The sequence below is a fragment of the Bifidobacterium scaligerum genome (assembly GCF_002802865.1).
In the GTDB taxonomy this organism is placed as follows: Bacteria; Actinomycetota; Actinomycetes; order Actinomycetales; family Bifidobacteriaceae; genus Bifidobacterium; species Bifidobacterium scaligerum.
On sequence record NZ_PGLQ01000003.1, the window covers coordinates 230,686 to 288,356 of the forward strand.

A 57,671-nucleotide genomic window follows, 5' to 3' on the forward strand; every position below is an offset into this window, starting at 1 on the left:
TACACCTACCCGACGATGAATGGGAGAACATTCGCGTGCAGATGGAGGACTACGAGGCGGGATTGGTTTGCGAGGCGGACATGCGCATGGCCGAAAGCCGGTTACGCCAGTCCGGCAAACGCGACCAGGCCGTGACGCAGATGCTGCATCTTATGGATACGCAACGCGATGATGTTGCGTACCGAGCTTGGGCCGGAGGGAATCCATATCAGTCGTGGCCGTGGATTGTCATGGCGCATGGCGAAGCGTGGAATACGCGCGAGCAACGCATAGTCAGCGATGTATACGCCGAATCGGATAGTACCGTCATTGCGCTGACTGACCACAGGCCTGACTTGGTTCTTGCCCGGCCGTTCCACCAGTCCATAGCCATCGAGGTCGAGCTGACACGCAAGCCCGTAAACGACTACATCGCCACGATGGCCGGCTACACCACGCGTCAAAGCCGCGACGCCTACTCACAAGTCGTTTGGATTGCGACCAGCGAAACGACCGCGCATGCGATTCGTCGCGGCATCACGGCGACCGGCACCGAACAACTTGCGCGCGTCGTGATGGCCGATTCCAACGGCGGTCCTCTATGGGGCGGCGTCGATTTGACGACCAGAGCATGACGAATGCTCGAACATGTACCGATGCATAGGCGTTCCCTCTCAATCGGCACATGCCGTAACGACAGCCACCAAACTAAGCGGCTCTCTATATTCCCTTAAAACCAGACGCCGGCCGTCACCATGACAGTGACCGCCGGCGCAAGAGCAACTACACGGGCTTCCCTCCCGTGGGACGCACGAAACATGGAGGTGTTTCATGTCCGCAACAGCAATATCTACCACACAACAACTGACGCTCACCAAGGACGAGCGCCAGCTCGAACGCGCACATCGTAATAGTGTTCTGCAAAAGCGAATCCATGATGGTGAGCTGGAGATGTCTCGCTGGCAGCTGCTGGCGGCGAGAAATACTGCCCATCGGCTGCGCATCGTTGCGTCGGCCGGAGCCGGTAAGACTCGAACGCTTGCTAACGCCATCGCAGCCGCCGCGACGCTTCACGATGCGAAGCACATAGCCGTCGTTGCATTCACGCGCAAGGCCGCACGCGTCATCGATGGCGCACTCGCAGACAATGATGTGTACGGCGCCAGCGTAAGCACACTCGATTCGCTCGCCGTACGGATACTAGAAGCTGCTGGTATATACGTCACCGCTATCACCGACAAGGAAAAGAAAGCAATCCTCACCGACATCCGAAAAACCTGCATGGAAAAACAGCCACACGAACGCATCACGCTGAAACAAATGATGCATGACACGACGTATTACGCCATGCATCCCAACGAGCAACCCGAATCCGAATATCTCAAAGCCGTTCTGAAGGAATACACCGAACGATGCAAGAACACTTACAGCGCCGAATGGCCGACCATCGAGCTACTCGCCGCGCAGCACTACCCAAAATCTGGTTTCCAGTTCGAAATACTAGGCGTGGATGAAGCGCAAGACCTTAACCCTACGCAAATACAACTGGTAGAAAGCATCACCGCCACGACGATGCAGACCATCGTCGCCGGCGATTGGCGGCAAGGCATCATGTCTTTCCAAGGCGCGGCACCTGATTGGTTCCGCAATGGCAACCATTTCGACCAAACGCTGGAGCTTCCCGTCAATCACCGATGCTCACCAGAGATAGTCGATGCCGCGAACCACGTGTTCGGGGACAACATCAAAGCCGCCAAGAACGCCACGGCCGGTATGACGCCCCAGCTGATACGAGCGAACAATGAACAGGATGAAGCCGAGAAAATCACTGACATTGTTGAAGGCTTGTTGGCCGACGGTCACACTGCGGCAAGCAATATCCGGTTTCTCGCGTGGCGTCGCAGTCAGTTCCGAGAACTGAAACGAACGCTTGCAGAACGCGGCATGCCAGTAAACGAGGATGCTTTCCGCACTATCCATTCATACAAGGGCGATGAAGCGAACATCATCATTCTGATGGGCGTGAGCCGCGCCGTCTGGGGCGACCGCAGCGACGAGTCGGACATGTTGCTATATGTGGGAATGACACGAGCGCGATTGGGGCTCATTATCTCCTATCCCGACCAGACGAGTCTGCCTGGCGGCCGCACTTCCGCAGTATGTGGTCCATACCCCACGCTGGAGAACTGCGGTTTGCAGGAACCGTCTGACTCACAGACGATTCTTGACCGACTTCATCACGACATCAACAGTCGTCACCTGTTGGAAGATGTCATCGAGGACAACAGAACCGCGCAAAACATCGCCATCCAGAAAAAACAGCAGAGTCGCATCATCGCAAGTTACCAGCGACTGGGAAACGCAAAGACGGCGGCGAAGCTGACCGACTGTGCGGAAAAGTTGACGTTCGAGACCATGACCGACGGCAATGTTCGACGCAGCCTGCTAGCGCACGCATGGTTCTGCAACCAAAAGACCTGCAACATCTGCATGGGGCGCAGAGCTGTCCGCAATCAGCTGCGCGTTGGCGCGGCACTCGATTGTCTTTTTAACCCCAAATGCTACCGGAATTTACTGCCCGATGAACTGTATGAGCAGATTACCGCGATGCAGTTCGCGACTCCTGCATTCTTCACTGGGACCATGCCTAACGTTGACGACCTTGCACTCGGTATCCGCGTACTCAATTTCGCCGTTCGTAACCTCACTCACACGGACACCCATCACAATATGAGCGAACGCGAGCGAGTATTCACGCAAGGTATCGTCGGCACCACGCGCAGCGACGAAGCCACCAATCACTTCATCAATGAGGGGCTGCACGAGCTGGAATACCAGCTACAGCAACACGAATCTGCGCACGACTTGACCGACATGCAACTGAGTGGACTTCGTCAGAAGATAACCGACATTCGGGCGGGCGGCGAATGGCACGTACACGCCCACATGATTTTCGCAACATTGGGAGCCTATTACCATGACCAACTCCATAAGGACGACATCACGAAGGGACACGACTACAAAGGTGACATCGTAGAGGCCAATCACTTATACAAAGACCACCTGTGGTGGAAGTTGGAATGGACCAGCGCCGTCCAGAAAGCCGTAAACTCCATCATCAGGCAGGATGGGGCAAAAGGGATAACACACGATGATTTTCAGACAGCCCGATGGCAACAGTTTATGAGCATGAGCCGCACTGACGTGGAACAAGTTATCGAGCAAGCTCAAGCTCAAGTCAAACAATGCGAGTCTGGTACTGTCGCCTACGATAAGGCGTTGCAAAACGAAAAGAAAGCATGGTCCAACGGCGCAGTAATCGACATCGAATCCATCAGTGTCAAAGGACACGCCATGACGTCAAAACAAAAAGCACAGCTCACAAAGAATCCTGCACTGTTGAAATCCGCGATACAGGAAACATGCAAATATGCTTTCAAGCCCGACGAGCTTTTTGCGAAGACCAGCAAAGAAGAACTCGACCAAATCATCCCGCAGATAGACGCCACGTCAGGCGCGCGTCTCATCTCCCGCACCGGCATCATCGCTCAAGTGCTTCACGATATCGATGAGCAACAGCTTTGCGACCGCTACCTACAACGCACGAGAACCGGTAACGCAAGCTGGACATTGGAGCAGTCCATCACATTCAACTGGTTGACAGACCTTCGCCAATACGTTCAATATGAAACCAATGACGAGGATGACGGCGAAGCTGATTTTCTCTCATAATCTCAACTGGCACGTAGTGGTGAGGCCGACGAGCAATCAGCTCGTCGGCCTCACCACTACGTGCCAGTTGTTTCTATATAAAACAATCAAGTCAGCCGACGTTGCCAGCTGTTTGGCTTGTATGAACGAGAAGAAGCATCAGGGCGTTATCCGCATCGGCGGACCTTACGCTCTGTGCTCGCTCTCGCTCTATTCCTCCTCGAAGCCGGAGTTGTCGAGTTTGAGGTTTTTGGCGTTGCTGTCGATGATGCGGATGACATTCTCGTCAAAGCCTGTGGCGTCGTCGGCGTGAATCTCCAAGCTGATGGAGATGTTCGCACCGGCAAGCCTGAGCTGGTCGAGAATGCCTTCGTTGATGCGTGCGAGGTCGCGGTTGAGAGAATCCGGGTCAAGCTTGGCAGTGCCGTAGTAACGCTTCTTGGATACCGTAACCGGCTCCGGTTCGCGAGCCGGTACGCTCTCACCGTTCGGAACCGATGCCGCACTTGGCTGTGCGGCATGCTTTGGCCTGTGCACATCCGGCTGCTGCGCATGGGCAATGCTCTGCGCCACGAACTCGCCGGTATGCGATTCAAGCTGCGACTGTTTATCAGCCGCATCCTCGGCACGGCATGCTTCCAAGTCGGCCATCGCCGTATCCCAGTCCACGATGAGTGTGGAATCGGTGACCTGTACCACGGCTTGCGCGGTATCGGTCACGCCGGGGATGATGAGATTCTGGAAGTGCCCGGACTCGTATTTCCCTGAGGCGACCGCGAACCGGTCATCGGCCGTCAACACCGCACCGGCGGCCCCTGTAATGGCGTTGTCGAACACTTCGCGGTCGGCGAGACGAGGCATGTACGGGAACCGTGTGATGCACTCCCACACGGTCTTTGCCGGCAGCACACCATCCACGAACGCAGACTGAAGATACTGGTGGATGTCGTAGCCGAGCGAGCCGGGAGCGTACTGGTCACTGAGCGCGTCCTCGCTTTGCAGACGGCTTCCGGTACGTTCGGCCATGGAGTCGCCACCACTGTCGGAGATGCGCATGTCGGCCAATCGGTATGCGCTCTTGGGGTCAAGCTGTTCGGGATACACGCACCAGCAGTATGCGCTGCGGATGCGTTCCTCCACCGTCTTGTTGAAACCGGCCATAGCGTTCTTGGCCTGTTCGACCTGCTGCCGTGTGAGGTTGAGCTGCACTTCGTTGTCGGCGACGCGCTTCCAGCCGAGGTAGGAGCGGGCCGCGTCCTCAGCGAAGCCGAGCAGGTTGCGGTCGGCGGCGAGGAAGACGAGCATGTTGCGGTTAGCACGTTGCGCAGAGCCGCGATGTTCTATCGCGTCGCGAATCCACTGCTTGGCTTCCGATGATTCACTTTCCCCCTTGGCTACGGTCCAACGCGGGTGCATGATGACGAGCGCGACCTGGTCGCTGTCGGGGATGACGTCGGTACCGTCGGGCGCGACGCATACGCGGCGAAACTTGCCGCGCCGTCCTGCTGAGCCTTCCGACGACTGGAGCCGTGTGACGATTTCGTTGTACACGCTTTCCGGGTCCTCACGCAGGCGGTCGGCGTAGTCGCGAGCGGTCTTGGTGATGGATGGCTGGAGGCTGTACCGATAGGTGGAACCTTCGGCGAAGAAGTACGTGGAACGCTGTTCCAACTGGCTGACAGCTGTGCCGAAATTGCCGGACACGTCGCCGGGCATGGCGGTGCCCAACCATACGCTTTGCACGCCGATACCCCTGTTGGGCAGTCCGGCACGCGGCGCGGAACCCATGAACACTGTCCGGGCGATGCGCTGAGTCAATACGCGCTGGCCGAGCGCCGGACGGTCGTTGTCGATTTGCGCGGCAGTGGACTGCGGTCCTGACACGTCGGTATCGATGATGGCCTTCCATGAGTCGGGCAGGTATTGGGCGAGATTCGAGTAGACCGTCTCGGAATCCAGCGGCACGTTACCGGGCAGAATCAGCGGGTTCGTGTCGTTGCCTGCCCAGAGTTCGTGGATGATGGACGACACCAAGGTCAGCACGCCGCGCGTACGCTGGAAGTTCTCCAGACTCGACCAGTCCTCGTAGAGCCGGTCCAGCAGTTCGGGATGCAGGGGGTACGACGCGCGAATGCGCTTGTCGTAGTCAGTACTGGTCACTTCGGTCGGATACGACTTCGCATCGGCCCGGTACATGTCCACGAACCGTTTGGCCGTGAGCGCGATTTGGGCCTGCGCTTCCGCATCGGGCTCCTCAAACAGACGCTTGCGTACGATTTCGAATGACTCGTCGCGTGTGGACGGACGCCATTGGTCGGCTTGGCGTCGCACCACCATTTGCAGGCGGCGCAATGCCGCCTGGCCGTTTTCGCCGCCGACTTCCAAGTTGCTGGCCTTGCCGCCGTCCTCGGATGCGGGGATGGAGACCACGAGCATGCAGTGCGGTACCGCCGACGCCGTTTCGGTCAGTGTCTGGGCGAACGTGAACTGGTCCTCGAACGTGCCGGCCGGTAGGTCGTCGCGGCCGACGAGCTGGCGCGCGTATGCTACCCACTCGTCGATGAGGATGAGGCACGGACTGTACCGGCGCAACAACTGGTCGAGGGAATCCGCCGGCGGTTTGCCGGCCCGGTCGTTCTCGGCGACCATGGCGTATCCTTCGGCTCCGCCAAGTTGCCACGCAAGCTCGCCCCAGATGGTACGCACTTGAGTTCCATCCATCTTGACGCTCGGCTTGGCGACGTTGAGCTGGTTGCCCACGATAGCCGCGCGATGCACCAGACCGGGAGTCCATGCAGGGACGCCGAGTCCCGCCACGAGGTTCTGCACGTCCGAGGACAGTTCGACCACCGATTTCTCACCGAAAAGATGGTACAAGGCGAGCAGTGAGTGGGTCTTGCCACCGCCGAAGTTGGTTTGCAGGTTCACCACGGGCGAGCCGCTGTTATCTCCCACGAGACGGCGGATGGCACGCGTGAGCAGGTCGCGCAAGCCTTCGGTCAGGTAGGTGCGGTTGTAGAACTCGACCGGGTCGCCATATGCATTGCCCGGCACGCACGCGCTCTTGGAGACCGCCACATCGTACAGGTTCGCGGCGAACTCCGATGCCGTGAACTTGCCGCTGGCTACGTCCTCATGTGGTTTGATGACTTCGCGCCACGGTTTCATGCCTTGCGTGGCGTCCACGGAGAGAATCTTGCGCTGGCTGGCCTTGCGCGTGTGGTCCTCGTACACGGTGCGTTGCAACGTGTCGCGCAGGCTGCGCACGTCGGCGGCCGAATCTGGCGCGTTGACTGCATTGAGCAGCAGCTCGATGGTGCTCAGGGCGCGGATGGTCTCATCGGACGTGAACGGCTGGCTGTGTGCCCATTGGTTTCTGGTCTCACGCAGTTCGGATGCGTACGACTGCTGGGCTCGCGACAGGATGCTGTTGAACTCGCGCCCGTATTCGGTGATGGCGCGCAGCTGCACCTGTACGTCGTTCTTGTTCAGCGTGCGCAGCGGCGTACCGTATTTCTGCTGGTCGGCGCGCGCCCACGCATCGGTCCAATCCGACGTATGGAACACACCGGCCATCACTTCATCGACCGGGTCCACCAGTCCTTCGGAAAGGAAGTCGAACGCCTTGCCCACGCGGTCTCTGTTGTTTATCGCCATGATGGAACTCCTTTATCCCGAATCCTGACTACGCCACGTCCAGCTCTCCCTGCACGGCGGGGCGGGCGACGTTCTCCGTCGATGCCTTGACCGATAGGTCATCCCACATGGACACGAGGTTGTTGAAGCGGATGGCGCCTTCGGTGTCCTTGCGTTTCTCTGCCTCGTGGTACATGCGGAAGCCCAATGCGCGGATGTAGTCTAACGGCAATAGTTCACCAGCCTCGGCCATGACTGGGGCGACCTTATCCACGCCCTTGGCATCGAGGATGCCGGCCATGCGGATGCACGCCTCCCACAGACTCACATGGTCGTCCTGCAACGGGTGCCAGTACTCGTCTGCCATTTCGGCGGGAGTCAACAGTCTCGATTTACCGCCGGCAGCCTCGAACATGCCACCGCGCACCAACGTGTCAGGGGACGTACCGCAGGAACGGGCCAGCTGGTCGGCCATGCCGGTGTTCTCCTGATTCCAGCCGTATGACTGGTACCATTTCACAGCGAAACGAGTATCCGGGTCGTAATCGGAATCCGCATCGCCCATGACCTCATCGACGGTACGGTTGATGATTTCCAACGCCTTCTGGACCGGCATATCCGAACCGTCAGCTTCACGGATGCGGGAGTACCGAGAATACACGCTGATACCCGGCCCGATGGCAGCCTGACTCAAGTCGACAGGGTCGATTCCAGATGTCATCAATGTACGCAGTTCTTCAGTCAGTTCCGAACGCAGAACGCTGTTGAAAATACGCATCGTCACCGATGGGGCATCCTCAGGACGAGGACGGCAAGCAAGAACGATGGAGGAAGCGAGGGCGTTGGAATTTATCTGACGTGTTCTTCCTTGCCTTTCACTATGCACAGGTAATGTCGCGGTAATCTCCCACCCTGCTTTAATGAGACCATCAAGCAATGCGTACCAACCAGTTGACGTGCCACTCTTCTCGTCCTGCTGCTTGTATGCGTAGTACACAGTCATAGGCATTTCGGTGTTTGCCGTCTCTCGGATATGTGCAAACACATGATTGAAACCATCAACAAAGAACTCGGCGGCTCCGTCTCGACCATTATGCCTATACGGGTTGGCAACCAACTCCTGTGTCTTCGGTGTCAATGCTGTAAGAACGGTTGAGGGCAACACTTTGCGGAGCATACGACGAAGCCACACGTAGAAATAGTCGGATAGGTCGGAATACCCGATGTTGTCGTAATACGGTGGGTCGGTGGAGACCACCACATTGACGTAGTCTCGTGCAGCGGCGTCCGCCTGATGAGCTTCTCCTTGCGGTCGTGAAGGAACGTTCTGGATAGCTTCCATTACCCAGTTCACCTGACCAAGGAAGTTGCCTGACTTCGAGGAAAACGGATTGGCTTCCGCGTAATCCCATGTCATTGAAATTGCCTGACGGGCAAACACGTTACGAATCTTCTCGCCAATGTTCTGCCAGCTGGCAATAGACGAGCAGCGGTCCGTCTGACGACTGACGGCAAGGGCTAGATACACGCTGACCGCATCGGCATACGCCTGTGCTCCAGTACCGCCAGCATCCAAAGGTTCGCCTTGCGGAAGCCCCTTGGCTAACGCATCCTTGAGAACCTGTCCACGGACATCCGACACCGTGTCCGCCAATGTCGTCAGAACCGTCAGCTGACGGTTCGTGAACAGGTCTGACCACATCTTGAATCCATATGCCTGAACACGGAAGCCCAAAGCCTTATCTGGCAACAGCTCGAACGGAATGTCGTCCGGTTTGGGGACGTCAGCTGCGTCCGACTGTTGCGAATCGGGTGAGATGTACAAGCGTCCCCTGTCACCTTCGGCGACAACTGCGATAAGGACGTTCCCGAGACGACCGTGCTTTCCCTCGTTGCGGATGTACTTGAGGTCGATTGGTGTCTCATCGATGATGGAGATAGCCCCCTTGGCACTGACGGTGCCTTCGGCATCGCCCGTCGGACCGTCCGCGTTGTGCTGAACCTCATAGCGGATGGTACCGTCCTCAATGACGGGCTTAATCCAAGCCTCGTGACCTTTCTTCTTGCTGAGCCACCACGAACGGACAAGGGGAACCTGAACGGGATTCGCGGGATTCGGATTGGTGACGGTGCGTGCCCAAATCCAAGCGATGACGGTGCGCTCCTCACCGTTCTCGTCCTTGACCTTCGGGTACAGATGGCCGACCTTGTCGAACGCCTTATCGCGAAGCATCTTGCCGTAGTAGCGGATGTCGTCCGCCATGCCCTCGGCACGGTTCACCGAAGAGATTTTCGCCTCGGGGTTCACGGAAGCCTGGCCGCAGAACCTTGCGGGAAAGTCGATGAGAGCCTTGTTGAGGATGACAGGCAACGGATTCAGGTCGGATGCATGGGATTCCAGTCCGAGACGCTGAGCCTCCAACGGAATCGAGCCGCCGCCTGCGAACGGGTCGAGCACGGCGACCTTCCCCGAGGACTCCTCGATGAGACGGTTCGCCTCACGGTACAGCTCCGCATCGTTGATGTTCTCCCAACGAGCGAGACGTTCCATCAGACGGTGAAGACGGGAACGCTCCTCGTCCTGCTCCTCAACGGTCGGGAACTTCTCGGGATGGGAAGCGGGGTCGTCGACCAGCTGGGCGAACAGGATGGAACGTGTCGTCGCCAATGGACGGCGTGCCCAGTACAGGTGAAGCGTCGAAGGCAGACCGTGACGGAGTGACTTCTCGCGGGCGGATTCCTCATTTATCTTCTTGAGGGGGATACCCGTCTCGATGAGCTTCTTCCTGCGTGGCGTGTCCGTCATGGCTGTTGGTGTCCTTTACTATTCACTATTGTCTACGATTATTCACCAACAGAGGTACTTCGCCTAAGAACGACTCACGTCTGGCGCATAGCCGTGCCTCCAGTAGTCGTCCAGTTTTTCGTTGAACGAGCGCGTTGAATCGGCTGGACTGATGTGGTCGAAGGCGTGCGCGACGTACCGGATGACGTCATGCTCCGGCCCGGCCGGACTGACACGAACGAGCGCGAGCCTGTGACGGTCGCCCTGAGATTGGGCGAAGGCGACCTCGTTGGCCGTGACGGTGAACGTGTCCGCTTCGGGAAGGTCTATCCTGCCCTTGACCTCGATGAAGTGGATGTAGCCTTGGGCGTCAATGGATTTGATGTCGTAGCCCTTGTTGTTGTGCGGCATCTCCGTAGGCGTATGCCCGAGCTGACATTCCATGCGCATGGTCAGGGCGACTGCCCGGCGGTCCACTTCCTCGGCGCTCTTGGCGAACGGCTTGGACTCCATCTCGCTAGCCGCCGAATCAGCGGCGATGAGTCGTTCCGGCACGACAAGCGCCATACCACGGATGACAGCAGGTTTGGCCCGAAGCCGCACTTCCTCCGTGAGCTCCCGTTCACGCTGGGCGAGTCGGTCTTCCATCTCCTTGGCGCGTTTCCGGGCCAAACCGGTTGTCATACGCTTGCTGTGTTTGCCGTGCCGCTCGTCTTCGGAGAGCTTGTTGTATTCGCCGTACCAGTATTCGATTTCCGCGTTCAGGCGGCTCCTGACCTGGGCAAGCACGTGTTCGTTCTCGGCGGTCTTACGTGCTTGCAGTTCGGCGAGGCGAGGCTTGGTGCCCTGCTCGTAGACGAAGCGGCGCATCTCGTCCGCGTGGTCGCCGCGCAGCCATGCCGCATTAAGCAGTTCCATCACAGCCTTCTGCTCGCTGTCAATGGGACTCTCGTAGTCCAAATACGGTGGAGCCGGTGAGAATACAGGCTGGTCGTGTTCACCGAGCTGGAGATAGTCGAAGTGTCGGGAAACCGGCTCGCCCTTCGCGTCGGTGATGGTCTGTTCGGCGGCCATCATCAGTGTCGGTTCATCCGGCTGGGTATCGGTGCGGTCCACGAACACCGTGCCGTGGTCCAGTGCCTCGCCGTACCTGTCGATGATGAGCTCGGTGACTGCGTCCAGCAGCGGCGTTCCCGGTGCGACGAGCAACGCTTCCGGCTTGCCGTTGCCGATATGTGTGCGGCGAGGCTCGAACGTGATGCGCTCGTAGGCATCGGACACCGTGCGATGCCGGTCGCGGCGTTCGGCGCACTTGCGTATGGCGACCGGTACGTGAGTCAGTTCCCACCGACTTGCCTCGCGCTGCCGTGCGGTGCCACCGAGTCGTTGGAAGGCCGGCAGGAAGAATGCGGAGATGTAACCCGGCTGGAGTTTGCGTTCACGGGTCTGCTCCATAAGTTTGCGGACTTCCTGTACGTCGAGGTTTGGGTACATCTCCGGGTGCGCGGACCGTTCGTTGATGAGCTCATCCAAACCCTGTTGCACGCTGCTATCGATGACTTGGTCGAGCTTGGCCTGCACTGTGGGGTCGTCACCGTACCGGATGGCCCGAATCATCAACTCCTTAAGCGGCTCTCCGTCAAACGCTTTGCCATCGCCCAGCACGTTGAACAGACGACCGCTGTAGGCTTTGCCCATCGTCTCGATTTTGCCCAGCAACTTGCCGTACACCTCGCCCTCGCGAGTGTTCTTCGCCACGAGGTTCCACAAGAAGCAGGTGCGTTTCTGGCCGATGCGATGGATACGTCCGAAGCGTTGTTCGATGCGGTTCGGGTTCCATGGCAGGTCATAGTTGACCATCAAATCGGCGCGCTGAAGGTTCAGGCCCTCGCCGGCGGCGTCGGTGGCCACGAGGATGCGCACATCGGGGTTGTTGACGAAACGCTCCTGCACGGCCTTACGTTCGTCACGGTTCATGCCGCCGTGAATCACCGTCACGGTCTCCGGTTTCCCAAGCAGTGTTGCGATGCGGCGTTCCAGATAGGTCAACGTGTCACGATGTTCGGTGAACACAATCATTTTGTGCGGTAGTTCGGCGGTGCCCACGTCCAGCACGTGCTGTTGGAGAATGTCGCTCAGCTGCGACCATTTCGCATCTACACTGGACGCACGCACCGTCTTCGCCTCGTTCACAAGCCCATCAAGCACGCTGATTTCTGCTGCAAGCTCTTCCTTGGTACGGGCGGCAGTCGCGGAATCGACTACCTGGTCCAGCTCCAGTTCAAGCTGCTGTTGACCGTTTTCGTCAGTCTCATCCCACATGTCGTCATAAATGTCCATGTCAGTCGGCTCGTTCGAGGCCGGCTCAAACATGTCCGCGATGGATTCCGGATTCTCCTCGATGCGACGCAGCAGCTCCGAAAGCCGGTCGCGACGACGCATCAACGACTGGAGAATCGCCTCCGGGCTGGACGCCAGACGACGTTGCAGAATCGTCAATGCGAAGCCGATGCTGTTGGCGCGCCTGCCATCCGCTTGCAGCAACTTGGCGGCCGCGTTCATTCCGGAACGTACGTAATTCGTCACGTCCCGATACAGTCCCGCTTCTCCCTCCGACAGCTCATAGGCCACTGTTTCGGCATGCCGTTCGGGGAACAACGGCTTGCCGTCGAATGTGAGCAGGTCCTCCTTGACCATGCGTCGCATAAGCCCCTTGGTATCTGTCTTGCGATGCTTGGCCGGCTTGTAGCGCCCGGCGAACCGGTCGCGGTCCAGCAGGGACATGAACAACTGGAAATCCTGCTCTTTGCCGGAATGCGGTGTCGCCGTCATCAGCAGTAGGTTCTCGGCCGTCTCGGCCAGCGTCTCGCCCAGCCGGAAACGGCTGGTGCGGTCCACTTCACCGAACTGATTCTTGAAATGCGCGCTCATGCGATGTGCCTCGTCCACGATGGCGATGTCCCAATGTACTTCGCCAATCATGGTCGCCAGTTCATCGTTGCGGGCCACTTGGTCCATGCGAAGGATGAGCCTGTCATGGTCGCGGAACGGATTGCCCGATGGCGACGCGAACCGCATGCCCGGCTCGAATACCTCGAAGTCGAGCGAGAACTTCTGCCCGAGCTCGTCACGCCATTGCTCGGCCAAACCTCCCGGACAGACGATGGCCACGCGTTCAGCCGCCGAACGCAGCAACATCTCCTTTATATAGAGACCGGCCATGATGGTCTTGCCCGCACCGGGGTCGTCCGCGAGCAGGAAGCGCAACGGCACCTTCGGCAGCATGTCTTCGTAGACCGCGCGAATCTGATGCGGCAGCGGGTCGATGTCCGATGAGTACACCGCCGCCATTGGGTCGTACAGCGCCGCGTACTTGATGCGCAGTGCTTCCGCCGCCAGACGAAACTCGTCCGGGTCGGCGTCGAACTTGGGACCACCGCTCTCCGGACGGACGATGCGTAGTCGGCCGACGGCATCCGCGTCGATGATTTCACGGCCGGTGCCGCCATCGGCTGTCGTATAGAACAGGTCGATGGCAGCGCCCATCGGCATGGCCGCGACCACCGTCACCGATTGTCCCGGTATGACGCCGGCGATGGCGATGCCGGGCTTGATGTCCCCAAGTGTTAACGCCACGCCCATGCTTCCGCTCCCTTCGCTGTCCTGCCGGATACTTCAACGGTACCCGGCAGGACGGATGGGATTGGAGAGTTCCATGAGCGCTATGCTGCTTTGCGCCATGCGCTCGGCAGCTGGTAGCCTGCTTCAGTGCGGGAGTCCAGCAACGTTCCGAGCAGTGCGGCTTCCTGCGCCGTGAACTCCTGCTTCGTCTTTGGATTGCGGCACTGCTTCAGCGTGTACTCCGTTCCCTGGTACGCCAAGTAGCGCACGTTGCCCGGGTTGTAGTACACGTTGGTGAGATACCTGCGGAGCAGGGACGGGGACCGTCCTTTCAGGTATCGCGTGTCGACAATTCGAGTGTTCTCGAAGTAACAGCAGTCAATCGTGCTGAAGCCGAACAGCCAGTAATGCTCACGCCCCTTACCGTCGGGCAGGTACTTGGTGGTTTCCTCCGGAGTGAAGCCGAGCTTGAGACGGCCTTCCACGTACCAGCGAAGCCGGTCGTGCCATTGGTCTATCTCGTAATCCATGAGGAGCCTGGAGGAACCCCTCTTTTGCAGGTGCAGCTTGCTGTCGGTGATGAGGTACCTGGCCGACCTCCTCGAAGCGGTCGTGTTCAGCCGGCCCAAAGCGCATGCGGCCATCCGGATTCCATCCACATCCACCGTACCGGCGGCGAACTCCTTCATCACCTTATCGAGGCTGGCGTCATCCGCATGCACCAGTTCCGGAGCGATGAGCGAAAGAATCTGGAGGACCGCTTCCTCTTGGTCGGACTGGTCCTTCATGCCCCGGCTCAGGAAGAAGTCAGTGAGTTCTTCCACGAGCATTTCGAACGGCAGACCGGAACAGCCCATCGTCTTGGAGACCGTTGCGATGCGCTGACTGCGCACATGCCTGACCAGCCACTCGCACTCGCTCACGTTCCGCATCAGGTAGCCCGGCTTCCTGAACTCGGCTGCCGCGTATGCGTCGAACAAGGTATCGACGGACACCTGTGGTTCGTCGAGCAGGACGCTGCATCCCTGCGGCACCTCCGCAACATGGCGCATCTCGGGCCCCTGCACGATTCGCAACAGAGCCTTGCGTCCCTTCTCGGTCTGCGGCTGGATGCGTCCGCCGACGAGTTTCCATCCGCGCGAATCCGCGAGCATGTTGAACGCGAGCAAAGTGGCCAAGCTGGCGAACGTCACGTGCGGGTACCTGCATTCCGGGTCGTTGCACGGCACGTACATGTCGCGGTCGGTCCGGGAGATGTGCGCCTTGACTGTCTTCTTTGCGGTCATGGATTTTTCCTTCGTTGTCATCTTGTCCTTACATTGAGCAGCGGCACATTCGTTGTGCACCAAATGCTCGATGACTTCGAGAATAGGGCATAGAAAAACATACGTCAAATCCATTACGCCTTGGGCTCAAGGGTACAACACTTTAAGAAGTTGGTCAAGTTATGGCGTGTCGCAATGTTTGGCACAATACCTGACTACATCATCTCTTTCAAAAATGCTCACTGCAAGCAGCGCATCACATATCCGCTTTGCTTTTCAATCTTCAAAATCAGAGCCCAACACTCCCTCCGACATCCCGAGATGCCTTATACTGGATGCAAAGCCGAGGCGGAACGTGCCGACATGTATGCCGACACGAGATTCGAGAGAAAGGAACGCTGGAATTTCAACGGTTTTCGGGGTTTTGAATCAATCTCGTATCCTCCGCCATCAGGGTTTTCAGAGATTTCTGGAAACCCTTTTTTGTTGCCGAAACGCCGGGGAAACGGCGGAATTGCAAAGTTTTCTGGCTGTCGGGCGGGCAGCGTCGCCGTTCCGTCAACGGTCATGCGGGACCGTTTTTCCCCCGCCATACGTGAGCGCATACGTGAGCGTTTTCGCGTCGCCCGGGCGCACTCACGCCATCACAATTCCATCACATTCGTATGGCGTCGCCATGCTTCACGTCGTTTCTCCGATAAGCCACATCCCCAGAAGGGATATGACCGTTCGCCGTCGTCCCGTCGAATACCCCGCATGGAGAACCGGCTCCGCGGGAGCCGGCGGTCGAGGTCTTGGGGAGATGGACCGCGAGCCTCACGTCGTTCACTGACGAGCCACGGTCCTCCCACAGATGATCCACGATACGTTCCACACGAAGGCGGCGAACATGGCAAGAGCGAGAAGACGGTTCGGCACAGTCTCACTGAAGACGAGCCGCAGATCCGGCCGGAAGTACATCGAGGCGAAGTACAAGCCTCCCGTGGAGGCATACTACAAGTGACCGGGCATGCTACCCGAGTACTACACGAAGCGCTTCGCCGAGGGTTTCGAGACCGAGGCAGAGAAATGGCTCAACGACGCCGACGTGTTCGAGGCGTTCGTCCCCGTGCGCTGGGTGGAGGGCACCACCGCCGAAGACGATCTACCTGCTCACGATGAGACCAAGCATGACCCCCATGAGCATGAAAATGAACAGGTAAACGACTCCAATGAACAGGAAGATGAGCAGGAAAAGGCACCTTCTCGGGGACAGCTGCTACTCAACCTGATTCGCACGAATCCGTCAATCACCTACCACGAAGCAGCAGACGCCTTGAATGCGTCATACTCCACAGCCCGAAGAGCTTTCCAAACGCTACGCGAATCCGGAATCATCGAGCGCATCGGCTCGGGCAGACGCGGCACATGGCGCATCCTCACCCCACCACAACCATCCCACAAATAATCGGAAGCCCCGTCGATGCGCTGGCAGTGCGACACGCTGTGGACGTAACAACGAAGGCGATGCGGCGACCGCACGCCTTGAAACCACGTGCATGATTCGTCTCCTTGGGCACGCACCGAGGCATAGCACCACCCTCTCCCCCGATTTTTTCCACAACTAAATCACGTTTTGCGGTGCGTACCAGAATTTGGTACTGTATCCAGTACACAGGTCCGCAGCAATGTGAGACTTCCATGAGCCGGGGGAATCCCCCGGCATTTTTCGTTTCAGGAGAGGTGCAATGGCGGACGGCTCAATCTTCGCGGATGAATCCGGCGAACAAGGCTTCCAGTCCGAGTATTACGCGCTGACGCTGGTATTTCACGACCAGTTCAATCCGGTCATCCCCGTTTTCGAGGATTACGAGCAGTTGCTCCGCAACGCCGGATTGCCGGACATCCCCATGCACGCCTCCCCTTTACTGAATGGACACGATGACTACCAGCGCCTTGCCATCAGCCAGCGCAAGCGACTCCTCGCCTACTTCATGTCCATGCTCCACAAGCTACCGGTGCAATACGTGACGCTTATTTACCGGAAAGCCGAATACACAACCTTGGAACAACTCGGGATGCGTATCAAACGAGACATCGTCAATACCGTGTTCGACCATCTCGATCTGTTTCAACGCTTCGATGCCGTCAAGGTTTACTACGACGGAGGCCAGAGTCTAATCACCCAGGCTATCCGCGGCGCGGTTGAATACGCGCTCTCGAAGCAGGCCATCGTATACAGGAAAGGTTCTCCGACCGATTATCGGCTGGCGCAGGTAGCCGATCTCATCTGCACCATCGAACTGACCGCCCGCAAATACGAGAACCACGAGCAGACCGCCACCGACGAACGCTTCTTCGGACCGGTAGGTGCCTTCAAAAAGAACTACCTGAAAAAAGTGCGCAAGCATCTCCTCCCATCTCAGTAGCCCAAGCGACTCTCATAGCGCACTGGCAGGTACCAGAGTGGACCGGCAATTTCGAGGGGAGCCTTCGAGTGACGCCTAAGAGGAGCTGATGCGTCAGCCTCCTTCTGTTCTTCCACACCATTGATTACGGTTACGAGCAAAGCCAACCCCGCTGGGGAAATGGAAGTAAGAGCCGGACGCCCCGAGTATCTTGGGGGACGGCTCTCGCGCTTCCGTACCTGTTAGACCATCAGACGCGCAGCATCAACCGCGACATCTGCTTGATGAACGATTCCCGATCGATGCCGTGTCCGTCTTCCAGCCACCACATCACGCTTTGGGCCAGCGCGCCGGCGACGAACTGCTCCCGCAACTCGGGAGAGACACCGCCTCCGGAAGTACCGTCGCCGGCACCTTCACGCGTATCTTCACCGCCCAATTGGGCGAGAATATCTCCCAATGACCCGGAATCGGCCTGCCCCGGCAACTGCGCTGCGTATCCGTCGGCACTAGTGGCGAAACCCAGCAGGTACGGAACCATGCCACTACGCTTCATGCCCAGCAGCATGACCCGATGCCGCTCAAGCTGTGCAACGCTGCAACGGACATACATCTCGGTCAGCATCGCACGGTCGGGCATCACGCCATCTGCACGCAGTTTCTTCCACTCACCACGAAAGGACGCCATCGCCAGATACTGTATCCAGCGCATCATCGCCGCGACGAAATCATTCTTATCCGAGAAATGAGAGTAAAACGTGGCCCGGCGCACCATAGCTTCGTCGCACAACGCGCTTATGGTGATGTCATCCAGACGTTGGGTACCCATCAGCCGCTCAAAAGCTCCGAATAGCGACTCGTAGGTGCGTATGACCCGCAAATCCCGATTGCCGCGACTGCCCTGACGATCTGCCATATGTAAAGATTCCCCGTGTTGGCGGACATCTCGTCTTCACATGTCAATTATCTGTCGGATTGTCCCGAAACGTACGCTCCGCATCATTCGCTCGCCGCTAGCATATATGTCGAAAAACCTACGCAGGAAACGCTACGAACGGAGGTGAACGCATCATGGGCATCGTGATGATCAAGCCGGTGCTGATGGCCGTGTCAGGCGTCTGCTGGTCGGTGACCTACATCAGCTTGATTCGCAACGGTTTCAAAGAGCGTACCTGCGGCATGCCTCTGTTCGCACTGGGGCTCAACATCTGCTGGGAGGCGCTGTATACCTTCGACGGCTTCGTCTCCAACCCATCGGACATACAGACATGGGTCAACGCGATATGGGCGTGCCTCGATATCGCCATCGTCGTCACATGGGTGCGATACGGGCGCGCGCTGCTGCCGACGCCGGCGCGACGTCATTTCGCCGCGTTCACCACGCTTGCGCTCATCACCTGCGCGATGGCACAACTCGCGTTCTATCTGCGATTCGACAACACCGTGGAGGCATCGCAGTACTCGGCATTCGCGCAGAACGCCGTGATGTCCGTGCTGTTCCTCACCCATCTGTGGAACCGTGGGAACGGACGCGGACAAACCATGTCGATGGCCATCGCCAAATGCCTGGGCACGCTCGCCCCCACGATACTAGGCGGACTGATCGAAAGCCTCAACGTCTATATCCTTCTCATGGGAGCAATCTGCCTGATCTTTGATCTGCTGTACATCGGCCAGCCGCATGCGCTACGACGTCAAACGACCGATGGTCTCTCCCGGCTCGCTCAGAAAGGAACACGATGACCAATATCCTGTACATCAACGGGCACCCGGATCCCAACAGCTTCCACGCCGCAATCCGCGACGCCTATGCGAGTGGCGTCGACACCGGTCGGAACACCCTGCACATCCTGAATCTTGGCGAAGAGACCTTCGATCCCGTATTGCGATACGGCTACCGCAAGCGCATGGAGGAGGACCCGTTCATCACCCGATCGCAGCAGGAGGTGCTTTGGGCCGACCACATCGTATTCGCATATCCCATCTGGTGGGGACAGATGCCTTCATTACTGTCCGGCTGGCAGGCACGCGTGTTCACACCGAAAGTCGCGTTCTCGTACACATCCAAGTTCACCACGGACAAGCGGCTGGCTCCACGTACCGCCGACATCATCGTCACCAGCCGTGCCCCTCGATACCTGTGGGGCTTCGCCGGAATCGGAGGCACCAAACTGCTGAACGACAACCTGTTCGCGCTCACCGGCATCAAGCTACGCAAACGACTGGTGCTCTCCGGCATAGGTACCTCCAACGACGATGAAGCCCGCTGTAAAGCATTTCTGGACAAAGTGCGCAACCACGCCTCCACAATCTGACGATTGCACCGGGTACAGTGGTTTAAGCAGTACCGAGGTTGGCACCTGTTGGACTCCAACTTGCAAACTTCCGCAACACGCCGAAGAAGAGCGGCAAGTTAAGAAGTAAGACGGTTGGGCGGTATGCCGATTTTCGTTGCGATTCCGCCAGTCTTACGGCCTGAAGTTGCGAATCTCGTATCCTCGTCAGGGTTTTCAGAGTTTTCCGAAAACCTTCTTTCCATGCTCATCACAACCCTATAACCCGCGACGCAACATACATAGCCCCCATAGCTTGCGAATAGCCTGCAAAGCAGCACAACGAGCTGCATAGGCGTGTACACAATCGCGTATTTTTGTCGTTTTTGCGGGGACGTACCGCGGTAGCATCTACGAGCGCTTCCGCACCTCACGGAATTCCAAGGATTTGCGTGGTACAAAAACACACAACAGCCCGAAACACACTTTCGTGGCACGCCCGAGTGGTACGAAAACGCAAATCGGCCAATATCACGCTCATGTGCGCACCTAATCTATGAACTTGCGCACCTATGAATCCCGCGAGCCATCCCGCGTGCCGCCCCGCAAACGCCCGCGCCAATGCCGAGCGCAATAAAGCCGCAAAACGGCCACGCGCAAACGCCGATTTGCGTAATACACGATTCCGTGTAATGTATTCCAAGTTGCTTAACGGACGTCAGCCTGTCCGCGCATCATCGCCCCGATAGCTCAGTGGTAGAGCACTTCCTTGGTAAGGAAGAGGTCGTGAGTCCAATTCTCACTCGGGGCTCCAGAGACTCCTCGCTTGTAAGCCCCTCAATCAGAACCCCGTTACTGAGCCCCCATCACATCCTCTTCAGGGCTTCGATCAAAAGCTAGTCACCACTCAATTCCATATTCGGCATACATGTAAACGTCGTACTGATATTCGCTACCGTAATGCGGATCACTCTGATGCGACTCATGCTGGTTGTTATCTGACTGCATCATCATTCCTTTTCCTAGCCTCATCGACACTAGCCTCATCGGCATTACGCACAGGTATAACGGCAGCGTGTTACCGAGCTATGCTCATCCAGCAAATCGCAAGTGAATTCGCGGCGAATTATTGCAGCACCATTGCGTAAGCCTTGACGCCCTTCCCACCGGACGCCAAGCCGAGAACTGCTTGCCGTCCAGCACACACTTCATCATGTGCGAAGCCACGCTCGGGATCAGCCGCGCGCCATCCGCATATTGTCCGCGCGATTCACGATCGCTTGCCCGCAACCTTGACTGCAGTAATGCTGGCCAGCGCCACGACGAACAACACGGTCAGTACAGGAATCAGTGCCGCATATCGATGCGACTGATCCGGCGCATGCGTCACTACAAACGACGCCAGCTGGTTTCCGGACAATCCCGCAAACGCCCATGCACTCAACGTCAAACCATGTGTGGTGGACACGGTTTTGGTGCCGAAATGCTGATCCAGCAGTACGGGAAGCGTAGAGAAACCACCGCCATAGCCGGCGTTAACGAGGAACAGCATGGCGAGCACGGCCCACAGCAGTGCGTTGTCGATGCTGCCCGTCACCGTCTGCAGCACACATACGGCGATCGACATCACGAAAATCACCTGATACACACTTTCGCGACGCTTCAAATGGTCAGACAGCGCGGAGAATCCCACGCGACCAGCAGTGTTGAATACCGAATCCACCGCAAGCACCAGTCCAATCACGCCGGCAATCGCAGCAGCAAAATCCGCAGCATCCAACGACGCATACTGCGGCAAGGACTGCAGCACATCGTGGAGAATGTCCTTCTCCTGACTGATCAGCGCCAAACCGCAGGTGATATTGATATAGAACGCGATCCAAATACCCCAGAACACCGGCTTCTTCAGAATCGATGCGCGGCTGACATGCGAGGCGACCGGATCGTATGTCCAACCAGCTGGACGTTGAATCAGCAGGAATCCAACGAACATCATCACCACATACACCGCGGCGAGCACATAGAACATGTTCACAAGACCCACGGCACCGATCAGCCATTCCATCACCGGGCTCGCCAGGGCTTTGGACAGGCCGAATCCCGCGACGGCAACGCCTGTGGCCAGTCCTTTATTGTCCGCGAACCACAGCATCAGATTCTTGACCGGAGTCAAGTAGCCGACGCCGAGGCCCACGCCCATAATCGCGCCATAACAGATGAACACGCCCGGCAGGAATCCCAAGGCGATGCTCACACCGGTACCTGCAAAGCCAACCACAAAGCAGATCATCGAAACCAATGCGGATTTCTTAATATCCTTCTCCACCATCGGTCCGGCGAACGCCGCAGACATACCGAGGAAGAAAATCGCGAGCGAGAAGCCCCACTCCACCGCCGAGGCGTTGACATGCAACTGATCGGCGATGAGCTGTTTGAACACACTCCAGCAGTAGACGGTGCCGATCGGAATATGAATCAACAGTGCGGGAATGATTGCGCTGGTCCAGCGGTTTCCGGAAGACTGCTTGACGGTGGCCATGCAGGTGAATCCTTTCGACTCTCGTACAGTTCTCGTCAGCCGTACGGAATCGCCAACACCCACAAACACCACATTATTCATGTGCGTTTCTTCGGCGTCGCTGTTTCCGTCGACGCCGACAAACAGCACTGTACCGCCACTTCACCGGCAGCACGCACGTGTCACTAGAGAACACGGCATGATATTGTTCACATTCGGATTGTCGAGAAGAATCGCAACATAGAAAGAAAGCCCCCAACATCATGACCTCACACCTTGCCGAAGCAGGACGTACGCTGGTTCCCCGCAAGAATGATCGCTACGGCTTGCTTTCCCCGGCGCTGGTGATTCTCACGTTCGTCGCCGGACTGGTGGACGCCTTAAGTTATCTGGCGCTCGGGCACGTGTTTGTGGCCAACGTGACCGGCAACATCGTATTTCTCGGTTTCGCGTTCGCGCACGCGCAAGGCTTCGTCTGGTGGACTTCCGCACTCACGTTAGCCACGTTCATGATCGGCGCGTTCATCGGCGGACGCATTATTCATTACTTTGGAGACAACCGCGCACGTCATCTGCTGGTTTCGACTTCAATTCAGCTGGCGTTCGTGGTTGCCGCGCTGATTGGCATCTACTTGCTCAACCGTTTCGCGCCAGAACCATCGATGGGCGGCACCGACGCTTCGGCTATCGTACGCGCCTCGCAACCCAGCCTGAACTTCCCCACCGCCCGGCACATTGATCTGCATATTATTCTGTTGATCGTGCTGCTCGCCCCGGCTATGGGCATCCAGAATTCCACCGCCCGCAAACTCTCGGTACCGGATTTGCCCACCACAGTACTCACGATGACGCTGACCGGCATCATTGCCGATACGTCCGCTCATGGTCATGAACAGTCCAAACTTGGCCGTCGAGCCATCGTGATGCTGGCTTTGGCACTCGGCGCTTTGACCGGGGCCACGCTGCAGACGCACGGTCATGAAGACGTTATTTTGATGGTGATGATCGGCTGCTTGATTGCAGTAATCGTAATGATGATTCCGCATGTGCATTCTGATGCCCGCTGGGTGACCGGGAAACGGTAAACGACTTTGTTGATAATCGCGAAAGGCCGCCTCCGCAATATCGGGAGACGGCCTTTCGCGATTGTTGAAGCGCTTGCTCAGTCAGTATCGCTCACTTCTTGGAAGCGTTGACTGCATCCACGGCCTTCTGGAGAGAGGCAGTGTGCGACTTATACCAATCGGTCTGCTCATTGAGCTTATCGGTAGCGGCCTGGTAGCCCTTGGTGTCGTCGGCAAGGCAGCCTTCATACTCAGGCAGTTCGGCGCTCAGCTCCTTGTTGAGCGCGTCAAGCGTGGAAGAGTCCTTCACGTCCTTCTCGGTGAGGGAAGCAGCTTCGGAGGCGTCGCCGTTAACGAGATTGTTGTAGTCGTTGGTAGCGTTGCGCACTTCTTCAGAGGCGGTGGCACAGGCAGCCACGGCATTGTTGTACTGAGCGTCCGAATAGGCGCGGAAACCGAATACACCGGCCACGGCAATCACGGCGACGACAACCACCACGATGAGGGCGATAGCCCACTTCGGCATGTGCTTCTTCGCAGTGTCCTGCGCGTTGTCCTGTGCGTTGGACTGAACAGCAGACTGCTGATTCTCGGACATACTCGATCTCCTTTGTTCTCGTTTTGGTCTCGTTCAGACATCAGGCTGATGCTGTTGCGGCATCGCGGTAACACCGCTTCCCGGGTTTATAGTCCCGATGTCGTTCCGGCATGGAGGCGTTCGCAGAGCCTCTCAGGCAACAAAAAACCCTCGCATTTCGCGAGGGCTCATTGGCTGGGGTGCCTGGACTCGAACCAAGAATGGCTGAACCAGAATCAGCTGTGTTGCCAATTACACCACACCCCAATTTGGCTGGCGTAGCAACTCCGAAGAGTTGTTCGTCGTACCCCCAACCGGATTTGAACCGGTGTTGGCGCCGTGAGAGGGCGTAGTCCTAGACCGCTAGACGATGGGGGCATATTCAGTTTTCACTGGCTGCTCGGCGAACCGCGCAACAGGTGTATATATTACACACCGAGTCAGAGATCGCAAACCTCGGCGTGTCGCAAGGTCGTTCATGGATTCAGCCACCAACGCACCCTTCCCTTCCACTGTCCTCCCACTGTCCTTCCCGGTTCCCCATCCTCCCCTCGCCTCCCTCTCCGTCAGCCCCATCAATCAACCTCTTCCATCATCCCCTTCCATCATCCCCTTCCATCGACCCTATCAATCGACCCTATCAATCGACCCTCTATTCTGGGCATTCACCTACCACAAAGCAGCCGCCCCAACTGGTTCGGGGCATCCGCGTACCACAAAAGTCCCGCTTTCCCCACTTTCACGGTATGGATATGCCCAGAATCCCCTGTATGACGCGTGTATGCCCAGAATAACTGGCGGAATATGCCCAGAATCGGCGCAACGGTTATCGAAGGGGATACGTACATGCCCAGAACTAGGCGAAGCAGGACGAAGCAGGACGAAGCGGGACGAAGCAGGGTAAACCGAGTCGAATAGGTAAAAGATGGGCCTTACATTCTGGATGAAAAATTCTCTTGTCGAATCAAGGGTCAGATTAAGGGTCAAAACGTTGGTCTTAAATCCGGGTTATGTAAAGAAACGTGGGTCTTATATCCCGCGCAAGCCATGGGTTAATAGACAAAACGTGGGTCTTAAATCCGGGGTGGGGTGTTCTCCTGCCTTGCGTGTCGGGATGCGATTAACGCGGGCGGTGCGCTTAGCCCAGTTTCGGCGAGAAAGCAAAAAGCCCCGGCATACTGCCGAGGCTTTTGAAGAAGTACCCCCAACCGGATTTGAACCGGTGTTGGCGCCGTGAGAGGGCGTAGTCCTAGACCGCTAGACGATGGGGGCTTAAGTTATCGGCGTTTCCGCCCGCTGCGGCGAACCGCAACGAATGATTAATATACGGGAACGTCTCACCAACGTCAACTACGGCGTGTCACATTGTGACTCTTGAGTTGACAGCTCGTCTTTCTGCACTATGAAAGGAATGCCCTAGGCAAGCTTCCCGTGTCGCCCGGAACAGACATCTCCAAGCCCGCCTTCCCTGCCAAAGTCATCAGACATGGCCCTCCAACGCAGCTCCCGGCATTCCACCCCCGTCGGCACAGGACCGCATATACAAGAAGGTGGGCATCCGTCGCATGACGGACACCCACCTTCTCACGAATAACTCATCGACTGGCCTGTCTAAAAACCACCAGCGACAAGCCTCTTACAGTCAAACTCACAGATGCTCGCGCAAACCCTTGAGACGGGCCACGGTTACATCCTTGCCGAGAATCTCCATGGACTCGAACAGCGGCGGGGAGACGCGGCGGCCGGAAACGGCCACGCGCACCGGGCCGAAGGCCAGACGAGGCTTGTAACCACCCTCCTCGATCAGCACCTTGTTGAGCAGCTCGTGCAGCGGCTCGGCCTTCCAACCGTCCTCGGAAGCGCCCTCCAGCGCGGCGATCGCGAGATCGAGCACAGCGCCGGCGGAATCCTTCAGCGTCTTGCGGGCGTCATCATCGGGCTCGATGTAGCCTTCGGTCGAAAGCAGGGAGCCTACCATGCCGGCCACCTCGCCCAGCAGACGCACGCGCGGCTGGACCAGCGGAGCGGCGGCAGTCAGAATCTCCTGCTCACGGGAGGTCAGCGCATCCCAAAAGTCGGCGGAGACCACACCGTCACGGTGCAGGTACGGCACGGAACGACGCAGGAAATCATCAGCGGAAAGCATACGGATGTGCTCGGCGTTGATGGAGATGGCCTTGTCCAGATCGAAGCGGGCCGGGTTGGCCTTGACGTCACGCACGTCGAACTTGGCGATCATCTCGTCCATCGAGAACACGTCGCGGTCCGGGGCGATGGACCAGCCGAGCAGAGCCAGATAGTTGAGCAGGCCCTCGCGGATGAAACCGGCATCACGATGGTTGAACAGGTTGGACTCCGGATCGCGCTTGGAAAGCTTCTTGTTGCCTTGGCCCATCACGTATGGCATGTGACCGAACAGCGGAGTGGTCTTGGCGATGCCGAGCTCTTCGAGGTAACGGTAGAGCACGATCTGACGCGGGGTGGAGCTCAAGAGATCCTCGCCGCGCAGCACCACGTTGATCTCCATCATGGCGTCGTCCACCGGGTTGGTGAGCGTGTACAGCGGATCGCCGTTCGGGCGCACGATCACGTAGTCCGGAACCGAACCGGCCTTGAATTCGATGGTGCCGCGAATCAGATCGTCGAAAGCGATGTCTTCGTCGGGCATGCGGATACGCAGGGCGGGCTTGCGACCTTCAGCACGGAAAGCGGCCTTCTGCTCCTCGGTGAGGTTGCGGTCGTATCCGTCATAGCCGAAAGCCTTCGGACGGCCGGCTGCCACGTTGCGGGCCTCGATTTCCTCCGGAGTGGAGAAGGATTCGTAGGCGTAACCCGCCTCAAGCAGTTTGGCGGCGACGTCCTTGTAGATGGCGGTGCGCTCGGACTGACGGTACGGGCCGTGGGGACCGCCCACATCGATGCCTTCGTCCCAGTCGATGCCGAGCCAGCGCAGGGCGTCGAGAATCTGGTTGTAGCTTTCCTCGGAGTCACGGGCGGCGTCGGTGTCTTCGATGCGGAAGATCAGTTTGCCGCCGGTGGCGCGGGCCTCAGCCCAGTTGAACAGGGCGGTGCGGACCATGCCCACATGCGGGGTGCCGGTCGGCGACGGGCAGAAACGAACACGAATGTTCTCAGGAAGTTCGGGTTTGGTGTTTGCAGCTTCAGTCATAATCCCCTATTCTGCCGCGCGCGCCGGACGCCCATTTCCAACTGCACTTTTCGCGCGAATCGGGCGCAAAGCAGGCTATTCCAGACCGCCTTTGCGCTCGATTCGCACGAAAATAATCCAGATGACGAGTGCACGCGTATATGCGTATCGCTTTCGCGCGAAAAGTGTGCAGAACAGCCTCAAAAAGCTGGATTTGCGCTCGATTCGCGCGAAAACTCTGTGAGAGCAGAAGCTCAGCAGGCGAGTCCAGCGAACAGCAGGGCCCAGTCCTGAGTCTCGCCCTCGCGGGGCTCGCGGGTGTCTCGACCGTCGGCGACCGCCGCATCGCAGTTGTAGTCGTAGTTCATGATTCCCCCAAATCGCCGGTATTGCACACTGTGCAGTGCGAGCATGCGGCTTAGATTGTCGGTTGCGTTGGCATGTTCTGTTGTCGGTTCGCACATCAAAAAGCTTCGTTGGCTTCCTCAGTCCCGTCACCGCGACCGCATGCGCTGTTCTGCAAGCAAGAATACCAAAAACGATCAAAAGCGAACAATAATGTTTGATATCGATTCGATAACAATTGCGATTCATGATTGATCGCGCAACACGGCCCGCCGCAATTCAGACATTATTCACCATGATTGTTGGTCTTTGCCCCAAAGACTGGAAGAATAGGCATGGACGATACCTGTCTGTTATGAAAGGGGAATCGATGACCGATCCCAACCACGCACCTATCCCTCAGGTGCCCACGCCGAACGGCGCAAACCCGCAGAACACCGCAGTACCACCCGTGCCACAGTATGGCACGCCCGCTCCAGCACAATCCGTTCCGCCGGCCTACGGACAGCAGCAGCCCGTTGCACCCGCCGGACAACCGACGTACCCGCAGACGCCGGCCAATCAGCAGCCGTTCGTCTCGGCACCCGCGCCCGGGTACACACAGCCGGCTCCGAACGCCGCGTTCAATCAGACGCCGCCGGCCTACAACCAGTACACCGCGCCGAACGCCTCCCCGTCTCCCGCACCGGGTGCCGGAGTGCCGCTCGACCAGCCGTATTACGACTGCCCCTTCCCGGAGGCGTTCCTTCGTTTCTGGAAGAAGTTCGTGGTGTTCTCCGGACGCGCCTCCCGTAGCGAGTTCTGGTGGTGGACGCTGGCCAATGCCGGCATCAGCCTTGTGCTCAGCGGACTGAGCTCAGCCACTGATGGAGATCTCGCCTTCATCAGCAACCTGTGGCTGCTGGCCACAATTATCCCCGGCATCGCTCTGGCTGTTCGCCGTCTGCACGACACGAACCGGCCCGGCTGGCTGGTGGCCATCTTCTATGGTGCGTCCGCGCTCGGCATCATCATTATGCTCGCCGGAGGCGGTGCCGCTGTATATGGCGGCATCGGCAGCCTGACCGGTTCGTCCGGATACGGCGCGATGGCGGCCGGCGGCGTCGGCGCGATGTTCTTCGGCTGGCTGCTGATGCTCGCCGGCGGCATCGTATATATCGTGTTCATGGCGTTGCCCAGCAAGCCGGAAGGCGCACGGTTCGATGCCCAGCCCGGTGCGCAGCAGTTCCCGTTTGGCACCCCTTCGGGTCCGGCTCCGGCAAGCCCGGCCGCTCCGGGATTCGCTCCCGGCGCACCGGCACCTGATTTCAACCAGTTCGCCGCACCCGCGCCGGCCGCACCCGCCCCCGCTGCCAATAACGCCGCGGCACCGTCCGACGATCTCAACGACGCCACCGTGCTCTCCTCGGCATATGCAGCCCCGGCACCAACCGCTTCGACACCCGCCGCTCCGGCCAGTACTGTCCCGGCCCCGGCCGCAACTCATGACGATGATCTGGAAGACGGCGCCACCGTGCTCTCGCCTCACGCCACGCCCGCCGGCAACAACGCCGCACAGCAACCTTGGCAGGGTCAGTAAAGCAATAAAACGCTGCGCCGGCAAACCCAACGCAATCAGCTGATCTGCTCGACGCAAACCGATCCGATACAACAAATTGGTCTCCGTTCATCCACGAACGGAGGCCAATTTTTATAGTGTTATTGCACCTCGCACACTCATCAGCATCGTTTCACGGGACATGGTTTCATCTCGCGAAAATGTACCGCTGATCGGCGCTCAACGGTACATTTTCGCGAGAGGAGGAGGGGGTTCTGCTGCTAGAGCTCCACAGTCTCCTTGTTGTCGTTCTTGACGTGGGCGAACTTGGCGGCGAGGGCTTCCTTGTTGCGCTTTTCGTCCTCTTCCTTGGCCTTCTTCTTGGCTTCGGCGGGATCCCACAGCACGTCTTCACGATGCTTGGTCCACTCGGCGGCGGCAAGTGGGGCGATGAGTTCCACAGTGGCCTCCAGCGTGCTCGCGCCCGAGGCAGCTGCGGCGGCACGGGCCTTGACCAGCGCAAGCATGCGATCATCGGTCAGGCAGATGCGCGGAACCGAGCACTGCTCGCGCAACTCGTTGACATACAGCAGAATCGGCAAGGATTTGGTAGCGAGGGCGCGGGCGTCGGCATCATCCAACTCACCGGAACCCGACGTTGCTGCGCCAACGGCCTCGGCACCGGCCACCACCCTCAACAGCGCATCGCATACGGCGAGCGCCGTGGCGAATCGACCGGCCACCTGAGCAACGTCGGCAGAGGAAGCCAAACGCTCCTCGGCATCGGACTCGACACTATCAGCGGCATCAGCACCAGCACCAGCACCATCAGCCTCAGCCTCAACATCAACATCAGCCTCAACATCAGCCTTCAGATGCGCCTCAACGGCATCGATCGCCCCACGTATCTCGGCCTCGGTACGTGCGTCCCAATCAATACCCAACGATTCGGCCGCCGCGAACACGAGCGCGGCGTTACCGGTTTCGGCATAGTCGAGCATCGTATCGTAGGCGTCGTTGGCGGCGAGCAGCGCGTCAACGATCGGCTGCGGACGGCCGGGAATCTCGTCGGCACCCTCGTAGACGAACTCGGCGTCCGGCACGGTCACGTCCTCGCCGGTAAGGATGCGGGCGAACGCGCGAGTGACGCGCACCTGCAGATTCTCGGCGTACTTGGCGTCATTGTCCATCTGCATGGCCTGGGTCAACGGCCACAGGGCGATCAGCCGCGCCCCAGCTTCGGCGGCCTCATGTACCGCCGGCGATGCCGCCACGCGAGCGATCGCTTCACGATTGAGTTCAATGGTCATCACATGCTCCTTTGCTTCGAGCCCCTCGCACCCTTCACCGGGTCGGCCGGCCATATCCACCACATGATTTTAGTGTGATGCGGCGCGGCCGGCTTCGCTCACGCGCCTCTCAGCCAACAATCGACCGTCGGCCAAGCAGCCTTCAATCAACGGCCCAGCGGACCAGCAACGCAAGAAGCCCGCAATCACAGCGTTTTGTCGTTACTTGACGTTTGCCGCGGGATCGACGTACGTGATGGACATCACACGGCCGGTCTCGTTGTCGTACGTCACCGACGTGACGGACGCGAGCGCGGTCTGGCGCAGGAACATCCAGTGTTCCGGGTGGCCGGTCTCCAGATAATGACGGTAGCTGAAGATCGGCGACTCGTGACTGACCACCACGATCTGCTGGCCGGGGTGCTGCGCGACCTTCTCACGCGCGAAGGCATCCATACGGGCGGCGATATGCTGGTACGATTCGCCCCAGCTGGGCTTGTAAAGGTTCAGCACCAGCTTCCAGTTGCCGTTCTTCCACAGTGCGCCTTCGCCGTGGCCGATGCGAAGCCCACGGAATTCGTTGCCGGCTTCGATCACCCGCTCGTCGGTGGTGAGGGTGAGCGGAGCCTCGCCACGGGACTTGCGTACCGCATTGAGCGCGTCGAGGATCGCGCCGGCCGTCTCGCGCGTGCGGTCAAGCGGCGATGAATACACGGCGGCGATGGTGTTGGTCTGGGGGTTCTTGGCCAAGTAGGCGGCGGTGGCCTGAGCCATGCGGCGGCCGACGTCCGAAAGATGGAAGTCGGGAAGCCGCTCGTAGAGCAGATGGTCGGGGTTGTAGACCTTGCCGTGGCGGACGAAATGAATGGTGGTGGCGGTCATCGTTGGCTCTCCTTACATGCGAACGGAACGGCTACGGCCACTATACGCGGACGGTCAGGCTCCGAAACACATTGCATCGCCTCAAACCGGAACACAATCCTCCGAAAAACGAGGTCCTCGAATAGCGTAATTACCGCGTGTCACCATGAGCCACCGCATAGAGTAGCCGTGACGCAAATATGCGGGCTGGGGTTCGGTCCACGATCGGTTGCGCGGCAGGCTGCAGGTCAAACTGCGGATCAGGGCACGCAACCGCGACTATCACTCGTGCAAGCCAGTTCAATCCACGCAAACTTTGCGCGACCATGGACAGACACATCATTCGATGAGGGCTTCGCCAACCAACGCCACGGGCGGCGAGGGACATCCAATCGGGAGCGGAAAGGAGCGTAGTGCTGTTATGTCCAATAACTCGTCCACTGACAACAAGACCACCGTCACGGCCGCCATCAGGGAAGTCGGACATAAGGTTTTTGGCGGATACGCCGAGCTGCTGCGTATTCCGCACACCGCACGCTATTCGATCGGTTCGGTGATCGCGTGCATGCCATTCCCGATGGTGGGCATGACCATCACCATTTCCGTGCAGCATTACTACGGCAACTACTCGCTGGCCGGCATGCTGACTGCGATTCAAGCTATTGCACTTGCCGTGGCCACCCCGCTGCTGGGCAAACTCACCGATAAGTTCGGCCAGCGTCAGGTTTCGATTCCGACGATTATCGTGTGGATCGCGGCTGCGATCGCGTTGACGACGTCGATCACCAACCGCGCGCCTGAATGGGTGCTGTACTGCCTGACCCCATTCCTGGCCGCGATTCCGCCGTGGGGCGCGATGAGCCGCGCCCGTTGGACCAAGATTCTGAAGGGCGACCGCGAAGGTACGAATCGTGCGCTTTCGCTGTGCGGCGTGCTGGATGAATGCATGTGGGTGATCGGCAATCCGCTGGCCTCCACCTTGGCGGTGATTTCCGGCTTGCTGGCGTTCTCGTTCACCGGCGTATGCGTGATCGTCGGCGCGCTGATGTTCCTCACGGAACTGACCACCGAGCCGCCGTCGCAGACCGCGCTGGCCCGCGCCGAGGGCATTTCGCGCAAGGAATACCGCGAGCGCGAGGCCGCACGGGCCGAGGCACTGAAGGTGGAGACCGCGGCCGAGGAGGCCCGGCACCGCATGGAGCGCGAGGGAGTGACCGATCAGGCCGCCATCCAGGCCTCCATTGAAGCCGCCGTGGCCGATGTCCGCTCCGGCAAGAAGGCATCGATCTGGGGGCCGGGTCTGGTCGCCGTGTGCGTGACCTGGTTCGGACTGGGCGCGTTCCAGTCGGCCGCCGGCATTTCGATCATCGCATTCGCCACCGAATCGAATATGAAGCAGTACACGGGCTTCGTGTTCGCGTGCTTCTCGTTCAGCTCGCTGATGGGCGCGCTGGTGTACGGTGCGAAAAACTGGGCCATTCCGCTGTGGAAGCGCTTCTACTTCTGCTTGGCGGTGGTGAACATCGGCATCGGCACGTTCATGTTCGCCAAGCACCTGTGGGTCATCATGATCATCTATCTGCTGATCGGCGTGTGCCAGGCCCCTACGTGGATCAACGGCAATCAGCTGATGCTGCATCTGGTGCCGCCCTCGCGTCTGACGGAAGGTATGGCGTGGATGGGTGCGATGAACTCGATCGGCGCCTCGGCCGGTTCTGCGGTCGCCGGTCAGTTCATCGACCGCATGGGCTCGCATGGCGGCTTTATGGTGGTGACCACCCTGGCCATCACCTCGCTGGTAATCGCGCTGGTGGGCTTCAAGCAGATCAAAAGCTCCACGGAGCAGCCGACGCTTACCGAAGTCGCGGTGTGAGAGAGAGGGGGCTGGGGGCTGGGCAGGCTTGCCCGCTGGGTCGGTCTGCCCGCGTGAGAAGTACGGGCTCCTTGCGGTTGCGTACCGATTAGGTCTGGTACGAAACCGCAAGAATCGTTTTTTACAGTTACGTACCACAGCCACAACGAACAGCTTCATCTGCCGAATATTCATATTGGCGGAATTCCAAGGTTTCTCCATGTCGCGGTTTGGTACGTAAGCGGAGAATCCGGGGTCTATGCGGTTGCGTACCAACTAGGCCCGGTACGTAATCCCGAGAATCGTTATTTTGCAGTTACGTACCACAGCTCCGGTCCAATTACCTTGGGCGCTTTTCGCCACTGCCCGCGCGACCCCGCACGTCACTGCCCGCACAGGGCGCTGACCACCATTGTGGCGTAGGCTTCGTCACCCATCCCACTGCCGCGGGTCAAGTGCGTGCCGTCGTCATAGAAATACTCGCTATGGCCTTCGCTGGTCCCGTACCAGTCGATGACACCAACGTTCTTGTGCTCAGCCGCCACTGAACGCAAGTTCTGATTCACCCAGTCCTGACTGATCGCCGGATCTCGAACCGTGACGAAGTATATGGGCTTGCCGTCAACCGCCTTTACCGCGTCCTCGAACGCTTCGGGGGTACTGATACTCGCGTTGTTCGCCCCCAGCGCCGCGATCACCACGCTTTTATCGTCGCCGTCCGCCACATGCTGTTGGTAGAGGGCCGGGAAATCAGTGAGCGGGCGGCCGATCTTATTGTCCTCAACGGCGTTGGGCAAAGTGACGTTCAGCACACCCGTGGCACCCATCGCCACCGAATCAGTGATCAGCAACGGATCGGCGCTGCACACGCCGGTGGAGGCATCGTACGTCCAGTCGGACGTATCGAGATTATCCGGGACTTTCTCCGCCACCGGAACCAGCTTGGTCGCATTCTTATACTGCTTGTGATCGGCCGAATCGCTCGACTGTTTCGATTGGTCGCCGGACTTGGACTTGGACTTGACCGCGCTGGACCGCGCCACTGCCGGACGCAACTGAGCGGAGCGCGCCTGGGCGATTCCGTTCCAGTCAAGCGGCAGCAGACACAGCAGTACAATCACCACGATAACGCGACGGCAAATGACGCGAGCCTTCTCGATGCCGGCGGACCGTCCCGTCCTGAATTGCAATATGTCGGCCAAGCGACGCCATTCCAGCACAGACTTCGCGGATGCCGCAGCCGTCTCACCCGTCGCCGGCTTGCTTGCTCTGGCGATCGCGCGCGGCGCATGCTCGACCAACCGATACAACGCTTCAGCGGCGAGCCACAACACCAACGCCTGCACGATCCATTCCCACCAAGCCAGACGCGTGGTTCTCGTCGCCGGATTCATCACCTCCAGCAACGGGTAGTGCACCAGATACAACGAAAACGATCGCGAACCGAGATATCGCAACGGACGCACCGCGAGTACACGGCCGATGACGCTGCCGGGCGCAATCGCCACCGCAAGCAACACAGCGGTCAGCAGCGCGGTAACCAGATAGCCGCCACGGTACAGGAACACCATATTCGAGCGTACGGCGAGGAAACCTATAACCAGCAACGCCAAAGCCACGCCGCCGAATACATTGCTGTTCAGCAGACGGTGCCAATCGTTCCTACCCTGTGCATCAGTGCCATCGCCACGATCGGCGTCACGGTATCGATACGCGAGACCATTGGGCAACACCACCGCCAGCAGGGCGCCGGTCAACAGTTCCGCGGCGCGCGTATCCAAACCATAGTAAACGCGGCTGCCGGTGGCGTTCGGGTCAAACAGCACCGCCATCAGCACGGTGGAGGCCACGATCAGTACGGCGATAACCGCAGCACGCAGTTTCCGCGACGCGCAACTGCGGCATAGCGCGAGCAGCAGAATTGGCCACAGTACGGAGAACTGCATCAGCAGGCCGAGGAACCACAGATGGGTGAGCGGCGAAGGCAGACCGGCGGCGGCGAAATAGGAGACATGCCTGAAGATATAGGCCCAGTTGCTTACGAAGAACAGCGATGGCAACACATCGGACTGCGCCTTGGGCAGCAGGCTCGGCGCGACCAGAAGACAGCCCACTGCGGTAAACGCGATAATCACTACGACCGGCGGCAGGAGCCGTCGCACGCGTTTGAGCAGGTATGCGCCGTACGAGATGGTGCCGGTACGCGCGAATTGTGCGATAAGGCTTCGGGTCATCAGAAAACCGCTGATGACGAAGAACACGGTGACGCCCAAGAAACCGCCCTGCAACAGTGAAGGACGGGTATGGTAGGCGACGACGCCGATGATGGCGAGGGCGCGCAGGCCGTCGATGGCCGCGATATGGCGACGGCCGTTTGGCTTCTTCGTGGGTGTCTTGGGAGTATTTCGGGTATTGGGTGTACTGGGCGTATTGGGTGTACTGGGTGTACTGGGCGTTTGAGGGATGCCGGGGGCATCGGCTGCTGGGGCGACGTTGACCCGGCTCTGCCGATAGGGGCTGGATGACGCAATGCGTCCGGCATGCTGTTCACTGCTGGGAAATGCCATAGCTCGTATGGTATTTCCTAGTGTTAACAAGCTCCTACTTCGGCCAGCCCTTAGGCGTGTGCTCCAAGGACCAGACGCCGAGCTTGTGGGAGAAGCTGCGCTGCCACTTGGCTTCCAGCTCCTCGGCGGTCAGACGGTTCTCGACGGACTTCAGACGGTTCATCGCATTGGTATGCGTATCGTCCAGCAGCCATTTGCGGATCAGGAAGTTCCACACCATCACCACTGCGGTGGCCACCAACTTGCCGATATTCGTGCGCAGCAGATACTCGGCATGCTGCGAGACGAAGGCATCACGGTTCATGCCATAGGTGGAGATCCAGATGATCGCATCATTCATGAACAGACCAACGATGGCACCCGCCACGAAAATCAGCATCTCCATCCAACGGGCCATATCGGGTCGATGCTTGAAAACGAACTTCATACTCGCCAGATAGTTGAAAATCAGCGAAATGATGAAGGAGATGGTGGCGGCCAGCACATTGTGCATGTGGAATACGCCGACCAAGAGGTTCAGAATGCCCCAGTCGATGATAAAAGCGATAACGCCTACGATGCCGAATTTCATCAGCTGTTCAATCAGTTTTCTCACACAGGGTATTCAACACTATCGGCCTGACCGACGCCCTGCGCTGCCGTTGATGCATCGCCGGTCGGGCCGGCCTCTCATGCGCCCCCTGTTGCATCTTGTCATGCTGTTGCCGCGGCATGCCTAAGTATGTTGCTTTGCACCCGTGCGCGCACGTGCCACTGCTACGTGCCGCTGCTCTTCGGCATCCTGCACGCCTGGCGTGTATTGCTGTACAGACCTACATATGCCTTAACTCTCCGTTGCTTTTCGGGGAAGCCACCGAAAGCCGCGGCGAGAGACGATAGACTGGAATACGGTAATTGTCGTATTTTCTGTAATGCCAAGGAGGCATCATGCCCGTTATTCACACCCATGTATCCATCGCCACCACCTACGAGCAGCGCGAAGCCCTCAAGTCCGCCTATGGCAAGGCCATCTCCGCCGTGCCCGGCAAATCCGAGGGCTGGCTGATGTGCCCGTTTGAAGACAATATGCCGATTTATTTCGGCGGCGACGACTCCCGTCCCGCCGCCTACGTGGAGGTGAATGTGTTCGGCCGTTCCGTGCCGAGCTCCGCATGGGAGCAGCTCACCGAATCCATCATGTCTGCGCTGAGCACCACACTCGGCATCCCCGAGGATCGCACGTACATCCGCTACACCGCTACCACCGATTGGGGTTGGAATGGCGGCAATTTCTGATTGCCACCATTCCCTTCGCAGCACGGTTGCTCGCATCGCCTACGGAAAGCCCACTAGGCTTTCCGTTTAACGGCTCAGGGTGGGAGCTTCGAGTCGTCGCTTGGGGCCCCGCGGTTTTGCGGCAGCCGTAGCCGCTCGGATTTGTCCCGCGGAAAGACCGTTCGGGTTTCCGCTCGAACGGTCTGAACGGCCTGAACGGCTGGCGGCCCCGTTAGTTCGCCTGCAAGTGCAAGAAAAGCCTGTCAGCGTCATGCTGGCAGGCTTTCTGCGTTACAAGGGGCTGATCGCAACTTTTCGAAACATCTATCTGCGTTACAAGGGGCTCCTTAATGGGGTACCCCGGAGTACAACCGCTGAAATTGCAGCGTTTGTACTCCGGGTTTTCTCATTGAAGCACCCCTCGTAAGCGAGATAGATGTTTCAGAATGCCGAAATCAACCCCTTGTAACCGAGTTACCCCACTTTTCGACAGAATCAGACGATCTTCGGCATCGGGGTGGTCAGGCTGGTGGTCAAGTTGACATGAGCCAGGCCAGCGCCGGCATGCACTTCGACCTTCTTCAAGGTCACGGTGCGCTCCTCTTCAGGGGCACGATCGTTGTCGGTCATCGTAGCCGGGGACTTGACCGCCACCAGCGCCAGATCATCCAGCGAGATGCCGGCGGACTGGCACAGCTTGTTGGCCTCAGCCAATGAATCCAAGAAGCCGTCCTTGAGCAGCACGCGCTCGGCCGGCACGCCGTAGGCATGCTCGGCAACCCACTTCACGTTCTCGATCAGCGGCATGCCCTTGTGGCTGTGCTGCGCCGGAGGCATGGAGCCGTTGACCAGCACGTCCACGAAAGCATCGATCTGGTCGGCAAGGCCGTCGCCGCCATCGCGGTACAGGTTGCCGATGATCGGGTCACGGAACTCCAGCTTGGCTGCGGTTTCGCGCAGCTCAGGAATCTGATCGTCCTCGCCGTCCCACAGGTTGATAAGCGGGAAGGCCGGGATGTCCAGCTTCTCCAAGCGGTCCACATGGAACGGGTAGCGCCAAGCCAGATCCGCGTCATCGCGCCACGTGGAGGCGCGGGTCACCACGATGGCGGCGGACGGCCACTGTGCGCCGTACTCGCGGCAGGCGATATCCAGCCACTTCTGGGCACCGGCGTCGGTGCCGTAACCGGCCTCGACGATCACCACATCGTGCAGGGCGCATGCCATTTCCACGGCGATCAGAGTCGGGATGCCGATGGACACATTGGCGAACGGACCGCCATGCACGTACACCGGGGAGCCGTTCACGGTTTCAGTCAGGGCCGGCTTGACGGCATCGGCCAGAATGCCGGTGATGCGCCACAGGTCCACGAACTCGCCGAAGGTCACGGCCTTGCCGTCCTTGGTGCCGGCGATCATCTTGGAGACGCGCTCGGCGATCTCATCCATGGAGCGGGAGAGCACCACGATCTGCATGAGCTCGCAGGTCGGGGTGAGCACCATTTTCTCCGCCACATTGCCCTTGCCGTAATCCACGGCGATGGAACGCAGGGAACGGCTCGGCACCTCGGAGACGCGCGGCACGAGGATCTCGTCCAGCTTGCCTTCGTCCACAGCCTTCTCCGCGAAGGAAACGAGCAGGTTCTGAGCGGCTTCAATGGAGCCCATCTCGCCACACAGACCCCAGTCGATGAGCTCCGGGTGGGTCAGGGACGCCTTGCCGCCACCGGAGGCACCGCCCTTGGAACCGGCTGCGGTGATGCCCATGCTCGGCTGACGCAGCACGGCGGTGGCATCGATGCCACGCTTGTTCAGCGCATCGATCAGCGCGATGGTGGTGGTGGTCTTGCCTTCACCGCGGGACGCCTTGAGCGGCGTATCGGCGGTGACCAGCACAACCTTGCCATGCTTGCGCGGGGCGTCCGGGTTTTCGGCCAGATACTTCATGTAGCCAAAGGCGTCGATCTTCTTGACCAGACCGTACTGGCTGGTGAAGTCTTCGATAGTGGTCATTTCAGGCCTTTCTATTCGGATCCGTTCGGATTAAAAATCGGACATGTGGAAGCCGTTCTTCATCTCCATGCTGCGAGTGTAGAGCACGGAGTCAAGCAGCTTCTCGGTTTCTTCCTTGAGCTGGTCGGCCATGGTCTGGTTGGCGGCAGCGAGAATCGAGCGGACTTCGTCATTGCGCACAGCGGCGATGATCTCGTCCGGAGTCATCGGCTGCACGTCGCCATCGGCGTTGTCTGCCTCGAATTCGGCTTCGGCGGCCGATTCGGCTGCGGCCTCGGCTGAGGTCAGTCCCAGACGGGCCACCTGCTCGTCGGTGGCGGCCACCAGACGATGGCCCATCGCACCGGTCTTCTCCTGGTAACGTTCCACGGCATTGGAGGTGGAGCGGAACGCGCCGTCGCACAGAGCGGCGATGATGCGGTTGGCCCAGTAGAAGTTCTCGGAGGTCACGCGCGTGGTGGTGTCTTCAAGGTAGGCGGGCGTGGTGTTCACGTTCGGGAAGAACGGCACCAGCGTGTTGAACGGGTTGGAACCGTATGCCATCCACTGAATCGCGCGAGAGGCCTGCGGGCGGTACGGGCGAATCTGCATCACGGCGAGCTGGCTCTGACGGTTGATGCCGATCGGACGGTACATGTGACGGGTGCGCTCGTCGCCGAGCTGCCCGTACGGATCGTACGGCGTGCCCTGATAGTGGGAGCTCAGTACATACTTGATGTCCTCGATGGTCACCTTGCGCTCAGGCTGACGAGCCCACGGAATGTCGTTGGATTCCGGCTTGTGATCGGCGTCCGGACCATCCCAGACTTCGTCGTACGGGTTGAGGAAACGCTGCATGGACCATGCGCGCGGGGTGTTGTACACGTGGTCGGAATCGGAGTGGGAGCCGAAGGCGTCGCGTGGGTTGAACGGCGTGGTCGATTCCACAGAAAGATCGAGATGGTTGGCTTCGATGAACTCGGCCAGATCGGCGGAGCACATGTGATCTTCCTGATCGCCCAGCGCGTCGGTCAGGTCGAACTCGTCGATGCCGAGCTGGTTCGGCATGGTCACGTACGCCTCGTCCGGCACACGCTTGGCGATCCAGTGGTGACCGCCCACGGTTTCCAGCCACCAGATCTCATCCGCGTCGGAGAAGGCGACGCCGTTCATCTCATAGGTGCCGTATTCCTCCAGCAGCGCGCCGAGACGCTGCACGCCTTCGCGCGCGGTCTTCACGTACGGCAGCACGATGGTCAGGAAGTCTTCCTCACCGATGCCGCCGGCCACTTCGGGCTCGTCGCCCTTGGCCGGGGTGTATTCCACGAACGGATCGGCACCGAGCACACGCTCGTTGGTGGTCAGGGTTTCGGTGGCGCTCATGGCCACGTTCGCCTCGTTCACGCCGGCTTCGCCCCAAATGCCTTCCTTGAGATCGGCGTTCGGCACTGCGGTGTACTGCAGCGGATTGTCCGGCAATTGAATGGTGACGTGGGAGATTACCGACTTGTATTCGCGCGGCTGCTCCTCAGGCTTCACGACGATGAAACGCTTCGGATTGAACTCGCCGTTCGCGGAATCCTCGTTGCGGGCGATGATGGTGGAGCCGTCATAGCTCGCGTCCTTGCCTACCAGAATGGTGGTGCAGGCCATAGTTAGGTGCATGTCCTTTCTTGTCTGTTAAGCGCTCGTGGCACTCAAAAATCTATTCAGCATCCGGCGGGATACCCACACGGGGAATGGCCCGGGATGCCCGCACGGCGGAATGCCCGGGATATCCGTAAACGCCGGGGCTCACGCCTTGCCGGTGACGAACATGCCACCCTGATCCGGGTTTTCGCCGCATTCACGCAGCTTGTGCAGCAGTTCGTTCATCCAGAATCCCTGATTGAGCCCAGGCAACGGCTCGCGAGTGGCCCAGACATGCAGGTAATAGTCATGATCCTTGTCCGGCGGCTGCGGGCCGTTGTATCGCATGATCACAGCCGGGTCGTTGTCGCGCCCTACGAACTTGGAGGCTGAAGAGTTGCGGCCCTGCACAGCTTCAGGAATCATGGCCGGCATCTGACGGGAGAAGTCCGGCGGAATGGCGAGCGCATGCGAGTCATTGAAATCGAACATCAGTGCGTCGATGGGCAGGTTCGCCACGGTCCAGTGAATCCATTCGAAACCGCACACCGGAATGGAATCGGGATCAGTGAACGTCCAGTGCAGATAGCGGGCTTCCGGATTCACCTCGTCCACATAGAACGGGAAGGAGATGACCGGAACGCCGCCCGCCCGATATTCGGGCGCGGCCGCCTTGGCGAAATCGTCAGGCACCACCGTGAAATCAGCGGAAATCTTCATACGCTCCAGTGTATCGCGGCCCCTGTTACCGCCGAGGTCGCCGAATCCATGATTTCCGCGCCAACGACCTTCCATTGGCAGGAATTGGCAAGAGCACCGGCTTGGGCACTATACTCGTCGCCAAACAGGCGCGTATTGCCGCTGACGAACCTATCAGCGGCAATGAGCAGCCATACGCCGGCACTCAAGGGAGCGTTCTCATGACGACAATCACCCGTACGGTCACGATCCGCAATCCCCTTGGCATCCATGCTCGTCCGGCAGCCCGGCTTGTGCAAGCGGCACAAGCCTCTGGCTGCACCGTCACGATTGCCTTACCGGGAGCCGCACCGGTATCCGCCGAATCCATACTGTCAATCATGGGCTTAGGCCTTGCTCAAGGCGATGTCGTGACGATCACCGCAACAGGCGACGATGCCGAATCAGCGGCCGAGTCTCTGGCGGCAATACTGCACGCCGATGCATAAACTCAACACCTTCCGCCCAGGAAACGTATGGCTGTGCCCTGTGCGCCCTATGTGAAACGTCTTATGCGAAACGTCCTATGCGAACGGCTTGAGTGTGAACGGCTTGCATCTGCAGTCCATCGGCTAGTTCGATTCACGGAATCAGCGCGCAGAACAAAGCCTCGAACGTAAGCAGCGGATTGCCGTTGCCCGCCAGACGCTTGCGAGCGCGCGCCACTTCATCCAAGCGTGCCACCGCACCGGCACGGTCCAGCCGTACGGACAGCTCAGTGATGGCCGTACGATTCTCAAGGTTGATGAGCCCGACCGAGTCTTCGGCATTGTTCTGAAGCACGGCAACATCACGGTAGATGGAGGCCACCGAGTTCAGCGCACGGTCGAGTACGTCACGGGTGCGGCGGGTGGCGAATCGCTTGACGTCGTCCTTCTTGGCCACCTGATTGAACGCGCCGCGCAGTTTCGGCGGAATCCGCTCCCCTTCTTGAAGACCGTTGATTCGGCGGAACTCCGCTTCCTGCTTGGCGGACCACTCGTTGGCATCCGTCTCGGCCTGTCCCTTGGCATTATCGATCAGGTTGCCGGCCAGAAGCACCGCGTCCGAGGCACGAGCAAGATTGAGCACGCCAACCACAAGCTCGTCGCGGTCGGACATCACGCGCTCGTTCGTGGCGTACAGACGCGCGATACCGATATGCCCCTCCGAGAGACGGGCCGCGCGCTGGGCGATCTTCAACTCGACGCCAGTGTTCGCTGTAAGGAATTCGGCCACAGCGGTCGGAGATGGCACAGCGAGGTTCACCACGCGGCATCGCGAGCGAATGGTGGGGAGCACGTCCTGCGCGCTGGGAGCGCATAGCAGCCAGATGCAGCGTTCGGCCGGCTCCTCGATCTCTTTCAGCAGCACATTGGTGGTGCGCTCCAGCATGCGGTCCACATCTTCAATAATGATGATGCGCCACGGAGCGGTGGACGGCATTTGCTCGGAAGTCGTGATGATGTCACGCACCTGGTCGATGCCGATGGTCACCTTATTGGTGGCCAGGACTGTGACATCCGGATGCGTGCCGGCGAGCACCTGCTGCGTGATGCGCGTAGGCTCGTCGCTCATGCCATGGTCCGGGCTTTCGAGGGCGGCCGCGAAAGCGCGGGCCATATTGGAACGGCCGGAGCCGGGAGGGCCGCAGATCAGCCATGATTGCGTAAGCTGGCTGGGGTCGCCTTGCGCGATGCGGCTCAGCATATCCACGATGGGCTTCTGCCCCACCAGCGAATCCCACACGCTCATGCGAGCTCCTTCAGCAGTGTCTCGACATCCACTTCGATGGCGGCCCAGACTTGTTCAATCCTCTGACTGGCGTCGATCACGCGGAATCGGGTCGGTTCAGCGGCTGCCAGATCGAGGAACGCCTGACGGGTGCGGCTTTGGAAGTCGTCGCCGGCCGATTCCATACGATCCTCCGCATGCTGGAGACGGCTATGCGAAAGCGCCGGATCCATATCCAGCAGATAGGTTCGGGCGGGCAACAGGTTATTCGTGGCCCAGAGGTTTAAATCCTTGATTTCCCTTAGCGTAAGCTCACGGCCACCGGCCTGATAGGCCAACGAGGAATCGAGGTAGCGGTCTGTAATAACCACCTCGCCGCGCTCCAGTGCCGGCCGAATCGTTTCGGCCACATGCTGCGCGCGGTCTGCGGCAAACAGCAGCGCCTCCGTGCGCGGGGCGATATCCGCTGCGCCGCCGTCAACGCCGTGCAGCAGCATCTGGCGAATCGCTCGGCCGAGCGCAGTGCCGCCGGGCTCGCGGGTCACCACAACCGTGCGTCCCTGAGCTTCCAGATATGCGCGCAACCGCTCGACCTGCGTGGTTTTGCCCACGCCGTCAACGCCTTCGAAGGAAATAAACAGACCGGTCATGCCTTCGACCTTAGCGTGAGGCACCGAGCTAAACGGATTCCCTTTCCTGCCCTTTACTCCCCTTTGCCCCCATCAAACACCCATTTCGCACGAAAAGAAGCGTACCCGCCACGCGCGCACCCGATTCGTGCGAAAAGGACTCGACGGGGGCAAAAAGGACTCGACAGGGGCGAATGCGCTGCGCCGCGCCGCTCCGCCCCCTCCAAAAAAGCTACTTCTTCTTGGGTTTGGCGGCCACAACCGGCGGACGGGCGAAGCCTTCATTGGCGGTGAGCCAATCGATATCGGCCTTCACGGTGGCGGCGGTGGAACCGAGCTTCTCGGCGATACGCGTATTCGCCCATCCCTTGCCGGCCAACTTCTTGACCTCGGCACGGCGTTCGGCGCGCTTGGCTTCCACGGCACTCACCTTGGGCGCCGCTTTCGCCGCAGCCGACGCCTTAGCGCCGCTTTTCGCCCCGCGGCCGCGCCCACGCGTAGAAGGACCGGCGGCACGTTTTTCGGCCAACAGCCGGAATGCGTCATCCGGCGTAATGGTTTCCGGCGTGTACTGACGGGGCACAGTGCGATTCGTCTCGCCGTCAGTAATATATGCGCCAAAGCGTCCATCCTTGATGGTCACGTTCTTGCCGGTGGCCGGATCAGCACCCAGTTCACGCAGCGGCGGCTTGGCGGCACCTCGCCCACGGCCACGACCGTACTTGGGCTGAGCGAACAGCTCCTGCGCCTTAGCGAGATCCACAGTGAAAATCTCGTCTTCCGAGCCCAGAGAACGGGTTTCGGACTTGCCATCCGCTCCAGTTCGGGTCAGATACGGGCCATAACGACCGTTATTGGCGGCAACCGTGTACTCGGCGACTTCACCCGTTTCGGTGTTGGTCTCCTCGTAACGGCCCACCTCGCGCGGCAAGCCCAGCAACCGCAACGCGTCCTGCAGCGACAGCGACTCCGGATTCATGGTCTTGAACAGCGAAGCCATCTTGGGACGAGGCGCCTCCTTGGCACCCTTGGTGCCTTTGGCGCCTTCCGGCGCAGGCAACACCAACGCCACATACGGCCCGAACCGACCGTTGCGCACTTCCACCGTGCCGCCGGTCACCGGGTCTTTGCCCAGTTCGCGCGGACCGCCGGAATGATTGTCGATCAGATCACGAGCCACGGCAACCGTCAGTTCGTCCGGCGCAATGGTGTCCGGCAGCGAGGCGCGCTTCGGATTGCCCTCGGCGTCCAGATGCTCCATGTCTTCCAGATATGGTCCGAAACGGCCGACGCGCACATGCAGCCCGTCGCCGATGTTGATGGTGTTGATGGCACGCGCATCGATATCGCCCAACTGAGCCACCTGCTGCTGCAGGCCCTCATGAGCTTCGTCGGCATTGCGCGCCGCGCCCTCGCCGGAACCGAAGTAGAAGCGGGTGAGCCAGTCACGGCCGCTCTCCTCACCGTGGGCGATGCGGTCCAGTCCGTTCTCCATTTCGGCGGTGAACTGGTAGTCCACCAGCTTCGGGAAGTTCTGCTCCAAAAGCTTCACCACGGAGAACGCCAACCAGCTGGGGATCAGCGCACGACCGCGCTCATACACATAACCACGGTCCATAATCGTGGAGATGATGCTGGCGTATGTGGACGGACGACCAATCTCCTTGGCTTCCAGCGTTTTGACCAGCGTGGCCTCGGTGTATCGGGCCGGCGGCTGGGTTTCGTGGCCATCGGGCTCGATATCGCTCGCTTCGACCTTCTGGCCGACGCTCATCGGCGGCAGGGAGGCGTTGCTTTCGGAGGCATCACCGGACTTGCCCGCCCCCGCAGCGCCCGCAGCCGCAGCACCGGCGGCCCCCGCACCAGCAGCGGCCGAAGACCCGGCAGAAGACTTACGCCCCTCTCCGGTCGCCTTCATAAAGCCGGGGAATTCGATGACGGTGCCAGACGCCTGGAACACGGCCTCGCCCTCATTCGCCCCGGCCGGCGCGGACAGGCGCACGGTGGCGGTGGAGCCGGTGGCATCGGCCATCTGGCATGCGAGCGTGCGCTGCCAGATCAACGTGTACAGACGCAGCTGGTCAACCGGAAGCTTCGAGGCGAGCTCATCCGGATCATGGAACCGGGAGCCGGCCGGGCGAATACATTCGTGGGCCTCCTGCGCACCGGCGGTTTTCGTGGCGTACTGCTTGGGTTCCGCAGACAAATACGACTCGCCAAAGTGGTAGCTCACGGCATTGCGGGCGGCGGCGATGGCCTCCTGCGACAGCGTCACCGAATCGGTACGCATGTACGTGATATAGCCGTTCTCATACAGGCTTTGGGCGGCGCGCATCACCGCACGGGCACCCATGCCGAGCCGGTTGCCGGCGGTCTGCTGCAGGGTGGAGGTGGTGAACGGCGGCTGCGGGCGGCGGCGATACGGCTTGGTCTCCATGCTCATCACCGTGAAATCGGCGGATTTGAGCGTTTCCGCGATGGCCGCGGCACTCGTTTCGTCCAGCTGCCGCACATTGTCCGCAAAGCCGCTCGGCGTAAGCTGGCCGTCAGCGCCGAAGTCTTTGGAACCGGCCAAACGCTTGCCGCCCAGAGAGACCATGCGAGCGGAGAATTCAGCGCGATCACCTTCGGCCGAAGGAGCGGCCAGCGTGGCGACGATATCCCAATACGGCGCGCGCTTGAAGGCCATACGTTCGCGTTCGCGTTCGACGATCAGACGGGTGGCCACCGACTGCACGCGGCCGGCGGACAGGCCGGGCCCCACCTTACGCCACAGCACCGGGGAGAGCTCGTAGCCGTACAGTCGGTCGAGGATGCGGCGGGTCTCCTGCGCGTCCACCATATGACCATCTACATCTCGCGTGTTATTGAGCGAAGCGTTGATGGCGTTCTTGGTGATCTCGTGGAACACCATGCGCTTGACCGGTACCTTGGGCTTGAGCGTCTGCACCAGATGCCATGCGATAGCCTCGCCCTCGCGATCCTCATCAGTGGCGAGGTAGAGCTCATCAGCGCCCTTCAGCGCGGATTTCAGCTCGCTGACCGTACGCTTCTTGTCGCCGTCCACAATGTAATACGGCTTGAATCCGTCGTTCACGTCCACGCCGAACTTGCCGAACTTGGCCTTGTCGGCCGCCGGCACCTGGCTGGGCTGCGCAAGATCGCGGATATGGCCTACCGACGCCAGCACGGTGTACCCCTTGCCCAGGTAGTCGCCAATCTTGTGGGCCTTGGTCGGAGACTCCACAATCACCAGTTTGGTAGCCATACCCCACTCCTTATTACTGCAATCACCGTTACTGCAATCACCGCACTCGATGCGCAATCACCTTGCGTACCTTGCACAGCCCTTCGCAATTGCCTTCTTCCGCGAAACATACGACGTTTCTGGCGTCATAATACTCACGAATCATACCCGACTGCCAAATTTCACCGTTGTGGCGGCGCAGGAGGCGCACCGATCAGTCCGAGACGGCTCAGCGGCGCGGCCGTGATCTGCCGCAGGGCCAGAACCAAGCCGAACGCGAGCGCCGCAACGCCACAGATGCCGGTCAACGCGCTGATCACCGCACCGTCCACCGCCCAGCTGGCGCTGATGCCCAGGCCGGGCACCACCTGCCAAATCAGGTAGGCGGCGTAGCCGAGCAGCAGCAGACCGGCGGTGATCATCACGCTGCCGAGGATCTGTACGCTCACCGAGGAGACGCGCTGTCCCGGCGCATCCATGCCGGAAGTGCGCGTGAAGGCCATCGCCAGCAGGGCAAGCCCGGCGACCAACAGCATCGACATCACCACGTCCGACGGCCGATGCCAACCGCCGACGATCACGGACACCGCGACCATCACCGACCATGTCGCGCCGACGACCGCCGCCACAGCGCGGGCGGCGCGCGGCACGGCGAGCAGCAGGATCACGGCGGCGGCCGCGGCCAGCATCGTATGGCCGGACGGGGCCGAGTTCGATGGCGACGAAGACGTATTGATCAGGAACGGGCGCGGCAGCAGTCCTTTCAGACGCGTGGCCGCCAGGCACAGCACCGCCAGCACCGCAAGCTGCCCGATCAGCCACCAACGGCGACGAACCAACGCCGCGACCACACCGATGCCGCCCAGCAGCACGCTCACGCCGATCACCAGCATCGAGTGACGGGCCGAGTCCGTGACGACCGCTCCCACCAGCGCCTGATTCCATGCGGCAACACGGTCCGCCAGCGCCGAATACACCATTTCGTCATAGGACTGACCGGCGGCAGTGCATACGCAGCCCCACCACACGCCGAACGCCGCGGCGATGAACAGCAGTCCGAACACCACGCACAGCACACGGCTGGAGATGCGTGGGCGCACGGTCAGCGGGTCGAGTCTGGCGAGGCCTCGGTCCAGTTCCGCTGTAGTGACTGCGGAGGTTGCGTTCGGGTCGATGACGTCCGAAGCCGTTGTGCTGGGGGCCTTGTCTATGCCCCAGACCCGCGGGCCGTTTGCATGGATGGACGTTGCGCTGCGGTCGGGGCCGAGCGCGGCCAGCGGATCGATTGGGGCAGACGATTGATTCGTATGCCGTTGCGCGGACGGCGGCGTAGGCGGCTTGGGAATCGCGCCGTCGCCGACGAGGCCGGCCGGCTTGTGCGGATCACGGATAGTGGGTTGCGGTGCGTCATTCATACGTTCGACTGTACGGCCGCGCCCCGGACAGTAGGCCGCATCATTGCGAGCCCGGGACCAAACCCGCACATTCTCATGTGCCAGTTACACGGTGGGGCCTGATGCGCCTCGCCCGACACACTCAAGACCGTTCGGCCAAGCCTACGGTCTGGCGAGACGCACCAGGCCCCACCACTAGCGTTCCGGCAAAGATAGAAAAACCTCCACGCACCCGTCAGAGGCCACTTACCCTTGCTGCATTCCTGCCCTGGGGGAGTTGGGTGACATAGCGCCGCGTGGAGGCTTCGGCCAAGTGTATGGAGACGGGTGGACCAGCGTTGTCGCCAACGCGCGTCGCACCCCCCTCCAGCCCACGTCCAGCCGTTATTCAGCCACCACAATCAAATGTGAGAATTCAGGGAAAATACCACTGGAAAGCCAGCATGGTTGCGCTCACGTCAAACGATTGTTCAAGGCCAAAGGTTACGGTGGACATCATGGCTTCTTATACTCGTCGTGCACATTCGGGCGGCAACGGCCCCGCTATGCGCCAACCGCGCACAGCGTACAGCGGCTCCAATTCGGCCGCCGGCGCCGGCCGTACCAGCCGCAGTCGCATCGCGCAGGAGGGCTCCGGCACCGCTGGCCGGCCAACCCGGTCCCGTCATGCAGCAAGCCACAAAGCCACCAGCCACAGGGCCCCGAACCGCAAGAAGAACGGCGGCAAGAAGGGCAAGCATCGCGTACTCAAATGGGTGCTGGGCGTTATCTTCGGCCTGTTCGCGCTGGGCGTGGCCGCAGCCATCGCGGCATTCGCATACCTGTACACCACCACTGAGGTTCCACAGCCCGAAAAGTTCGCGCTGGCGGAGAAAACCTCCGTATATTACGCGGACGGCACCACGCCGATCGGCTCCTACGCCGAGCAGAACCGCGTAATCATCTCCTGCGACGGCCTGCCGGACTACATCGGCAACGCCATCGTCGCCTCCGAGAATCGCACCTTCTACACCGACAAGGGCCTGGATCTGCGAGGCATCGCACGCGCGTTCTGGAACAACGTGACCACCGGCACCCGCCAAGGCGGCTCGACCATCACCCAGCAGTATGCCGAGCGTTATTACCTGGGCGAGACCACCACATACTCCGGCAAGGCTCGCGAGGCCATTCTGGCCATCAAGATCGCACAGACCGAATCCAAGGACGAAGTGCTGTGCAACTACATGAACACGATCTATCTGGGGCGCAATTCCTACGGCATCCAAGCGGCGGCCAAGGCCTACTTCAATAAGGACGCCAAGGATTTGACGCTCTCCGAAGCCGCGATGATCGCCGGCATCATCCCCTCCCCCTCCACGTGGGATCCGGCAGATAACCCGGATATCGCGAAGTCCCGCTTCAAGCGTGTGATCAACATCATGAGCGAGGACGGCTACATCTCCTCCAAGCAGAAGTCCGAAGCCAAGTTCCCGGATACCGCGCCCGTGGCCCAGCAGAACGACTACGCCGGCGCGAACGGCTATCTGCTGGACATGGTGGAGCGCGAACTGGTGCAGTCCAAGGCCTTCACCAAGGAGGATCTGGACACCGGCGGCTACAAGATCATCACCACCATCGAAAAGGACAAGCAGGACGTCATGCAGTCCATAGGCGACACCCGCCTCGACGACATGCCTGAGTCACTACAGATCGGCGGCATAGCCCTCAACCCGAAAACCGGCGCGGTCCTGTCGGTGTACGCCGGCTCGGACTACCTGACCAAGCAGCTCAACAACTGCGATCAGGCCGTATTCGAACCCGGCTCCACCATGAAGCCGTTCGCGCTGCTGGGTGCGGCGCAGTCCGGCGTAAGCTTCGATACCCTGTTCAACGGCAATTCTCACCAGCATTTCGCCGGCTTGGATCAGGAAGTGAATAACGCGCTGGAGAACAACTGGGGCAACATCGACCTGTACCACGCCACCGCCAACTCGGTGAACACGGTGTTCATGAACATCAACGAGCATTTGACGCCGCAGCGCACCGCCGAAATCGCGCATGAGGCCGGCATCCAGGGCGACATCGACGCCGACTCGATGTACAACGTGCTTGGCATCAACGCGCTGACCGTCTGGGATCTGGCACAAGGCCACTCCACCATCGCCAACAACGGCAAGAAGAACACCATTCATATGGTGGCTCGCGTGCTCGATGCCAAGAACAAAGATCTGTACAACGCTCCCAGCGAGAACGAGCAGGTGTTCGACGCCAACGACTGCGCACTCGTGCAGAAGGCCATGCAGGGCACCACCACGTACGGCACGGCGGCGGGCGTCAGCACCGCGCTGGGGCGCCCGGTGGCCGGCAAGTCCGGTACCGCCAACGACGAGATGGCCTCTTCGTTCGTGGGCTATACGCCGAGTCTGATGAACGTGTGGGCCATCTGGAACCCCGATGCGAACGGCAACCCGCAGGTGGTGCCGGCCTTCTCCGGCTACGGCGTCTCCTCCACCGGCTACCCGGCGCATCTGTTCCAGGAATATATGACGCAAGCGCTGGCCGGTACGGATGTCGAGCAGTTCCCCACCGCCAAGGACAACGGCAAGATCGGCGGCTCGGACGGCACGTGGGGTCTGGGCAGGGGCCAGTCGTCCTCGACCAGCACGGACAGCAACAAGCAGTCCACCGAAGATGCGCAGAAGAAGGCCGAGCAGGAGGCTCAGCAGAAGGCCGCCGACGAGGCCGCAGCCGAAGCCGAAAAGCAGCAGCAGTTCGCACAGCAGTGCCTGAACGATCCGACGTCGTCCACCGATTGCCCGAACTATCCGGGCAATTCTGGCAACGGTAACGGCAGCGGAACCGGCAACAGCAACGACGGCACCGGAGGCGACAGCGGAACCGGCGGCAATTCCGGCAGCACCGACAGCGGCAAACCCAACGGCAATTCCGGCAGCACCGACGGTTCGACCGGTGGTAACGGCGGCAATTCGTGATCTGCTGACCGGTTACTGGGCCACCGTCCGCCGTCTGACTCGTCACCGTACGTTTTTCCAGACTAATTTCCCTCTCATCTGGAAGAACGTACGCTCAGTCACCTTCAGTGTACGTTTTCCCAGATGAAGGACAATATAGTCTGGAAAAACGTACGCTTGAGCATGGGAACGGATGCCAAAGAACCGAATACAACGACGAGAGCCCTGTGCTGGCTGATGAACAGCCAATACAGGGCTCTCGGTTTATGGCGGTTTATGGTCAACACCGACACTGCGGATGCGCACGCTCGCCGCGCTCAGGGCCGGGCACTGTGCTCAGGGCCTGCTGGTGTACGTCCACCACACTTGGTGGCCGCCGGACGTACACCGTGCCGGGCCGCGCCGAACTCGCCGCCACGCCGCACCACGACGCACTACGGCACTCAGCGCTTGCGCTGGGAACGGTTGATGGCGGAGATGATGGCCTTCAGGGCGCTGGTGGTGATGGACGAATCGATGCCCACGCCCCACACGATCTGCGCGTCATCGGCCTCACCGACCTGGCATTCCACGTAGGAGGCGGCCATGGCGTTGGTGCCCACGGACATCGTGTGCTCCACGTAGTCCATGATGGAGGCATCCACGCCGAAGTTGGAGATGGCGTTGAGGAAGGCGGCGATCGGGCCGTTGCCGATGCCGGAAACCTCGCGCTCCACCGGTTCATCTTCGCCGACGTTCACGCCGCGATCGAGCACGCGGGCCTTGAGCACGGTATCCGAACCGTCCTCGCCGGAGCTGATGGCCACCTTGAGCAGCTTCAAACGGCCCCACGGAGCCAGCGAAGCGTCGTGGGTATCGCCCACGACCACACCGGCCGCGGTCATGCCGGACTGCTCGACCGGCAGATACTCGTCCTTGAACAGACGCCAGATATCCTCGTCCTTGACTTCCTTCTTGGTGTCGTCGGCGAACTTCTGGACGATCTTGTCGAACTCCACCTGAAGACGCTTCGGCAGGTCGAGGTTGTGGTTGGTCTTCAAGAGGTAGGCCATGCCGCCCTTGCCGGACTGCGAGTTGACACGGATGATGGCCTCGTAGGTACGGCCGATGTCCTTCGGGTCGATCGGCAGGTAGGGCACGAGCCACACGAAGCTGTCCAGATCGGCACCGGCGCGGTCGGCGGCCACCTGACGGGCCTCAAGGCCCTTCTTGATGGCGTCCTGATGAGAGCCGGAGAACGCGGTGAACACGAAGTTGCCGGCGTACGGGTGGCGCTCGGAGATCTTGATCTGGTTGCAGTACTCGACGGTCTTGCGGATCTCGGGCACGTTGGAATAGTCGATCTGCGGATCGATGCCCTGGGTGAGCATGTTGAGGCCGAGGGTGACGAGGTCCACGTTGCCGGTACGTTCGCCGTTGCCCAGCAGGCAGCCTTCCACGCGGTCGGCACCGGCGAGCAGGGCCAGTTCGGTGGCGGCCACGCCCATGCCTTCGTCATTGTGCGGGTGCAGGGAGAGCACCACGGCGTCACGGTCGTCCAGATGGGTGGAGACGTACTCCACTTCGTCGGCGAACACGTTCGGCGTGGTCATTTCCACGGTGGCCGGCAGGTTGATGATCATCGGACGCTCGGGCGTGGGCTTGATCACGCCGATCACCGCATTGCACACCTCGACGGCGTACTCCGGCTCGGTGCCGGTGAAGGATTCCGGCGAGTACTCGTAGTACAGGTCGATGCCCTTGGCCTCGCCTTCCAGGTGCTTGCACAGTTCGGCGGCGTCGGTGGCGAGCTGCTTGATCTCGGCCTTGTTCTTCTTGAACACCACTTCGCGCTGCAGCACAGAGACGGAGTTGTAGAAGTGTACGATCGCGCGCTTGGCACCGCGCAGAGCCTCATAGGTGCGGCGGATGAGGTGCTCGCGGCACTGGGTGAGCACCACGATGGTCACGTCGTCCGGGATCAGCTCACGCTCGATGAGCATGCGGATGAAGTTGAAGTCGGTCTCGGAAGCGGACGGGAAGCCCACTTCGATCTCCTTGAATCCCATGGAGACCAGCAGGTTCCAGAAACGCAGCTTGCGCTCAGAATCCATCGGGTTGACCAGAGCCTGATTGCCGTCGCGCAGATCGACGGAGCACCAGCGCGGCGCACGCTGCAGTCGCTTGCCCGGCCAGGTGCGCTCCGGGTAATCAAAGGGAATCTGCTTGTCATAGGCCGCGTACTTGTTGTACGGCATGCGGCTGGGCTTCTGCGGGTCTCCGATGAATCGTGCCGGAGGCAGCAGCGGGTCGTTGTTCCCCCCATTGGACGCCGCGGCAACCGCTGCGAGATCAAAAACGGATGATTGATCCTGACCCATTGTTCCTCCTTTGCTGTGTGAAAACCTTCATACAATTGGTCTGTATGGCCTTGCGGCCTCTTCCGGTCGCACAATTTACGTGTACGTAACATGCGCGGCTCCCTCTATCCTAGCGACGGGGCATTCCAACACCCCGTCTGTCTCAAGAATCTCAAGAATCGCCCGGCCTCTGCCGCCCGATCGCATCGCTTAGCCGCATCGCTCGGCCACATCACCCGGCCGTCTCGCCACGTTCATCTCAAGAACATGGCAAACTCCCGCTTTCGCTACCTTTCGACATTAGAATCGGAATCGTGCGCGGGGAGCACGAGGCTTTCCGCCGTGAGGGAAGAAGTTAGTCATGACTAATCCGAATGTGCCTCCCATGCCGCAGATGCCACCGATGCCACAGCCGCATGGCGGGCAGAACTCCGTACCTCAGCCGCAGTATGCGCAACCGGGTGCCGCTCAAGTTCCGCCGGTCCCGCAGATGCCGCAGCCACAGGCCCAGCCTCAGGCCCAGCAGTACGCCGCGCCTCAGTACCAGCAGCCCGCCTACCAGCAGCCCGCACCGCAGCAGGCGGCCGTCGTGCCTCAGGGTGCACCGCAGCAGTACGCGCAGCAGCCCGTACAGCCCACTGCCGTGTACAGCGCCCGTCCGGCCCGCCAGCTGCGTACCAAGCGCAGCCTGCTCAAGTACATCCTGCTGGGCTTGGTCACGCTCGGTATCTACGACATCTGGCAGATGAGCGAGGTCGGCGAATCCCTGAACCTCATCGCTTCCCGTCGCGACGGCAAGAAGACCATGCACTACTGCCTGCTGTTCTTCCTCGTGGGCCCGGTTACGCTTGGCATCGCATACCTCGTCTGGTTCCATCGCATGTGCACACGCGTGGGCGAGGAACAGGCCGCCCGCGGCATGACGCCTACCATTAGCGCCGCCACGTACTGGCTGTGGGGCGTGCTCGGCGCGTTCATCATCGTGGGGCCATTCATCTTCTACTACAAGCTGCTGCACGCCATGAACGATCTGTCTGCGGATTACAACGTTCGCGGCTGATTGGTTTTGCCTGTAATCTTGCGCCCGCGCACAGGTTCGGTAATCGCCGAGCCTTTAGTGCACGGGCGCGATTTATATCCGCACGTCGTTACCTTATGGCCCCAACGATTCGGCCGAAATACGTTCGATTGACCCGTCCGGCCTGACTCGTCTCAGCCGGGCCCATAGTCCCAGCGGCAACGGCTGAGGTCGCTATATTCTTGACTATCGGAAGAGACAAGCACAGAAGGAAGTTTGATTATGCTCTGTCCTAATTGTCATGCCGAGAACGCAGACGGCAACAAGTTCTGCGAAACTTGCGGTTCGCCGCTTGCCGGCGCTCCAGCTGCCCCGGCCACGCCGGCAGCCGCAGCTGGCACCGCAGTGCCCACCCCGTCTGGAGTAGTCCTGCCGCCGATTCCGATGCCGGCAGCCGCGGCCCCCGCCGCCCCGGCACCCACCGCACCGGCCCAGCCTCAGCCTGCCGCACCCGCGACCCCAGCCCCAGCACCAGCCGCCGCTGAACCTGAATCCGACGAGACGGTACTGTCTGCCGGCGCTCCGGTCGAGGACGACGCAACTGTGCTGTCTTCTGCTGCTGCAGCCCCGGCCGCCCCGGCTCCGGCTCCAGTCCCGGCCAACACACCCGCACCGACCCCGGCACCGACTTCCGCTGCCGAACCCGTCGCACCAGCAGCTCCGGCAGCACCAGCGGCTCCAGCGGCTCCGTCCGCTCCGGCACAGGACGTACCGGCCCAGCCGGAGCCTGTCGCACCGACCACCGAAACCTCTACTGCAACGGTGACCGAGCCGGCCCCGGCACCGGCCAAGGCCAAGCGCGGCCCGAACAAGCTGATCATCATTCTCGCGGTCGCACTGGTGGCGCTGATCGCGGCCGGCGTGGCCCTGTTCCTGACCTACCGCGCCGAAGTATGGGGCGGCAAGTCGCTGCCCGACCCGGCATCGTTCTCCAGCTCGGTCACCGACAAGAACGGCAAGAAGACCTCGGCCGTCAAGGCGAAGGACGTCACGGCGGCACTCAAGGCCAAAGGCCTGAAGGTCAAGACCGAGAAGGTCTTCTCCGGTAAGGATTCCGGCGTGTTCGTGGGTTACAAGGACAACGAGGCGGGCGCCCGCGTGGCGGCCGGCTCCACGGTCACCGTGCAGGAATCCGCCGGCCCGGGCGTGCCGAAGGACACCATCGGCAAGAAGGCCGAGAAGACGACCTCCACGTTCGCCGAAATGGGCGTGCCGGTCCACTACAAGAAGGTCTACGTCTCCGACACCAAGACCAATCCCGAAGGCACGGTGGTTTCCAGCTATCCGGCCGCCGGCACCGGCGTGAAGGACGACGAACGAGACAAGGGCATCTACCTCGGCGTGGCCACCAAGTCCGACGGCTCCGCACTGCCGCTCGACGTGATGGGCCAGAGCGTGGACGACGTCAAGTCCCAGCTGGAATCCGAGGGCCACACCGTAACCGTCAAGAAGCGTTTCTCCTCCAAGCAGTACGTGGGCAAGGTGGCCGGCGCCGACCCGGCCCCCGGCTCCACAATGAGCTCCAGCGATGATGTGACCTTGTACGAGGGCATCGACGCCACGAGCACAAAGGATGCGTTCAAGGCCGAAGATCTGCCGGAAATAAATGGCGATGCGATGCTCGGCACCACGGATGCGGCCGACGGCCAGTGGTGCACCAACGACGGCAAGTGCATCACCATCGAGGATAACAAGGTGGTCTCCGGCGGCAGCGACTACTCGGATTATGGCCAGTACGGCAATTATCTGGTGGCCTGCGACGCCATCCAGCAGCCCTACTGCAGCAATACGAAGGCCGACTATCTGGTCACGCAGGATTACGGCGCATTCGAACTCATGCCCTACCCGAGCCTGACCAACTACTGGTCCAACGGCAAGATGTACAGCACCAACGGCGTGGGCGGCAACCGTCCTACCAGCGGCGAATACCATATGCAGGACCTGTTCCTGGTGGTTCCCACCGGCTCTGATCTTGAGGGTCTGGAAGGCAGCAAGGGCTACTTCGACGCGGACGCTCTGGCCGCCGCGAAGAAGGAGAAGGCCGTGGATACGGACCGTCCGTTCATCCTGTGGCGTGACCCCTCGCAGTACGACACCACCACTGCTCCGTACAAGGCCGGGGGCAACACCACCAATCCGTTCCTGCCGTACGACGGCTACTCCAGCAACAGGGACAGCATCGTCAAGATGAAGCCGGCCCCGAGCGACGCCACGGCCTACTACCGTGTGGAAACGACCGAGCCGGACTGGGATTCCCTGCCGGATGCGGACGTGAAGGTGCCGGAGTCCAAGGATGCTTCGAACGCCGATTCCACGGATTCGGATTCCAAGGATTCCAAGTCCGACGAGCCGGACGCGGCCTCGCTGAAGGTGTTCTCCGATCTGGCCGGATCCCAGTACTCCTACACGATCGCCGCCGACGGCTCCGCGTACACCACCATCTCGCTGGACGAGAAGGGCAACTTCTCCGGCACCGTGGATGAGGCCGATATGAAGAGCGGCGAGCCGACCGCCACCGCCCCGCGCATCAAGACCAAGTTCACCGGCAAGTTCAAGTCCGCCAAGTCCAATTCGGACGGCACCGTGACGCTGGAATGCGATGCTTCGGCCTTCAAGATCGACGACACGTCCAAGGCCACCGAATCCGGTTTCAGCCCGTGCGGCACGTTCACCGGTTACCCGGCCGGCACCGACCTCGAATCGCTGCCTGAGGACGCGCAGTCCTTGATGGTCAAGCGCGGCTCGATGGACGGCCCGTCTGACTGGCTGCTGGCCAACGACGGCGGCAAGGGTACCTTCATCCGCACTGAGAAGTAACGGATCAAGTAACGGACCGCAAACCGTGAGTTGCGTTGATCGCGCGGGACGCATTCAGTCGCCCCCAATCGCGCGTGATCAACGCAACCTAACGTGATTACTACGACAAACGCGCTGTGAGTGACTCGCGAGAGACGCTCACAGCGCGTTTTGTTTGTTGGCCGCACAGAGCGTACGTTTTTCCAGACTAATTTCCCCCTTATCTGGAAGAACGTACGCTGAGTGAGAATAAGCGTACGTTCTTCCAGATGACGCGGGATTTACTCTGGGAAAACGTACGCTGACGTAAACCGACGTACGCTCCTGCCCTACCGTCCGCGAATCAGCGAGCGCACGATGGCAAGGAAGCCGAGGCTCATCGCGCCGGCCAATACCGCAAACACCTGCGGGCGACGCAATTCGTTGCGCACGCCGATCGCATCGGTGATGCAGTGGTCCTCGAACCACACGCGCACCTCGTTGCTGGAGTAGCGGC

General features: G+C 60.1%; 37 protein-coding genes, 4 tRNA genes and 1 other RNA gene (2 of these 42 only partly in view). 15 read left to right on the top strand and 27 right to left on the bottom strand.

Annotation, left to right across the window (positions count from 1 at the left end; translation table 11 throughout):
- Window positions 1-614, top strand: the 3' portion of a protein-coding gene (locus CUU80_RS06810; protein ID WP_100496557.1) for a hypothetical protein. It extends 331 nt beyond the left edge of the window; only the last 614 of its 945 coding nucleotides appear in the window; its start codon lies off the left edge, out of view; its stop codon occupies window positions 612-614.
- Window positions 615-810: 196 nt separating this feature from the next.
- Window positions 811-3,711, top strand: a complete 2,901-nt coding sequence (locus tag CUU80_RS06815; RefSeq protein WP_100496558.1) for a UvrD-helicase domain-containing protein — start codon at window positions 811-813, stop codon at window positions 3,709-3,711.
- Between the two features lie 189 nt (window positions 3,712-3,900).
- On the opposite strand, the gene CUU80_RS06820 is transcribed toward CUU80_RS06815, so the two are convergent.
- From CUU80_RS06820 to CUU80_RS10675, 5 genes are all read right to left on the bottom strand, one after another.
- On the bottom strand, window positions 3,901-7,347 hold the full coding sequence (locus tag CUU80_RS06820) for a DUF499 family protein (RefSeq protein WP_100496559.1): 3,447 nt from the start codon (window positions 7,345-7,347) through the stop codon (window positions 3,901-3,903).
- 28 nt (window positions 7,348-7,375) lie between these two features.
- Window positions 7,376-10,132, bottom strand: coding sequence for a DUF1156 domain-containing protein (locus CUU80_RS06825; RefSeq protein WP_100496560.1), 2,757 nt, complete (start codon window positions 10,130-10,132; stop codon window positions 7,376-7,378).
- Window positions 10,133-10,195: 63 nt separating this feature from the next.
- Window positions 10,196-13,753: a helicase-related protein gene (locus tag CUU80_RS06830; RefSeq protein ID WP_100496561.1), complete on the bottom strand. Its 3,558-nt coding sequence runs from the start codon at window positions 13,751-13,753 to the stop codon at window positions 10,196-10,198.
- An 80-nt stretch (window positions 13,754-13,833) separates the two neighbouring features.
- Complete coding sequence (locus tag CUU80_RS06835) at window positions 13,834-15,018, bottom strand: hypothetical protein (protein WP_100496562.1); 1,185 nt, start codon at window positions 15,016-15,018, stop codon at window positions 13,834-13,836.
- A gap of 305 nt (window positions 15,019-15,323) precedes the next feature.
- Window positions 15,324-15,566 (bottom strand): hypothetical protein, encoded by a 243-nt coding sequence (locus CUU80_RS10675; RefSeq protein WP_133119404.1) that lies wholly within the window; start codon window positions 15,564-15,566, stop codon window positions 15,324-15,326.
- A 440-nt stretch (window positions 15,567-16,006) separates the two neighbouring features.
- Between CUU80_RS10675 and CUU80_RS06840 the strand changes: the two genes are divergently transcribed.
- Window positions 16,007-16,444, top strand: coding sequence for a winged helix-turn-helix transcriptional regulator (locus CUU80_RS06840; RefSeq protein ID WP_100496563.1), 438 nt, complete (start codon window positions 16,007-16,009; stop codon window positions 16,442-16,444).
- Window positions 16,445-16,724: 280 nt separating this feature from the next.
- Complete coding sequence (locus CUU80_RS06845; RefSeq protein ID WP_100496564.1) at window positions 16,725-17,405, top strand: DUF3800 domain-containing protein; 681 nt, start codon at window positions 16,725-16,727, stop codon at window positions 17,403-17,405.
- Between the two features lie 229 nt (window positions 17,406-17,634).
- On the opposite strand, the gene CUU80_RS06850 is transcribed toward CUU80_RS06845, so the two are convergent.
- A complete protein-coding gene (locus CUU80_RS06850) occupies window positions 17,635-18,300 on the bottom strand; it encodes a TetR/AcrR family transcriptional regulator (protein WP_100496565.1) in 666 nt (221 codons plus the stop codon).
- Window positions 18,301-18,455: 155 nt separating this feature from the next.
- On the opposite strand from CUU80_RS06850, the gene CUU80_RS06855 reads away from it, so the two are divergent.
- From CUU80_RS06855 to CUU80_RS06865, 3 genes are all read left to right on the top strand, one after another.
- Window positions 18,456-19,127: a transmembrane-type terpene cyclase gene (locus CUU80_RS06855; protein ID WP_207760098.1), complete on the top strand. Its 672-nt coding sequence runs from the start codon at window positions 18,456-18,458 to the stop codon at window positions 19,125-19,127.
- The gene (locus tag CUU80_RS06860) at window positions 19,124-19,699 is read left to right on the top strand and encodes an NAD(P)H-dependent oxidoreductase (RefSeq protein WP_100496566.1); all 576 of its coding nucleotides are present in this window, start codon (window positions 19,124-19,126) and stop codon (window positions 19,697-19,699) included. Before CUU80_RS06855 ends, CUU80_RS06860 begins: the two co-directional genes overlap by 4 nt.
- Before the next feature lie 697 nt (window positions 19,700-20,396).
- Window positions 20,397-20,471 (top strand) — tRNA-Thr (locus tag CUU80_RS06865).
- A 456-nt stretch (window positions 20,472-20,927) separates the two neighbouring features.
- Here CUU80_RS06865 and CUU80_RS06870 read toward each other — a convergent pair.
- Window positions 20,928-22,196, bottom strand: coding sequence for an OFA family MFS transporter (locus CUU80_RS06870; RefSeq protein ID WP_100496567.1), 1,269 nt, complete (start codon window positions 22,194-22,196; stop codon window positions 20,928-20,930).
- Window positions 22,197-22,438: 242 nt separating this feature from the next.
- Between CUU80_RS06870 and CUU80_RS06875 the strand changes: the two genes are divergently transcribed.
- Entirely contained in the window at window positions 22,439-23,260 is an 822-nt protein-coding gene (locus CUU80_RS06875; protein WP_100496568.1) for a YoaK family protein, read from the top strand.
- Between the two features lie 91 nt (window positions 23,261-23,351).
- Here CUU80_RS06875 and CUU80_RS06880 read toward each other — a convergent pair whose 3' ends face one another.
- From CUU80_RS06880 to CUU80_RS06910, 6 genes are all read right to left on the bottom strand, one after another.
- A complete protein-coding gene (locus CUU80_RS06880; RefSeq protein WP_100496569.1) occupies window positions 23,352-23,837 on the bottom strand; it encodes a hypothetical protein in 486 nt (161 codons plus the stop codon).
- A gap of 171 nt (window positions 23,838-24,008) precedes the next feature.
- A tRNA-Gln gene (locus CUU80_RS06885) sits at window positions 24,009-24,083 on the bottom strand.
- Window positions 24,084-24,121: 38 nt separating this feature from the next.
- Window positions 24,122-24,194: transfer RNA gene (locus CUU80_RS06890), tRNA-Glu, on the bottom strand.
- A gap of 821 nt (window positions 24,195-25,015) precedes the next feature.
- Window positions 25,016-25,088: transfer RNA gene (locus tag CUU80_RS06900), tRNA-Glu, on the bottom strand.
- Between the two features lie 376 nt (window positions 25,089-25,464).
- Window positions 25,465-26,985, bottom strand: a complete 1,521-nt coding sequence (gltX, locus tag CUU80_RS06905) for a glutamate--tRNA ligase (RefSeq protein WP_100496571.1) — start codon at window positions 26,983-26,985, stop codon at window positions 25,465-25,467.
- Window positions 26,986-27,218: 233 nt separating this feature from the next.
- The gene (locus tag CUU80_RS06910) at window positions 27,219-27,428 is read right to left on the bottom strand and encodes a hypothetical protein (protein ID WP_100496572.1); all 210 of its coding nucleotides are present in this window, start codon (window positions 27,426-27,428) and stop codon (window positions 27,219-27,221) included.
- 251 nt (window positions 27,429-27,679) lie between these two features.
- On the opposite strand from CUU80_RS06910, the gene CUU80_RS06915 reads away from it, so the two are divergent.
- Entirely contained in the window at window positions 27,680-28,888 is a 1,209-nt protein-coding gene (locus tag CUU80_RS06915) for a DUF805 domain-containing protein (protein ID WP_100496573.1), read from the top strand.
- Window positions 28,889-29,127: 239 nt separating this feature from the next.
- On the opposite strand, the gene CUU80_RS06920 is transcribed toward CUU80_RS06915, so the two are convergent.
- Both CUU80_RS06920 and CUU80_RS06925 read right to left on the bottom strand, forming a co-directional pair.
- On the bottom strand, window positions 29,128-30,156 hold the full coding sequence (locus CUU80_RS06920; RefSeq protein WP_100496574.1) for a hypothetical protein: 1,029 nt from the start codon (window positions 30,154-30,156) through the stop codon (window positions 29,128-29,130).
- A gap of 201 nt (window positions 30,157-30,357) precedes the next feature.
- Window positions 30,358-31,017 carry a histidine phosphatase family protein gene (locus tag CUU80_RS06925; protein WP_100496575.1) on the bottom strand — a complete coding sequence of 220 codons (660 nt, stop codon included), beginning with the start codon at window positions 31,015-31,017 and terminating at the stop codon, window positions 30,358-30,360.
- Between the two features lie 400 nt (window positions 31,018-31,417).
- Here CUU80_RS06925 and CUU80_RS06930 point away from each other — a divergent pair, with 400 nt between their 5' ends.
- Window positions 31,418-32,869: an MFS transporter gene (locus tag CUU80_RS06930; protein WP_100496576.1), complete on the top strand. Its 1,452-nt coding sequence runs from the start codon at window positions 31,418-31,420 to the stop codon at window positions 32,867-32,869.
- Between the two features lie 362 nt (window positions 32,870-33,231).
- Here CUU80_RS06930 and CUU80_RS06935 read toward each other — a convergent pair whose 3' ends face one another.
- Window positions 33,232-35,415, bottom strand: coding sequence for an acyltransferase family protein (locus CUU80_RS06935; protein ID WP_100496577.1), 2,184 nt, complete (start codon window positions 35,413-35,415; stop codon window positions 33,232-33,234).
- 34 nt (window positions 35,416-35,449) lie between these two features.
- Window positions 35,450-35,986: a GtrA family protein gene (locus tag CUU80_RS06940; RefSeq protein WP_100496578.1), complete on the bottom strand. Its 537-nt coding sequence runs from the start codon at window positions 35,984-35,986 to the stop codon at window positions 35,450-35,452.
- A 356-nt stretch (window positions 35,987-36,342) separates the two neighbouring features.
- On the opposite strand from CUU80_RS06940, the gene CUU80_RS06945 reads away from it, so the two are divergent.
- Entirely contained in the window at window positions 36,343-36,690 is a 348-nt protein-coding gene (locus CUU80_RS06945) for a tautomerase family protein (protein ID WP_100496579.1), read from the top strand.
- Window positions 36,691-37,164: 474 nt separating this feature from the next.
- Here the strand turns inward: CUU80_RS06945 and CUU80_RS06950 are convergent, their stop codons facing one another.
- The 3 genes from CUU80_RS06950 to CUU80_RS06960 all read right to left on the bottom strand — a co-directional run bounded on the left by CUU80_RS06950 (window position 37,165) and on the right by CUU80_RS06960 (window position 41,010).
- Window positions 37,165-38,682 carry a formate--tetrahydrofolate ligase gene (locus CUU80_RS06950; RefSeq protein WP_100496580.1) on the bottom strand — a complete coding sequence of 506 codons (1,518 nt, stop codon included), beginning with the start codon at window positions 38,680-38,682 and terminating at the stop codon, window positions 37,165-37,167.
- Between the two features lie 30 nt (window positions 38,683-38,712).
- Window positions 38,713-40,314, bottom strand: coding sequence for a C69 family dipeptidase (locus CUU80_RS06955; RefSeq protein ID WP_100496581.1), 1,602 nt, complete (start codon window positions 40,312-40,314; stop codon window positions 38,713-38,715).
- Window positions 40,315-40,455: 141 nt separating this feature from the next.
- Window positions 40,456-41,010 (bottom strand): YbhB/YbcL family Raf kinase inhibitor-like protein, encoded by a 555-nt coding sequence (locus CUU80_RS06960; RefSeq protein ID WP_100496582.1) that lies wholly within the window; start codon window positions 41,008-41,010, stop codon window positions 40,456-40,458.
- Window positions 41,011-41,210: 200 nt separating this feature from the next.
- On the opposite strand from CUU80_RS06960, the gene CUU80_RS06965 reads away from it, so the two are divergent.
- On the top strand, window positions 41,211-41,477 hold the full coding sequence (locus tag CUU80_RS06965) for an HPr family phosphocarrier protein (protein ID WP_100496613.1): 267 nt from the start codon (window positions 41,211-41,213) through the stop codon (window positions 41,475-41,477).
- A gap of 133 nt (window positions 41,478-41,610) precedes the next feature.
- Here the strand turns inward: CUU80_RS06965 and CUU80_RS06970 are convergent, their stop codons facing one another.
- The 5 genes from CUU80_RS06970 to ffs all read right to left on the bottom strand — a co-directional run bounded on the left by CUU80_RS06970 (window position 41,611) and on the right by ffs (window position 48,320).
- A complete protein-coding gene (locus CUU80_RS06970; RefSeq protein ID WP_100496583.1) occupies window positions 41,611-42,762 on the bottom strand; it encodes a DNA polymerase III subunit delta' in 1,152 nt (383 codons plus the stop codon).
- Window positions 42,759-43,391 (bottom strand): dTMP kinase, encoded by a 633-nt coding sequence (gene tmk, locus CUU80_RS06975; RefSeq protein WP_100496584.1) that lies wholly within the window; start codon window positions 43,389-43,391, stop codon window positions 42,759-42,761. Before tmk ends, CUU80_RS06970 begins: the two co-directional genes overlap by 4 nt.
- A 211-nt stretch (window positions 43,392-43,602) precedes the next feature.
- A complete protein-coding gene (gene topA, locus CUU80_RS06980) occupies window positions 43,603-46,638 on the bottom strand; it encodes a type I DNA topoisomerase (RefSeq protein WP_100496585.1) in 3,036 nt (1,011 codons plus the stop codon).
- Between the two features lie 161 nt (window positions 46,639-46,799).
- Entirely contained in the window at window positions 46,800-48,032 is a 1,233-nt protein-coding gene (locus CUU80_RS06990) for a phosphatase PAP2 family protein (RefSeq protein ID WP_100496586.1), read from the bottom strand.
- A gap of 191 nt (window positions 48,033-48,223) precedes the next feature.
- Window positions 48,224-48,320, bottom strand: an RNA gene (ffs, locus tag CUU80_RS06995) — signal recognition particle sRNA small type.
- Between the two features lie 188 nt (window positions 48,321-48,508).
- Here ffs and CUU80_RS07000 point away from each other — a divergent pair.
- On the top strand, window positions 48,509-50,983 hold the full coding sequence (locus CUU80_RS07000; RefSeq protein WP_243388682.1) for a transglycosylase domain-containing protein: 2,475 nt from the start codon (window positions 48,509-48,511) through the stop codon (window positions 50,981-50,983).
- A 422-nt stretch (window positions 50,984-51,405) separates the two neighbouring features.
- Here the strand turns inward: CUU80_RS07000 and leuA are convergent, their stop codons facing one another.
- A complete protein-coding gene (gene leuA / locus CUU80_RS07005) occupies window positions 51,406-53,322 on the bottom strand; it encodes a 2-isopropylmalate synthase (RefSeq protein ID WP_100496588.1) in 1,917 nt (638 codons plus the stop codon).
- Window positions 53,323-53,662: 340 nt separating this feature from the next.
- On the opposite strand from leuA, the gene CUU80_RS11245 reads away from it, so the two are divergent.
- Window positions 53,663-54,361 carry a DUF4234 domain-containing protein gene (locus tag CUU80_RS11245; RefSeq protein ID WP_243388683.1) on the top strand — a complete coding sequence of 233 codons (699 nt, stop codon included), beginning with the start codon at window positions 53,663-53,665 and terminating at the stop codon, window positions 54,359-54,361.
- A gap of 240 nt (window positions 54,362-54,601) precedes the next feature.
- Window positions 54,602-57,196 carry a PASTA domain-containing protein gene (locus tag CUU80_RS11115; RefSeq protein ID WP_100496589.1) on the top strand — a complete coding sequence of 865 codons (2,595 nt, stop codon included), beginning with the start codon at window positions 54,602-54,604 and terminating at the stop codon, window positions 57,194-57,196.
- Between the two features lie 308 nt (window positions 57,197-57,504).
- On the opposite strand, the gene CUU80_RS07020 is transcribed toward CUU80_RS11115, so the two are convergent.
- On the bottom strand, window positions 57,505-57,671 hold the final stretch of the coding sequence (locus CUU80_RS07020; protein ID WP_165775872.1) for a metallophosphoesterase family protein. It continues 1,369 nt past the right edge of the window; only the last 167 of its 1,536 coding nucleotides appear in the window; the start codon falls outside the window, past its right edge; the stop codon is at window positions 57,505-57,507.

What these genes read in the sequence shown, in the direction of transcription:
- CUU80_RS06880 (WP_100496569.1), bottom strand. Translation starts at nt 23,837, where the DNA reads ATGTCCGAGAATCAGCAGTCTGCTGTTCAGTCCAACGCACAGGACAAC.
- topA (WP_100496585.1), bottom strand. Translation starts at nt 46,638, where the DNA reads ATGGCTACCAAACTGGTGATTGTGGAGTCTCCGACCAAGGCCCACAAG.
- gltX (WP_100496571.1), bottom strand. Translation starts at nt 26,985, where the DNA reads ATGACTGAAGCTGCAAACACCAAACCCGAACTTCCTGAGAACATTCGT.
- CUU80_RS06990 (WP_100496586.1), bottom strand. Translation starts at nt 48,032, where the DNA reads ATGAATGACGCACCGCAACCCACTATCCGTGATCCGCACAAGCCGGCC.
- CUU80_RS06860 (WP_100496566.1), top strand. Translation starts at nt 19,124, where the DNA reads ATGACCAATATCCTGTACATCAACGGGCACCCGGATCCCAACAGCTTC.
- CUU80_RS06855 (WP_207760098.1), top strand. Translation starts at nt 18,456, where the DNA reads ATGGGCATCGTGATGATCAAGCCGGTGCTGATGGCCGTGTCAGGCGTC.
- CUU80_RS06825 (WP_100496560.1), bottom strand. Translation starts at nt 10,132, where the DNA reads ATGACGGACACGCCACGCAGGAAGAAGCTCATCGAGACGGGTATCCCC.
- CUU80_RS06965 (WP_100496613.1), top strand. Translation starts at nt 41,211, where the DNA reads ATGACGACAATCACCCGTACGGTCACGATCCGCAATCCCCTTGGCATC.
- CUU80_RS11115 (WP_100496589.1), top strand. Translation starts at nt 54,602, where the DNA reads ATGCTCTGTCCTAATTGTCATGCCGAGAACGCAGACGGCAACAAGTTC.
- CUU80_RS06845 (WP_100496564.1), top strand. Translation starts at nt 16,725, where the DNA reads ATGGCGGACGGCTCAATCTTCGCGGATGAATCCGGCGAACAAGGCTTC.
- CUU80_RS06830 (WP_100496561.1), bottom strand. Translation starts at nt 13,753, where the DNA reads ATGGGCGTGGCGTTAACACTTGGGGACATCAAGCCCGGCATCGCCATC.
- CUU80_RS06970 (WP_100496583.1), bottom strand. Translation starts at nt 42,762, where the DNA reads ATGAGCGTGTGGGATTCGCTGGTGGGGCAGAAGCCCATCGTGGATATG.
- CUU80_RS06920 (WP_100496574.1), bottom strand. Translation starts at nt 30,156, where the DNA reads ATGACCATTGAACTCAATCGTGAAGCGATCGCTCGCGTGGCGGCATCG.
- CUU80_RS06820 (WP_100496559.1), bottom strand. Translation starts at nt 7,347, where the DNA reads ATGGCGATAAACAACAGAGACCGCGTGGGCAAGGCGTTCGACTTCCTT.
- CUU80_RS06945 (WP_100496579.1), top strand. Translation starts at nt 36,343, where the DNA reads ATGCCCGTTATTCACACCCATGTATCCATCGCCACCACCTACGAGCAG.
- CUU80_RS06840 (WP_100496563.1), top strand. Translation starts at nt 16,007, where the DNA reads ATGCTACCCGAGTACTACACGAAGCGCTTCGCCGAGGGTTTCGAGACC.
- CUU80_RS06870 (WP_100496567.1), bottom strand. Translation starts at nt 22,196, where the DNA reads ATGGCCACCGTCAAGCAGTCTTCCGGAAACCGCTGGACCAGCGCAATC.
- CUU80_RS06950 (WP_100496580.1), bottom strand. Translation starts at nt 38,682, where the DNA reads ATGACCACTATCGAAGACTTCACCAGCCAGTACGGTCTGGTCAAGAAG.
- CUU80_RS06875 (WP_100496568.1), top strand. Translation starts at nt 22,439, where the DNA reads ATGACCTCACACCTTGCCGAAGCAGGACGTACGCTGGTTCCCCGCAAG.
- tmk (WP_100496584.1), bottom strand. Translation starts at nt 43,391, where the DNA reads ATGACCGGTCTGTTTATTTCCTTCGAAGGCGTTGACGGCGTGGGCAAA.
- CUU80_RS06925 (WP_100496575.1), bottom strand. Translation starts at nt 31,017, where the DNA reads ATGACCGCCACCACCATTCATTTCGTCCGCCACGGCAAGGTCTACAAC.
- CUU80_RS06940 (WP_100496578.1), bottom strand. Translation starts at nt 35,986, where the DNA reads ATGAAATTCGGCATCGTAGGCGTTATCGCTTTTATCATCGACTGGGGC.
- CUU80_RS06955 (WP_100496581.1), bottom strand. Translation starts at nt 40,314, where the DNA reads ATGGCCTGCACCACCATTCTGGTAGGCAAGGACGCGAGCTATGACGGC.
- CUU80_RS10675 (WP_133119404.1), bottom strand. Translation starts at nt 15,566, where the DNA reads ATGACCGTTGACGGAACGGCGACGCTGCCCGCCCGACAGCCAGAAAAC.
- CUU80_RS06835 (WP_100496562.1), bottom strand. Translation starts at nt 15,018, where the DNA reads ATGACCGCAAAGAAGACAGTCAAGGCGCACATCTCCCGGACCGACCGC.
- CUU80_RS06960 (WP_100496582.1), bottom strand. Translation starts at nt 41,010, where the DNA reads ATGAAGATTTCCGCTGATTTCACGGTGGTGCCTGACGATTTCGCCAAG.
- CUU80_RS06910 (WP_100496572.1), bottom strand. Translation starts at nt 27,428, where the DNA reads ATGTGCGAACCGACAACAGAACATGCCAACGCAACCGACAATCTAAGC.
- CUU80_RS06815 (WP_100496558.1), top strand. Translation starts at nt 811, where the DNA reads ATGTCCGCAACAGCAATATCTACCACACAACAACTGACGCTCACCAAG.
- CUU80_RS06935 (WP_100496577.1), bottom strand. Translation starts at nt 35,415, where the DNA reads ATGGCATTTCCCAGCAGTGAACAGCATGCCGGACGCATTGCGTCATCC.
- CUU80_RS11245 (WP_243388683.1), top strand. Translation starts at nt 53,663, where the DNA reads ATGACTAATCCGAATGTGCCTCCCATGCCGCAGATGCCACCGATGCCA.
- CUU80_RS06915 (WP_100496573.1), top strand. Translation starts at nt 27,680, where the DNA reads ATGACCGATCCCAACCACGCACCTATCCCTCAGGTGCCCACGCCGAAC.
- leuA (WP_100496588.1), bottom strand. Translation starts at nt 53,322, where the DNA reads ATGGGTCAGGATCAATCATCCGTTTTTGATCTCGCAGCGGTTGCCGCG.
- CUU80_RS06850 (WP_100496565.1), bottom strand. Translation starts at nt 18,300, where the DNA reads ATGGCAGATCGTCAGGGCAGTCGCGGCAATCGGGATTTGCGGGTCATA.
- CUU80_RS06930 (WP_100496576.1), top strand. Translation starts at nt 31,418, where the DNA reads ATGTCCAATAACTCGTCCACTGACAACAAGACCACCGTCACGGCCGCC.
- CUU80_RS07000 (WP_243388682.1), top strand. Translation starts at nt 48,509, where the DNA reads ATGGCTTCTTATACTCGTCGTGCACATTCGGGCGGCAACGGCCCCGCT.